At 62.0% G+C, this 53,548-nt stretch carries 47 protein-coding genes (1 of these 47 running past the window's edge); 31 read left to right on the top strand and 16 right to left on the bottom strand.

The window, feature by feature from the left end; translation table 11 throughout:
• Positions 1-95: 95 nt before the first annotated feature.
• On the bottom strand, positions 96-548 hold the full coding sequence (locus tag FFS45_RS22690; protein WP_137956874.1) for a DUF3005 domain-containing protein: 453 nt from the start codon (positions 546-548) through the stop codon (positions 96-98).
• A gap of 279 nt (positions 549-827) precedes the next feature.
• Here FFS45_RS22690 and FFS45_RS22685 point away from each other — a divergent pair, with 279 nt between their 5' ends.
• The 4 genes from FFS45_RS22685 (at position 828) to FFS45_RS22670 (ending at position 4,086) form a co-directional block, all read left to right on the top strand.
• The gene (locus FFS45_RS22685) at positions 828-1,061 is read left to right on the top strand and encodes a hypothetical protein (protein WP_074296310.1); all 234 of its coding nucleotides are present in this window, start codon (positions 828-830) and stop codon (positions 1,059-1,061) included.
• 104 nt (positions 1,062-1,165) lie between these two features.
• Positions 1,166-2,092, top strand: coding sequence for a serine O-acetyltransferase EpsC (gene epsC / locus FFS45_RS22680; protein WP_137956866.1), 927 nt, complete (start codon positions 1,166-1,168; stop codon positions 2,090-2,092).
• Positions 2,093-2,200: 108 nt separating this feature from the next.
• Entirely contained in the window at positions 2,201-3,031 is an 831-nt protein-coding gene (locus FFS45_RS22675; protein WP_137956865.1) for an AraC family transcriptional regulator, read from the top strand.
• 146 nt (positions 3,032-3,177) lie between these two features.
• Positions 3,178-4,086: a DMT family transporter gene (locus FFS45_RS22670; RefSeq protein WP_137956864.1), complete on the top strand. Its 909-nt coding sequence runs from the start codon at positions 3,178-3,180 to the stop codon at positions 4,084-4,086.
• An 18-nt stretch (positions 4,087-4,104) separates the two neighbouring features.
• On the opposite strand, the gene folE is transcribed toward FFS45_RS22670, so the two are convergent.
• The 4 genes from folE to FFS45_RS22650 all read right to left on the bottom strand — a co-directional run bounded on the left by folE (position 4,105) and on the right by FFS45_RS22650 (position 10,100).
• Positions 4,105-4,740, bottom strand: coding sequence for a GTP cyclohydrolase I FolE (gene folE, locus FFS45_RS22665; RefSeq protein ID WP_137956863.1), 636 nt, complete (start codon positions 4,738-4,740; stop codon positions 4,105-4,107).
• Between the two features lie 162 nt (positions 4,741-4,902).
• Entirely contained in the window at positions 4,903-5,826 is a 924-nt protein-coding gene (locus tag FFS45_RS22660) for a LysR family transcriptional regulator (protein WP_137956862.1), read from the bottom strand.
• Between the two features lie 152 nt (positions 5,827-5,978).
• Positions 5,979-7,754, bottom strand: a complete 1,776-nt coding sequence (locus tag FFS45_RS22655) for a tetratricopeptide repeat protein (protein WP_249362890.1) — start codon at positions 7,752-7,754, stop codon at positions 5,979-5,981.
• A gap of 132 nt (positions 7,755-7,886) precedes the next feature.
• A complete protein-coding gene (locus FFS45_RS22650; RefSeq protein ID WP_137956860.1) occupies positions 7,887-10,100 on the bottom strand; it encodes a S8 family serine peptidase in 2,214 nt (737 codons plus the stop codon).
• Positions 10,101-10,686: 586 nt separating this feature from the next.
• Here FFS45_RS22650 and FFS45_RS22645 point away from each other — a divergent pair.
• From FFS45_RS22645 to FFS45_RS22620, 6 genes are all read left to right on the top strand, one after another.
• Positions 10,687-11,391 (top strand): 3-oxoacid CoA-transferase subunit A, encoded by a 705-nt coding sequence (locus tag FFS45_RS22645; RefSeq protein WP_137956859.1) that lies wholly within the window; start codon positions 10,687-10,689, stop codon positions 11,389-11,391.
• A gap of 32 nt (positions 11,392-11,423) precedes the next feature.
• Entirely contained in the window at positions 11,424-12,083 is a 660-nt protein-coding gene (locus FFS45_RS22640) for a 3-oxoacid CoA-transferase subunit B (protein ID WP_137956858.1), read from the top strand.
• 106 nt (positions 12,084-12,189) lie between these two features.
• Entirely contained in the window at positions 12,190-13,569 is a 1,380-nt protein-coding gene (locus FFS45_RS22635) for a 3-carboxy-cis,cis-muconate cycloisomerase (RefSeq protein ID WP_137956857.1), read from the top strand.
• A gap of 4 nt (positions 13,570-13,573) precedes the next feature.
• Positions 13,574-14,365: a 3-oxoadipate enol-lactonase gene (pcaD, locus tag FFS45_RS22630; RefSeq protein WP_137956856.1), complete on the top strand. Its 792-nt coding sequence runs from the start codon at positions 13,574-13,576 to the stop codon at positions 14,363-14,365.
• A complete protein-coding gene (gene pcaC / locus FFS45_RS22625) occupies positions 14,362-14,745 on the top strand; it encodes a 4-carboxymuconolactone decarboxylase (RefSeq protein ID WP_137956855.1) in 384 nt (127 codons plus the stop codon). The genes pcaD and pcaC overlap by 4 nt, the downstream gene beginning before the upstream one ends.
• Positions 14,746-14,829: 84 nt before the next feature.
• Positions 14,830-16,197 (top strand): aromatic acid/H+ symport family MFS transporter, encoded by a 1,368-nt coding sequence (locus FFS45_RS22620; protein WP_137956854.1) that lies wholly within the window; start codon positions 14,830-14,832, stop codon positions 16,195-16,197.
• Positions 16,198-16,316: 119 nt separating this feature from the next.
• Here FFS45_RS22620 and FFS45_RS22615 read toward each other — a convergent pair whose 3' ends face one another.
• The 3 genes from FFS45_RS22615 to fdxA all read right to left on the bottom strand — a co-directional run bounded on the left by FFS45_RS22615 (position 16,317) and on the right by fdxA (position 18,770).
• Positions 16,317-17,018 (bottom strand): TetR family transcriptional regulator, encoded by a 702-nt coding sequence (locus tag FFS45_RS22615; protein WP_137956853.1) that lies wholly within the window; start codon positions 17,016-17,018, stop codon positions 16,317-16,319.
• A gap of 195 nt (positions 17,019-17,213) precedes the next feature.
• Entirely contained in the window at positions 17,214-18,314 is a 1,101-nt protein-coding gene (locus FFS45_RS22610; RefSeq protein ID WP_137956852.1) for an NAD(P)/FAD-dependent oxidoreductase, read from the bottom strand.
• A 132-nt stretch (positions 18,315-18,446) separates the two neighbouring features.
• The gene (gene fdxA / locus FFS45_RS22605) at positions 18,447-18,770 is read right to left on the bottom strand and encodes a ferredoxin FdxA (protein WP_137956851.1); all 324 of its coding nucleotides are present in this window, start codon (positions 18,768-18,770) and stop codon (positions 18,447-18,449) included.
• A 276-nt stretch (positions 18,771-19,046) separates the two neighbouring features.
• Between fdxA and FFS45_RS22600 the strand changes: the two genes are divergently transcribed.
• The 11 genes from FFS45_RS22600 to FFS45_RS22550 all read left to right on the top strand — a co-directional run bounded on the left by FFS45_RS22600 (position 19,047) and on the right by FFS45_RS22550 (position 33,373).
• Positions 19,047-20,654, top strand: a complete 1,608-nt coding sequence (locus tag FFS45_RS22600; RefSeq protein ID WP_137956850.1) for a 6-hydroxynicotinate reductase — start codon at positions 19,047-19,049, stop codon at positions 20,652-20,654.
• A gap of 5 nt (positions 20,655-20,659) precedes the next feature.
• Positions 20,660-21,655: a UPF0280 family protein gene (locus tag FFS45_RS22595; RefSeq protein ID WP_137956873.1), complete on the top strand. Its 996-nt coding sequence runs from the start codon at positions 20,660-20,662 to the stop codon at positions 21,653-21,655.
• A complete protein-coding gene (locus FFS45_RS22590) occupies positions 21,631-22,221 on the top strand; it encodes an amino acid synthesis family protein (RefSeq protein ID WP_137956849.1) in 591 nt (196 codons plus the stop codon). The genes FFS45_RS22595 and FFS45_RS22590 overlap by 25 nt, the downstream gene beginning before the upstream one ends.
• 95 nt (positions 22,222-22,316) lie before the next feature.
• Positions 22,317-22,901, top strand: a complete 585-nt coding sequence (locus tag FFS45_RS22585) for an amino acid synthesis family protein (RefSeq protein WP_137956848.1) — start codon at positions 22,317-22,319, stop codon at positions 22,899-22,901.
• An 83-nt stretch (positions 22,902-22,984) separates the two neighbouring features.
• On the top strand, positions 22,985-24,961 hold the full coding sequence (locus FFS45_RS22580; protein ID WP_137956847.1) for an ABC transporter permease: 1,977 nt from the start codon (positions 22,985-22,987) through the stop codon (positions 24,959-24,961).
• Positions 24,958-25,767 carry an ABC transporter ATP-binding protein gene (locus FFS45_RS22575; RefSeq protein ID WP_137956846.1) on the top strand — a complete coding sequence of 270 codons (810 nt, stop codon included), beginning with the start codon at positions 24,958-24,960 and terminating at the stop codon, positions 25,765-25,767. Before FFS45_RS22580 ends, FFS45_RS22575 begins: the two co-directional genes overlap by 4 nt.
• Positions 25,764-26,477, top strand: a complete 714-nt coding sequence (locus tag FFS45_RS22570; RefSeq protein WP_137956845.1) for an ABC transporter ATP-binding protein — start codon at positions 25,764-25,766, stop codon at positions 26,475-26,477. The genes FFS45_RS22575 and FFS45_RS22570 overlap by 4 nt, the downstream gene beginning before the upstream one ends.
• Before the next feature lie 79 nt (positions 26,478-26,556).
• The gene (locus FFS45_RS22565) at positions 26,557-27,756 is read left to right on the top strand and encodes an amidohydrolase family protein (protein ID WP_137956844.1); all 1,200 of its coding nucleotides are present in this window, start codon (positions 26,557-26,559) and stop codon (positions 27,754-27,756) included.
• Positions 27,757-27,785: 29 nt separating this feature from the next.
• Entirely contained in the window at positions 27,786-28,328 is a 543-nt protein-coding gene (locus FFS45_RS22560; RefSeq protein ID WP_137956843.1) for a (2Fe-2S)-binding protein, read from the top strand.
• Complete coding sequence (locus FFS45_RS22555; RefSeq protein WP_137956842.1) at positions 28,325-32,002, top strand: molybdopterin cofactor-binding domain-containing protein; 3,678 nt, start codon at positions 28,325-28,327, stop codon at positions 32,000-32,002. The genes FFS45_RS22560 and FFS45_RS22555 overlap by 4 nt, the downstream gene beginning before the upstream one ends.
• Positions 32,003-32,164: 162 nt before the next feature.
• Positions 32,165-33,373 (top strand): ABC transporter substrate-binding protein, encoded by a 1,209-nt coding sequence (locus FFS45_RS22550; RefSeq protein ID WP_137956841.1) that lies wholly within the window; start codon positions 32,165-32,167, stop codon positions 33,371-33,373.
• A gap of 85 nt (positions 33,374-33,458) precedes the next feature.
• Here the strand turns inward: FFS45_RS22550 and FFS45_RS22545 are convergent, their stop codons facing one another.
• The gene (locus tag FFS45_RS22545) at positions 33,459-33,710 is read right to left on the bottom strand and encodes a hypothetical protein (protein WP_137956840.1); all 252 of its coding nucleotides are present in this window, start codon (positions 33,708-33,710) and stop codon (positions 33,459-33,461) included.
• A 594-nt stretch (positions 33,711-34,304) separates the two neighbouring features.
• On the opposite strand from FFS45_RS22545, the gene FFS45_RS22540 reads away from it, so the two are divergent.
• The 4 genes from FFS45_RS22540 (at position 34,305) to FFS45_RS22525 (ending at position 38,443) form a co-directional block, all read left to right on the top strand.
• Positions 34,305-35,579, top strand: coding sequence for a NupC/NupG family nucleoside CNT transporter (locus tag FFS45_RS22540; RefSeq protein ID WP_137956839.1), 1,275 nt, complete (start codon positions 34,305-34,307; stop codon positions 35,577-35,579).
• A gap of 113 nt (positions 35,580-35,692) precedes the next feature.
• Positions 35,693-37,015, top strand: a complete 1,323-nt coding sequence (gene deoA / locus FFS45_RS22535; RefSeq protein ID WP_137956838.1) for a thymidine phosphorylase — start codon at positions 35,693-35,695, stop codon at positions 37,013-37,015.
• Between the two features lie 35 nt (positions 37,016-37,050).
• Complete coding sequence (locus tag FFS45_RS22530; protein ID WP_137956837.1) at positions 37,051-37,458, top strand: cytidine deaminase; 408 nt, start codon at positions 37,051-37,053, stop codon at positions 37,456-37,458.
• 10 nt (positions 37,459-37,468) lie between these two features.
• A complete protein-coding gene (locus FFS45_RS22525; RefSeq protein ID WP_137956836.1) occupies positions 37,469-38,443 on the top strand; it encodes a nucleoside hydrolase in 975 nt (324 codons plus the stop codon).
• Positions 38,444-38,515: 72 nt separating this feature from the next.
• Here FFS45_RS22525 and FFS45_RS22520 read toward each other — a convergent pair whose 3' ends face one another.
• A complete protein-coding gene (locus tag FFS45_RS22520; protein WP_137956835.1) occupies positions 38,516-39,844 on the bottom strand; it encodes an aspartate aminotransferase family protein in 1,329 nt (442 codons plus the stop codon).
• A gap of 289 nt (positions 39,845-40,133) precedes the next feature.
• Between FFS45_RS22520 and FFS45_RS22515 the strand changes: the two genes are divergently transcribed.
• Positions 40,134-41,549: a PLP-dependent aminotransferase family protein gene (locus FFS45_RS22515; RefSeq protein WP_137956834.1), complete on the top strand. Its 1,416-nt coding sequence runs from the start codon at positions 40,134-40,136 to the stop codon at positions 41,547-41,549.
• 44 nt (positions 41,550-41,593) lie between these two features.
• Here the strand turns inward: FFS45_RS22515 and FFS45_RS22510 are convergent, their stop codons facing one another.
• The 6 genes from FFS45_RS22510 to FFS45_RS22485 all read right to left on the bottom strand — a co-directional run bounded on the left by FFS45_RS22510 (position 41,594) and on the right by FFS45_RS22485 (position 47,825).
• Complete coding sequence (locus FFS45_RS22510; protein ID WP_137956833.1) at positions 41,594-42,214, bottom strand: LysE family translocator; 621 nt, start codon at positions 42,212-42,214, stop codon at positions 41,594-41,596.
• A 127-nt stretch (positions 42,215-42,341) separates the two neighbouring features.
• On the bottom strand, positions 42,342-43,592 hold the full coding sequence (locus FFS45_RS22505) for an acyltransferase (RefSeq protein ID WP_137956832.1): 1,251 nt from the start codon (positions 43,590-43,592) through the stop codon (positions 42,342-42,344).
• A gap of 297 nt (positions 43,593-43,889) precedes the next feature.
• Positions 43,890-44,279, bottom strand: coding sequence for a cupin domain-containing protein (locus tag FFS45_RS22500; RefSeq protein WP_137956831.1), 390 nt, complete (start codon positions 44,277-44,279; stop codon positions 43,890-43,892).
• Between the two features lie 69 nt (positions 44,280-44,348).
• On the bottom strand, positions 44,349-45,503 hold the full coding sequence (locus FFS45_RS22495; protein ID WP_137956872.1) for a hybrid-cluster NAD(P)-dependent oxidoreductase: 1,155 nt from the start codon (positions 45,501-45,503) through the stop codon (positions 44,349-44,351).
• 13 nt (positions 45,504-45,516) lie between these two features.
• Entirely contained in the window at positions 45,517-46,773 is a 1,257-nt protein-coding gene (locus FFS45_RS22490) for an aromatic ring-hydroxylating dioxygenase subunit alpha (RefSeq protein WP_137956830.1), read from the bottom strand.
• Positions 46,774-46,886: 113 nt separating this feature from the next.
• Positions 46,887-47,825 carry a LysR substrate-binding domain-containing protein gene (locus FFS45_RS22485; protein ID WP_137956871.1) on the bottom strand — a complete coding sequence of 313 codons (939 nt, stop codon included), beginning with the start codon at positions 47,823-47,825 and terminating at the stop codon, positions 46,887-46,889.
• Between the two features lie 580 nt (positions 47,826-48,405).
• Here FFS45_RS22485 and FFS45_RS22480 point away from each other — a divergent pair.
• The 5 genes from FFS45_RS22480 to FFS45_RS22460 all read left to right on the top strand — a co-directional run.
• Positions 48,406-49,695 (top strand): glycine betaine/L-proline ABC transporter ATP-binding protein, encoded by a 1,290-nt coding sequence (locus tag FFS45_RS22480; RefSeq protein WP_137956829.1) that lies wholly within the window; start codon positions 48,406-48,408, stop codon positions 49,693-49,695.
• On the top strand, positions 49,692-50,579 hold the full coding sequence (locus tag FFS45_RS22475; protein WP_137956828.1) for a proline/glycine betaine ABC transporter permease: 888 nt from the start codon (positions 49,692-49,694) through the stop codon (positions 50,577-50,579). The genes FFS45_RS22480 and FFS45_RS22475 overlap by 4 nt, the downstream gene beginning before the upstream one ends.
• A 111-nt stretch (positions 50,580-50,690) precedes the next feature.
• The gene (locus tag FFS45_RS22470) at positions 50,691-51,572 is read left to right on the top strand and encodes a glycine betaine ABC transporter substrate-binding protein (protein ID WP_137956827.1); all 882 of its coding nucleotides are present in this window, start codon (positions 50,691-50,693) and stop codon (positions 51,570-51,572) included.
• A gap of 172 nt (positions 51,573-51,744) precedes the next feature.
• The gene (locus FFS45_RS22465; protein ID WP_137956826.1) at positions 51,745-53,040 is read left to right on the top strand and encodes a serine hydroxymethyltransferase; all 1,296 of its coding nucleotides are present in this window, start codon (positions 51,745-51,747) and stop codon (positions 53,038-53,040) included.
• Between the two features lie 155 nt (positions 53,041-53,195).
• Positions 53,196-53,548, top strand: the beginning of a protein-coding gene (locus tag FFS45_RS22460) for a dihydrodipicolinate synthase family protein (protein ID WP_137956870.1). Its footprint extends 538 nt past the window's final position; only the first 353 of its 891 coding nucleotides appear in the window; the start codon lies at positions 53,196-53,198; its stop codon lies beyond the right edge, outside the window.

Raw genomic sequence — 53,548 nt, 5'->3', positions numbered from 1 at the left:
TCCCACCCACGCCCCACCAGCGCCAGTGCGGCCATTACCGCTGGCAATCAAACATTGCCGCAGCTCATGTCATGCGGCACCCATGCGCCGCACGCTTACTTAACGCGCTGCAGTTCGATCACGCGTGTAGGCCGCATATGGTTGAGCGCGTAGTGAATGCGTCCGCGGTCCTGACGACTGCCTACCGGGCGCGGATCGTCGAACTGATAGTCGGCGTCGTACGCCGCTTGCGGCTCGGCCATGCCTTTGTCCAATACCGTATAGCCCGGCTCCAGCGCGAGCAGCAGATGATTGCCGCCCACCCGGCTGTCGAAGCCGGCGAGGCCGTCACGTGCTTCCGGCACGCTGTTCACGAGCGTGGCGTTGCTCGTGGTGATTTCGTCAGGCCCGATCGGACTGTGTCCGGCGATGCGCGCCGCTTCGAGGTTTTTGCCGTCGGTGCCGACCGTGCTGTCGTGAGTGCGGTCGTTGTGCAGATCGGTACTGCTCGGGCCGCCGACGCCGGGTTGGCTGACGGTGTTCGTAGGTTTGCCAGTGTCGCTGTTCATCATGCTTTCTCCTTGAGACAACATGGGTGAAATGGCAGCAAAATTTGTTCCGGAGATCCCTGAGGCGACCTGCACGCCTTCCGGTTTACGCCTGTGAGCAGGACATGCGTTCTTTTGATTTTTTTTAATCAACGCGTATTTTCTAGAGAGTATGATCATACTCCGACGAGCGAGCGCGCTCAAATGGACGGCTTCTGCCAAGCCGCTATCAGCGTAGCCGGTGAGAGACGGCGACGCGCTGCTCGGACCAATATACGAGGCAGTCAGGGCGGGTGACACATGCACTTCGATGCTGCATTCACACATCGCGGCTACTTATTAAACTGCGCACCGGCGCGGGCGGGAGACGGAACTTGGCAACCTTACGTGGTGATCTCCCGTTCGAGCGACGGCGAGCTGGTTGCCAACCGGTTTTTCCCTACCGATTTCCGCTTTGCCGACGAAGCCGCCGCCATCGCGCATGCGCGCGATTGGGCGGTGCGCTGGATCGACGCCAGCAGCGTCACCATATGACGCAGTTAGCGTGGATGTAGCGCTGCACAAGCAGCGGGAAAACGCGGTAATCTCTGGGGACAATTCACTTTGACCGTGCTTGCCGCACGGCCGCCGTCCTCGCCATGTCAAATCCTTCTTCCCGCAACTGGGGCCTCGAGCAGATCGTAGCCGACCTGCGCGCGTCGCGTGAGCAACTGCATCGTACGCGCCATCCTCGCGGCATCCGCGAACTGCCGTCGCGCGACGCGGTGAGCAGTATCGTCACCGGCCTGCGCGCTGCGCTGTTCCCGACTCACTACGGCGCCGCCGACCTGACCGATGAGACCGTCGATTATTACGTCGGCCACACGCTCGAAAGCACCCTGAGGCTGCTCGCCGAGCAGATCCGGCGGGCATTGCGCTTTTTGCCCGAACACGCCGAGACACCCGATGCCGTGCTCGCCGAGCGCGCGTTCGAAGTGGCGCGCGAATTCGGCACACAATTACCGGGTATCCGCGCGCTGCTGGTCAGCGATATCCAGGCCGCTTTCACCGGCGATCCGGCCGCGCAGCACATCACCGAAATCCTGCTCTGTTACCCGGGCGTCTGGGCGATGACGCACCACCGTCTCGCTCACGCGCTGCACCGGCTCGGCGTGCCACTGCTGGCACGGTTTATTAACGAAATCGCGCACTCGGCGACCGGCATCGACATTCACCCTGGCGCGCAAATCGGACCGAGCTTCTTCATTGACCACGGCACCGGTGTGGTTATCGGCGAGACTGCCATCATCGGTGAGCGCGTGCGCGTGTATCAGGCGGTCACGCTCGGGGCGAAGAGCTTCGCGGCGGATGTCGACGGCACGCTCGTCAAGGGCAATGCCCGCCATCCGGTCGTCGAGGACGACGTGGTGATCTACGCGGGGGCGACGATTCTCGGCCGCGTGACGATTGGGCGTGGTTCGGTGATTGGCGGCAATGTGTGGCTCACGCATAGCGTGCCGCCGGGCAGCAGTGTGTCGCAAGGCAAGGTTCGCGAGGGCGACCGCAACGACGAAGGGCGGCGCTGATGTCGGCCCCGCTGTTGACCCTGCTGTTGCGCCCGCGGTTGTCCTCGCAGTTGTCCTCGCTGTTGCCCCCGCAGTTAGCGCTGCCGCGTCCTCGCTAGCACGCACGCCATGGCCACCAGTCGCGTTCATATGCCACGCTGTGCGATTGCCGGGGTTGAGGCGACGGTCGCGGAAACGGCGCATGCGTTTCCGCGTCATTCGCACGACCGCTTCGGCGTGGGCGTAATCGTGCGTGGCGGGCATCGTTCGGCGAGCGGACGCGGCCTCGTCGAGGCACGCATGAACGACGCGATCATGGTCAACCCCGGCGAAGTTCACGACGGCAGTCCGCTCGACGAGCGTGGCCGCGCATGGCGCATGCTTTACTTTGAACCGGCGTTGCTGGATGGCGTGGCGCTTGAACTGGCCGCGCAGTGTCCAGGTGTGGCGCCGCATCGGGTCGAACTGACGCAACCTGTCGCTCACGATCCTGTGTTGAAAGCGCTGTTTGAGCGGCTGTTCCTGATCTCAGTCACGTTGCCCGGCCCCGGCGACGCGATGGCGCGCGAGACGGCGTTGCTGCAGATGCTTGGGCATCTCGGACGCCATCACACTACGCTGGCCTATGTACCCTCACGCGCGCCGGCGGGTCCGATCACGCGCGCCAAGGCGCGCATCGACGATGATCCCGCTGCACAGCTAACGCTCGCGGAACTGGCTGCGGAGGCAGGCATGAGCCGTTTCCAGCTGCTGCGCAGCTTCGCCCAGCAACTCGGGCTGCCGCCGCACGCGTACCGCATGCAGCGGCGCGTCGTGCTGGCCCGTCAGTGGATCGCCCGTGGCGCGACGCTTGCCGATGCCGCCGCCGCCGCCGGGTTTGCCGATCAGAGTCATATGACGCGGGCCTTTGTGCGTCTGCTCGGCGTGACGCCCGCCAACTACGCTGCGGCGACCCGCTGAGCACGCGCCGGCCCGATAGACCAGATAGCCCCGCTAGTCTCGTTAGACCCGCCAGCTTCGTTTAACTACGCGCTGCAATTTCATTCAAGACCCCTCGCCGCCCGGCTTCTAAGCTGACCGCTCATTCAATCAACAAGGGCGGTGGCATGAATTCGCGTTACCTGGGTTATCTCTTGTGCGGCCTGGCGATGATCGGCGTCGGCAGTACGGTGGTGGTCAGCAAGCCGATCGCGGCCGGGCTGCCGCCGTTCTCCGCCACGGCGTTGCGTTTTGCGATTGCCTTTCCGGTGTTTCTGCTGGTGATGCGCGTGCGCGGGGTGCGCTGGCCGCGTCCTGGACGGCGGGACATATTGTTGCTGATCGCCCAGGCGGGTGCCGGCAGCGTCGGCTATACGGTGTGTCTGATCAGCGGCATGAAGCTTGCGTCGGCCGCGGACGCAGGCGTGATAGCGGGCACTTTGCCGGCGGTCTCGGCACTGGTGGCCATGCTGGCGCTCGGCGAGCGGCCGGGGCCCTCGCTGCTCGGCGCGATCGTGCTGGCGACCTTGGGCGTGCTGGTATGCACGGTACACATCGAAGATATCGGCGCGCCGCATGCGGCTGGTTCTTTAGCCGGTGACACGCTCGTATTTGCCGCGATTGTCTGCGAAGCGCTGTTTATTCTGATCAACCGCAAGCTGCGCACACCAGTCGCCGCGCTGCCGCTGTCGGCCCTGATGAGCGGTATAGGCTTCGCCGTGGCGATTGTGCCGGCATGTTTCGAGCAGGCATGGCGCCTGCCGTTCAATGCCGGCGCGCTCGCCGGAGTGGTTTATTACGCGCTGGTGCCGACCGTGGCTGGCTTCGTGCTGTGGTACGCGGGGGCCGCGCGGATCAGCGGCGCGGAAGCGGGCCTGATGACCGCATTGGTGCCCGTGAGTACGGTGGCGATGGCGGCGGCTTTTCTGCATGAGCCGGTATCGGGCGCGCAGCTCGCGGGCGTAGCCTGTGTGCTCGGCGCGGTCCTGCTGGCGACCGTGGGGCAGATGAAACGCGCACCGCGCCGTCCGGCGTGAGGCCAGTGGCTTGGCGTGCTAAGTATTCGCCACCGCCACGATACCGGGATTGCCGACGATCGACAGAAACTCGCGGCGGGTCGACGGGTCCGTGCGAAACGTGCCGAGCATGCGCGACGTGACCATGGTGACGCCGGCCTTGTGTACGCCGCGCGTCGACATGCATTGATGAGCGGCTTCAAGAATGACGCCGACGCCCGCGGGTTGCAGCACGTCGTTGAGCGTGTCGGCGATCTGCGCGGTCATCTTCTCCTGGATCTGTAGCCGCTTGGCGAACGCGTCGACAAGCCGCGCCAGCTTCGAAATACCCACGACCCGGTGGCCCGGCAGATAGGCAACGTGCGCGCGGCCGATGATCGGCACCATGTGATGCTCGCAATAGCTTTCGAAGCGGATGTCTTTGAGGACGATCATCTCGTCGTAGCCGTCCACCTCCGAGAAGGTGCGGGCGAGCAGGTCGCGTGGATTGACTGCATAGCCCGCGAAGAATTCCTCATAGGAGCGGACTACGCGCGCCGGCGTGTCCAGCAGGCCTTCGCGCTGCGGATCGTCGCCCGCCCAGCGCAGCAGCACGCGGACGGCTTCTTCCGCTTCGTCGCGCGTCGGGCGCCCCGGGGTTTCGTTCTGCCTGGTTTTCTTTGGCTTGCTGCTCATCCTTCTTTCCTCCGGTTCCGCGTCCGCGCGCTGAATAAGGTCCAAACGGTGGCAGCCATTGTTCCATGTTTTACGCTGACGCGCGCGGCGCTGCCTGCGGGCCGACTCACATGCAGGCAGCCGTCGCAGCGCGGCTTCATTGCCGGAGGGCGAGTATGTGGACTATTTCGGCCACTCGTCCATGGCATCGTTAAAGAGCTCGGCGACGATGCTGCGCAACCAGCCCGCACGCGGATCGTTATGAAACTTGCGATGCCAATGCTGCTTCAGATCGAAGCGTGGCAGTTCGAGCGGTGGCTCGACGAGCGTGATGGAGGCGTGCTCGGAGACATAGGCAAAGCCGATTGCGTGCGGCACCGTGGCGATCAGATTGGTGCGTGCGAGGATGAACGGCAGGCTCATGAAGTGCGAAGTCTCCAGCACCGCACGGCGCCGGATGCGCTTTTTCTCAAGGAACTGCTCGAGGACTTCCTGGCTGCGCCCTTCGGCGCGCACCACCGCATGCCCGCAGCCGACGAACTGCGACAGCGTGAGCGGCTCGCGTGCAAGCGGATGGTCGCTGCGCATCAGGCAAATGAAACGGTGCGTAAACAGGCGTTGCTGAAAGAAGTTATTGCCCGACAGGTCAGGGAAGTAGCCGACTGCCAGATCCACGTCGCCGGATTCGAGGCCGCGCTCGATTTGCGAGGGTGGAAGCGAGACCGAGCGCAGATTCGCATGCGGCGCGCGTTCCGCGAAGAGTTGCAGCAGGCGCGGCAGGAACACGATTTCGCCGACATCGGAAAGCGCGATCGAAAACGTGTGCGTCGTCGACGCCGGTTCGAAGTCTTGCGCATCGAGCATGCCCTGTTCGATCCGTAGCAGCGCCTCGCGCGCTGCCGGGACGAGCGCGAGCGCTCGCGGCGTCGGCTCCATGCCGCGCGAAGTGCGCACGAAGAGCTGGTCGCCGAAGTACTCGCGCAACCGCCCGAGCGCCGTGCTCACACGCGGCTGGCTGACGCCCAGGCGTTCGGCTGCGCGGCTCACATTGCGGGTTTCTTCCATCGCAACGAGGTAGGGGATCAGGTTCAGGTCGAGTTCGGACATGCGGGCAGGGAGTGGACTAGTATCGCTGGAGCGTATACACCGTACAGCCTAAATCTCCTTGCCGTATATTGGGGAAAGCGCCGAGGGTCGTTTGACTTTTCCACCGGGCCGCCGGGCCACGGGCGTTGGGGCAGGCGGCGCTTCGTGCAAGGCTAGCTTGCCGGCGTGTCACGCCATGCCAGCAACGCCTGCCGGACGTCTTGAACCACGCAATCCCACGCTCCCGGCTCGGGCTGACGGAACAGGCGCATGGACGGATACCAGGGACTGTCGTTCCGGTCTGTCATCCAGCGCCAGTCGGCGCCGGCTTGCAGCAGCGTCCATACGGGCAAGCTCGCCGCACCGGCGAGATGCGCGACCGACGTGTCAACGGTAATGAGCAGGTCGAGCGTCGCAAGTATCGCGAGCGTGTCGGTGAAGTCCTGAATGACCGGGCCCAGCGTGTGCAAGTCGAATTCCTGCCCCAGGACTTCGCTTTCTCGCTCGCGCTCCCCTTTCTGGACCGAATACCAGGTTGTTCGCGGCAGCGCGAAAAGCGGTCTCAACACCTCAAGACGGATAGACCGGAAGCGGTCGAGCAGATGGTGCGGGCCGCCGGCCCACACCACACCGATTCGCCGGTTTCCGTTATATGCAGTGACGGGCGAAATGGCATCGATGCGGGCCCGCCAGTGCTTGAGCTTGTCGGGCGATGCTGTGATGTAGGGCATCGCAATGGGCAGCATCGACTGATTGAGCTTCATATGCCCGGGCATCTTGAGCATATGGCTCCAGTAATCATACGGGCCGGACGGCATGGTGGTGAATACGGCGCGCACGCCGGTCATGCTGGCCGCGATGCCCGCGACAGGCTGGCTGACCAGCACATCGACGACGGCTCCCTGACGGCGTAGCCACTCGGCGAAGCGAATAAACTGGATTTCATCGCCACGGCCCTGTTCGCCTACCAGCAGGAACGTGCATCCGGCAACAGGTTCGCTTTTCCATTCGGGGAAGCCGGGGAAAGCCATCTCCTTGTCTTTGCCAGGCAGTGCGTAGAACCAGGCGTAACGTTTCCAGCCTTCTGCGAATTCACCGAGGCTAAGCAACGTGCCTGCGAGGTGGAATTGCAGATAGGGGTTATCGGGCAGCCGTCTCGCCGCTTCCATGCTGTGCGGCAGGCATTCGGCGGCCTTGCCGCATATGCCAAGTGCGCGCGCAGCGTTGTGATGCAGAAGGGGATGCAGCGGGTCGATTACCAGTCCCTGTCTTGCTACGCTGAGCGCTTCATTGAAGTAGTCGTTCGTGTTGAGTACAAACGCTAGTGACTTTAGCGCGTCGGCGTCGTCAGCGAAGCGGGTTCTGATCGTGGCGATAACTTCGTCAAGCTGTCCTGTGCGGCGGGCTTTGATGAGTGATGCGATCGTGTCGAGCCCGTCTTGCAGGTTTCCTGAGTCGAGCGCCCACGCTCGCAGCCAGTATTGCGCAGCATCGTCGGTCGCGCCGAGTTCCTTGCTGATGCGCGCGAGCGCGCGAAGCGCATGATGCAGTTGGGGATCTATAACAATGGCTTTTTCGTAGTGGGCCCTGGCTTCAGCAAGCCGGCGCGATTGCCGAAGACAGTCGGCCAGGTTCCGGTGCAGTGTTGCCGTGCTTCCCGCGAGATTGATCGCTTGCCGATAGAGCGCTTCGGCACGGACATACTCGCGTTTCACGGCGGCAATCAGACCTGCGTGCTCCCATAGTTCGGCACGCTCCGGAGCGGCCTTCAAGGCGAGTCCAATATGCGTGTTCGCCTCGTCGATCGCATGGATATGCACGCATGCAAGAGCCAGCCGGTGCAACGCGTGAATGTCGTTCGGACGCTCGGCCAATACTTTCCGGTAATGGTGCGCCGCTTCGCTCATACGCTGCGCGGAGAATGCCGCGTCGGCGTGTTTGATTATCACGCGGACGTCCGCTGAACTGATATCTGCATTTGACATTGTGACGGGCAAACCATTTGCCCAGTGTTAGTCATACCCCTGAGCCGGCGAACCGGCCGCAGGGGCATTGCTATCAGGCGGCGCTATTGCCGAAAACTAGCAGGGCGCCATACCCGGGCTACACAAGCCCTTGGATTGATCGGGAGGCGTATTGAAGGCGCGGAGGCTGGCGCTATTTACCGCTGTCTTGGCCGTAACCCGGGCATACCAGATTCCTCCGTTGAGTATTGTCAATCCTGTACAGGTCGCATGCACCCCGCCTGTCATGACCGACGAGCAGTCAGGCGACACCATGGAAGCTGTACCGCCTTTGACTTCAAGCAACGCAACATCTTTCGCCGAACCCGATCTGAGGTCAAAGGTTGTGGTCCATGCGGTATTGAAGATCAAGCTTCGCACCCCTCCCGGAGCCGCAATCGAAAAGTACAGGATCTCGCCGTTGGCCAACGGAAAATTCAATCCGTACTGGGCGGCGTAATCATTGTCAGTAAGATCGGTCACGAGGAGCGGCTTGACACTAACAGGGCGCCTGACGGTACTGGTTGCCCCGCTTGTATCGGTCACGGTGAGCGTGACCAGATAGGTTCCCGGGTAGTCGTAGTTCACAACCGGATTGGTCGAACCTGTCGTGACCGTGTCAGGGTTTCCGTCGCCGAAATTCCAGTCCCATTTGCGGATAGACCTGCTACCACGCGCCGTAGAAAGGTTCGTACACGTTAGCTGCATAAGTTGCGCGCTTTGTGCGCACTCAAAGTCAGCCGACGCTGGAATTTTTCCCGACCTCGCAGCGATGACCGTAGCATACGCGTCGACGATTCCCGATCCAATAGGCTGATCGGGTAAACCGGCCGGAAATGGCTGCACATTCTGCATCAGCAGCGTGCGCATTTCTGCAGGCGTGAGAGGCTCGGGAGCAACTGACTGGGCGAGCGCCATCACGCCGCTGACCGCAGGCGCAGCCATCGATGTGCCGCTCATGTATGTGTACCCTTCGGTACCAGGCGACGACGTCCCGTTGTTGTAGGTGGACCAGATTGAATCGGCCGGCGCCGCAATATCGACCGTGACGCCATCGTTGGAGTTTACCCATCTTCCTCCCGGGCGGTTCGTGCCGCCTACACTGACAACGCCGCGACAATTCGCGGGTTCGAAATTCGACGCGTCGACCGCATTGTTGCCGGCGGCGGCAGCGACCATTGATCCCCGGCTGATTGCATAGTCGATGGCGTTCTGGAAAGTGGCTTCACACATACCCAGACCGCCGACGCTAAGGTTGATGACCTTCGCCGGATAGGGGTTCGCGGGAACACCCGGAACGCTTCCGCCGGCGGCCCAGGTTATGCCGTCAGCAATATCGGAGGCGTAGCCGTTTCCGCAGGCATTCATTACCCGAACCGGAACGATCCGTGCGGCTGGCGCGATCCCGGCGATCCCAACGCCGTTGTTGGTCAGCGCTGCAGCAATGCCCGCGACGTGTGTGCCATGCCAGACCACACTGCAGTTTTTCTCGGTCGTGATGCCGGGATTCATGCCGTTTCCGCCTCTGTTGCCTGAGGTGAAGTCGTATCCGGGCAGGATGTTTGCGTTCAGGTCACCATGACTCGTTACACCGTTGTCCACCACGGCAATGACGATGCCCGATCCGTTAGCGACATCCCAGGCCCCTTCGGCCCGTATGCCGACCGTAGCGACACCGGGCTTCTGGTTCGAGGTGAGCCCCCATTGGCTGCTGTACTCCGGGTCGTTCGGCGTCATCGTCACCGACATTTCCGTATCGGGCTCGACGTATTCGACGTTTGGGTCTGAAGCGATAGCGCGCATGAATGCCCTCGCTTCCCTCGCGTTCAGTTTGCGTTCCGTCGTAACGACATCCGAGCCGATACCCATGCGGCGCAAATGATGTGCCCTGGCAGGGAAGGCACTCGCGAACCGGTCAAGTTTTGACTGGACTGCCGCGGTAGAAACACGTTCCGTGCTGCCTGTTTTGTAGCGAATGATGAAGCGGTCGGTGGTGGTATCCGCGGTAATGCTGCTGGTGTTCATCTTCAGGGATGCCGCGAGCGGAATCTGGGTAGAACTCGCGGCGCTCGCCGCTGCCGCGACCTCGGCCGTGCTTTGTGCCGTTGGCGTGGCTTGTGCCGGCGAGCCCGTGCTGTCTTCCCCGCCGCACGCCGTGAGCAGCAACGAAAGCGCAATGGCCGCGCTCCTGGCAATCGCACGGTGCGCGCTTACTTTTGACCACTTCAGGCTGATTTTGCAAATCGTTTGGCAGAAACCTGCCGGTTCGTCGTCATGTCTCTTTGTCTGCATTATTCATTTATTCCTCGGCGGCTCACCAAGCCGATGCGCCGCTCTCGATTTGTGTTTTGCACCAGGACCGATGTGCCGGCGCGAGTCGCGCGCCGGTTACCTCTAACGGTTCTCATCAGATGAAGTGTTTAATATTCCTAACTAAATGATTTGTATCCAGTTCGTTGCCGCACCATCTTTCCTCCCCGGATAACCTGCACGCAAGGCTCGCGGACGGCGTATCCTGACGGAGATAGTACTGTTCCTGTGCGAGATAAAAAATCGGGAGATTCTCCGCTTTGATCAGAACAGTTACCAGGCATGTGGGATTTCGTCTTGCTGGTTACCATCGACTATCGCCGAACTATGGATAGCCCCGCCTTGACAACGGGTTACAGCCGCTTTCATAATGAGCCCATTCGTTCGCTAAACGAATCCATGTTCAACATACGAACATTTCGGCGAGCAAAATCGCGTTGATCCGGTCCGGTCGGCGCGCTATGACCAGGACGTGGAGACCGTCCCGCGTGTCGTTCACCGCATGCCAGCCAGGCTGACTGCGGCGGCACAAGCGGTCCGGCGCGAAGCGTCTCAAAGGGAATCCGACATGATCAACAAGATTTTCGAGTCACTTCAAGCCGCGGTGGCCGACGTGCAGGATGGCGCCACCGTCATGATCGGCGGCTTCGGCACGGCCGGCATGCCGTCCGAACTCATCGACGCCCTGATCGAGCAGGGCGCGCGCGAGCTCACCATCGTCAACAACAACGCGGGCAACGGCGACATTGGCCTTGCCGCCTTGCTCAAGGCAAAGCGCGTGCGCAAGATCATCTGCTCGTTTCCGCGCCAGAGCGATTCCTATGTGTTCGACGCGCTCTACCGCGCCGGTGAGATCGAACTCGAACTCGTGCCGCAGGGCAATCTCGCCGAGCGCATTCGCGCAGCAGGGGCGGGCATTGGCGGCTTCTTCACCCCCACGGGTTACGGCACGAAACTCGCTGAGGGCAAGGAGACCCGCCTGATCGACGGCAAGCATTACGTCCTGGAGTCGCCGCTGCACGCGGATTTCGCGCTCATCAAGGCCTTCAAGGGCGACCGCTGGGGCAATCTGGTCTACCGCAAGACCGCGCGCAACTTCGGCCCGATCATGGCGAGCGCGGCAAAAACCGCCATCGTGCAGGTCTCCAGAGTGGTGCCGCTCGGCGAACTCGATCCGGAACAGATCGTCACGCCCGGCATCTTTGTGCAACGCGTGATCGAAGTGCCGCAAGCCACGCATCAAGCCGAGCTTGCCGCGGCCACGACCGCCTGAGCGCGCTCGAGGACCCACCTGAGGAACCCGACATGAAAAAACTGACCCGCGATGAAATGGCGAAGCGCGTCGCCCAGGATATCCCCGAGGGCGCGTATGTGAACCTGGGTATCGGCGTGCCCACGCTGGTGGCCAACCACCTCGCTGCCGACAAGGAGATCTTCCTGCACAGCGAAAACGGCTTGCTCGGCATGGGCCCGGCGCCGGCACCCGGTGCGGAAGACGACGAACTGATCAACGCCGGCAAGCAGCATGTCACGCTGCTCACGGGCGGCGCATACTTCCACCATGCGGATTCGTTCGCGATGATGCGCGGTGGCCACCTCGACTTTTGCGTACTCGGTGCGTTCCAGGTATCGGCCAAGGGCGACCTCGCAAACTGGCACACTGGCGCACCGGACGCGATTCCGGCAGTCGGCGGCGCGATGGACCTGGCAATCGGCGCAAAGCAGGTCTTTGTGATGATGGAGCATCTGACCAAGCAGGGCGAGAGCAAGATTGCGGCCGAATGCACGTATCCCGTCACCGGTGTAGCCTGCGTAGACCGTATCTATACGGATCTGGCCATGATCGACGTGACCGCGGACGGCCTGGTCGTGCGCGAGATCTTCTCGGATATCGATTTCGACGCGCTGCACAAACTGACCGGTGTGCCGCTGATCGACGGCACCCAGGACGCACGCGCCGCGTGACCTTGGCGCGGCGTTTCGCCACAATGGTGGACAGCGCCGCGCGCCGCACCTGTCTGGCTAGGCTGCGCGCGGGTCCGATCTCTTTCTCCGTTTTACCGACTCCATCATGCTCGAAGCCAGTGCCCGCCTGACCGGCCTCCTCTGCGGCACGCAGCCGATGAACGACATCTGGTCGCCGCGGGCGACGCTGCAAAAGATGCTGGATGTGGAGGCGGCGCTTGCGCGGGCGTCGGCGGCGCATAAGGTTATTCCGCCGTCGGCGGTAGCCGCGATCGAGGCAGCATGCCACGCCGACCAACTCGACGCCGAGACCCTGGCGCGCGACGCCGCCCTTGGCGGCAACCTTGCCATTCCACTCGTCAAGCAGTTGACCGCGCGCGTCAAGGCGGCAGATGCCGAGGCATCGAAGTACGTTCACTGGGGCGCGACTAGCCAGGACATCATCGATACCGCGACCGTCCTGCAACTGCGCGACACCTTCGACCTGCTCGAACATCATCTGCACAGCACCTCTGCGGCGCTTGCCGTGCTGGCCCGCAAGCATCGCGCCACACCGATGATCGGCCGCACCTGGTTGCAGCAGGCCTTGCCGATTACGCTGGGGTTGAAATTCGCGCAATGGCTCGACGCCCTGTTGCGCTATCGCATACGGCTCAATGAGTTGCGCACACGCGTGCTGACCCTGCAATTCGGCGGTGCCGCCGGCACGCTCGCGAGCCTGCGCGACGCCGCTCCGGCCGTGAGCCAAACCTTGGGCAAGGAGTTGAACCTGAGCGTGCCCGCCTTGCCGTGGCATACGCAGCGCGATCGCGTGGCCGAAACCGCTGCATGGCTCGGCATGCTGATCGGCACGCTTGGCAAGATGGCCCGGGATATCTCGCTGCAGATGCAAACCGAACTCGGCGAAGTGGCGGAGCCCGCCGCGGCGGGCAAGGGCGGCTCGTCGACCATGCCGCACAAGCGCAATCCGGTCGGCTGCGCGGCCGTGCTGACCGCCGCAACACGCGCGCCTGGCCTCGTTGCCACCGTGCTGAGCGGGATGGTGCAGGAACACGAACGCGCCCTCGGCGGCTGGCAGGCCGAATGGGACGCGCTGCCCGATCTCGCGCGCCTCGCCGGTGGCGCGCTTGTCAATATTGAACAGATCGTCAGCGGCCTCGACGTCAATGTCGAGCGGCTCGCAGCCAATCTCGAGGTCACGCATGGCCTGATTCTCGGCGAAGCGGTGATGCTCGCACTCGGCGACAGCATTGGCCGGCTCGACGCGCATCATCGGGTCGAGCAGGCCTCGAAAACGGCGGTACAGACGGGGCAAAAACTGTTCGACGTACTCGCGGCCGATCCCGCCGTTACGCAACATCTTCCGGTCGAGCAACTGCAGCGTCTGCTCGATCCGGCTCAATACGTCGGTCAGGCGCATGCCTACGTAGACGCCGTGCTTGCCCTGCACAGCGCGCGCGCCGACCTCACCACCTCTCAGGAGTAGCAGCATGCCCTACGCCGCAGTCAATGGCATTGAGCTTCACTATCGGATCGACGGCGACCGGCACGGCCATGCGCCGTGGATCGTGCTGTCGAATTCGCTCGGCAGCGACATGTCGATGTGGACGCCGCAAGTCGCTGCACTCGCGAAACAGTTTCGTGTATTGCGCTACGACACGCGCGGCCACGGTCACTCGGAAGCGCCGAAGGGCCCCTATACGATCGAACAGTTGAGCGGCGATGTGCTCGGCCTGATGGATACGCTGAAGATCGACAAGGCGAATTTCTGCGGTATCTCGATGGGCGGCCTGACCGGTGTCGCGTTGGCGGCGCGGCATACGAGCCGCTTGCAACGCGTCGTGCTGTGCAACACCGCCGCGCGCATCGGCTCGCCGGAAGTGTGGGTGCCGCGAGCCGAGCGGGCGCGCAAGGAGGGGATGCTCGCGCTCTCCGAAGCGGTCCTGCCACGCTGGTTTACTGGCGAATTCATTGCGCGCGAACCGCTGATGTTCTCCGTGATCCGCGATGTCTTCGTCCATACCGACAAGGAAGGCTACGCCAACAACTGCGAAGCGATCGATGCAACCGATCTGCGTCCCGAAGTGTCTGGCATCAAGCTGCCCACGCTCGTGATTTCGGGCACGCACGATCTGGCGGCGACGCCGGCCCAGGGCAAGGAACTCGCCGCCGCTATCCCAGGCGCACGCTATGTCGAACTGGACGCGTCGCACATTTCCAACATCGAGCAGGCTGAGGTCTTTACAAAGACGGTGCTCGACTTCCTCAAGGAGCCGCAATGAACGACGACGAACGCTATGAGGCCGGAATGAAGGTGCGCCGCGCGGTGCTGGGCGATGCGCACGTCGACCGTTCCTTGAATAACCTGACCGAATTCACGGAGGAGTTCCAGAATTTCATCACGCGGTATGCATGGGGTGAGATCTGGACGCGCGAAGGTTTGCCGCGTCACACGCGCAGCCTGGTGACGATCGCGCTGATGGTCTCACTCAATCGCAGCGAAGAGCTGGCCTTGCATCTGCGCGCTGCGAAGAACAATGGCGTGACGCACGAGGAGATCAAGGAGGTGCTGCTGCAGACCGCGATCTACTGCGGCGTGCCGGCCGCCAATTCGGCCTTCCATCTGGCCGACAAGCTGTTTCGCGAAGACGACGGCACCTGACGCGGCCAGCCGCAAGAATGAAAAGAAGCGCGGGCATTGCACCGCGCTCAAGACAAACAGCTTTGCATGGGATTGGAGACAACCATGACAGACACGGTGTTTGGCACCACGCGCACGCTCGACGTGCAGCAGTTTATCGATGCACGGCGTTTCTCGCCGTATCAATGGTTCGTCCTGATCCTGTGCTTTCTGATCGTCGCGACTGACGGCTTCGATACCGCTGCAATCGGCTTTGTTGCGCCCTCGCTTGCGCAGGAATGGCACGCCACCAAAGCGGCTTTGGCGCCGGTGATGAGCGCGGCGCTGGTCGGCCTTGCGATTGGCGCGCTCGCGGCGGGTCCGCTAGCGGACCGCATCGGGCGCAAGAAAGTGCTGGTGGGATCGGTGCTGGTGTTCGGCGCGCTCAGCATTGCGTGCGCGTTTGCCGGCTCGGTGACTGAGCTGGCCGTATTGCGTCTCCTGACCGGTATCGGTTTGGGTGCGGCGATGCCGAACGCAACCACGCTGACTTCCGAGTATGCACCCGCTCGCAAGCGCTCGCTCCTCGTCAATACGATGTTCTGCGGCTTTACCGTGGGCGCCTCAGCCGGCGGTCTGGTTGCGGCGGCGCTGATTCCGCACTACGGCTGGCGCAGTGTGTTTGTCGCGGGGGGCGCGATGCCGATCGTGCTGGGTTTCGTGCTGATCGGCTTGCCCGAATCGATCCGCTTCATGGTATTGCGTGGCTGGCCGGTGGAGCGGATTGCGGCCGTGCTGCGGCGCATTGCGCCGAACGAGTCGTTCGACAACGTGCGCTTTGTGCTGCCGGAAGATCCCACGGTGCAGCGCAAGACGGGCGGTTCCGTGGTGCTTTCAGCCCGCTTCAGGACCGGCACGATCATGCTGTGGGTGACCTACTTTTCCGGACTGCTGGTGTACTACATGCTGACTAGCTGGCTGCCCACCTTGATCCGCGATACGGGCTTCACGGTGCGGCAAGCCGCGCTCGTTACGGCGCTCTTTCCGTTCGGCGGCGGGGTGGGGTCGATTGCGGTCGGCTGGTTGATGGACCGCTTCGAGCCGCATCGCGTGATTGCGATTACCTACGTGCTGACGGGTCTGTTCGTGTGGATGGTCGGTCAGCAGTCGGGCAGCCTTGTGTGGCTCGCGGCGATTACGTTTATTGCGGGCGTTTGCATGAATGGGGCGCAGTCGTCGCTGCCCACGTTGGCCGCGGCGTTCTATCCGACTAGCGGCCGCGCCACGGGTGTCGCATGGATGCTCGGTGTTGGGCGTTTCGGCGGGATTCTGGGTGCGTTTTCCGGTGGCTTGCTGTTGCAGGCCAATATTGGCTTCAGCACGATCTTTGCACTGCTTGCCGTGCCGTCGCTCATCGCAGCGGGGGCGTTGCTGGTGAAGCGCTCCGCCGCGCATCGCGCGGCGGCTGCGAACTTGCCGCCGGAAGCGGCTTGAGAGAGTGTGGCGGCGTAGCCGCGAGAAGGCGGCGATAAGGCCGCGATAAGGCCGCGCCGCTCATGCCTGATCGTCAGGCCGAGTGAAACCGCCTTCGCACGAGGCGGAATCCCAGCCGGCTACGACGCGTTTTCTCGCACCTTGCCGGCCTCTTCAACCGGCACCTGCGCCAGCACCGCCCGCAACACCGTTTCCTTGATGACTTCGCACCAGTGCGCGAGCGCCGCCTTGTCCATGAGCGTTTCGCCGAGGAACGCGCTCAGCGTGTACTGGTTGGCGTTATAGAAATACCCTAGCGACGCAATCATGATGTAAACATCGCGTGCCGCGATGCCGCCACGAAACACGCCTTTCTCTTTACCCGCATCCAGCACCTTCTGGACCACGGAAATCGCATACCCGGAAATATCGCGCAGCTTGGATGACTTTTTGGCGTGCTTGCCCTGATGCAGGTTCTCGCTGGACAGCAGCGTGACGAACTCGGGATGATCGAGGTAGTACTGCCAGACAAACTCCACCACCTGAAGCAGCCCACGCACGGGATCGTCGAGGTCCAGGTCGAGCCGGCTTTCCGCTTCGTTGAACTGCGAATAGATGGTCTCCAGCACTTCGACGAACAATTGCTCCTTGCTGCCGAAGTAGTAGTAGATCATGCGGTCGTGCGAGCGCGCGGCTTTCGAAATGCTCTCAACCCGGCCACTCGCGTAGCCTTGCTTCGCAAACACCTTGATGGCGGCCTTCAGAATCTTGGCGCGCGTATCCTGGGCCTGCTTCGCGCGGATGCCGGTGGCGCCCGTCTTGCGGGCGGCAGTTGGACTCATGGGCTGCCTCGGTTCTCTCTGTTAGGTTCTGGTGCATCTGCTCACAACACAGCGCGACACGCCACAGCACGCAGCGCCCGCTGCATACCGCAGCGGGCCGGCAACATTCAACGCCGGCCCGCCGTCATGATACAGCCTGAAGTTAGCCCAAAGTCAGACAGAAATCAGCCCTAACCCAGCCCGCCAGGCAGTTCGTCAATCGAATACCGGCGACTCGACACCCAACACCTTGTGCAGTTTGGTGCTGGTTGTTGTGTACTGCATATGGATCTTCTTGTCCGGGAAAATATAGGGCGCCGCGCCAAAAGCCGCCAGCGCCGCTTCATGGAAGCCCGACAGGATCAGCTTCTTCTTGCCGGGATAGGTATTGATATCGCCGACTGCGAAGATGCCCGGCACATTGGTTTCGAACTTTTCGGTGTCGACCCCCACCTGCTTGCGCTCGATTTCCAGGCCCCATTGGGCGATCGGTCCAAGTTGCGGCGAGAGTCCGAAGAACACCAGCAGATGATCGAGTTCGAGCGTGCGCGTCACGCCGTCACCACCTGTCACCTTGATGCGGTGAAGCGCTTCATGATTGTCTTCGAAGCCACTGACCTGGCCGACGAGGCATTGCATGCGCAACTCGTCGCACAGCGCGCGCATTTTCGCCACCGAGGCAGGCGCGGCGCGGAATTCATCACGCCGGTGCACGAGGATCACGCTTTGCGCCACATCCACCAGATTGAGCGCCCAGTCGAGTGCGGAATCGCCGCCGCCGCAGATCACAATGTCCTTGTCGCGGAACAGTTCGGGGTCGCGCACACGATAGAACAGTTGCCGCCCATGATACTTGTCAATGCCGCTTACCTTCAGTGTGCGCGGCTGGAACGAGCCTACACCCGCCGCAATGAAGATGGTTTTCGTTACGAACTCGGTGCCTTTGCTGGTGCGCACGAAAAAACGCCGGTCCGCCAGACGTTCGACAATCTGCACCTCCTGCCCGAGGTGAAACGTCGCGCCAAATGGTTCGATCTGCTTGAGCAGATTATCGGCAAGCTCCTGCCCGGTGCAGATAGGCACCGCGGGAATGTCGTAAATCGGCTTGTCCGGATACAGCTCGACGCACTGGCCGCCCACTACCGGCAGCGAATCGATCACATGCGCCTTGATTTCCAGCAGGCCCAGTTCGAACACCTGAAAGAGGCCGACCGGCCCTGCACCGACGATCAATGCGTCGGTCTCGATGGGCGATGGCGGTTCGGCGTGGGTGTCTTGCGTGCCTTGAGAGGCGGGGTGGTCAACAACTTCGTTCATGGATCTCTCCTGCAATCGGTTGAGTGAGGAACAACGGGGGAACGATGAGCCGCGCGCGCATCCCGGGGATGCAGCAGCGCGGTGAAATCGGGTTGCAGAGCGGCGGTGGCGTTGGATGGAGCATGGCGTCCCTTAGCGCTCGAGCAGGTGCAGTTTGTCGATCACATCCTTCCATGCGTCAGCGTCCGGCATGGGTTCCTCGCGCTTGTTGAGCACCGGAAACACCCCGGTTAGCTCCGCATTCAGCGCGATGAACGCCTGCTGGTCTGCAGGGAGGTCTTCTTCGGCGTAAATTGCATTGACGGGGCACTCGGCCACACACACCGCGCAGTCGATGCACTCGTCCGGATCGATCACCAGCATGTTCGGCCCGGCGTGGAAGCAGTCCACCGGGCAGACGTCCACGCAATCGGTATAGCGGCAGCGGATGCAGGCTTCTGTCACGACATGAGTCACGGCGAAACTCCTTCTGCACAGGGCCGCGGCGCAGAAATTGGCGCGCCGCAGCATGACGAAAGATCAGGCAAGGCCGGGGAAAAGACGTTGCGCAGACTATTTTGATCGAGTAGATTTCAATCAAGTTTGGTGTAGTGGATACTACACGAACGGTGAGTGACCGCAACATTTTTCAAAATGCGTGCTGTGGCGTGTCACACGAATAGGCCTTGAAACATAGGCTATTTCGTCAGCCGGGCAGGACCGCTTGTAATGTCGTCGTATGGGAACCCCAACATGACTGAGCATACGAAGGTCGATTTCGGTGCAGACCGGGTGGATGGCGAAACCGCCTCCACGCCTGGCCCCACCGTGCTCGAAAAAGCGGCGCCCCGCAGCGAGCGGATGGCGTCCAACAAGATCGAATGCAATGCCTGCCCCGTGCTGTGCCAGATATCCGAAGGCCGCACCGGGGCGTGCGACCGCTATGCGAATGCAGAAGGGCGGCTGATCCGTGTCGATCCGGTGGTGTTCATGGCGCGCTCGCCTGTGGCAGTGCAAAGCCCTGAAGCGCAGGCCACGATCGAATTTGGTGCATCGGGGCAGGCGCACGGCGATGCAGCCAAAGAGGAGCAGGCGCTCTTCGTGACCGGTGTGGGCGCGTCGTCCACCTACCCGGACTACAAGCCCGCGCCTTTTATCGTGGCTTCGAAGCACAACGATGTCGATATGGTGACCGTCGTCACCGAGGGCATCTTTAGCTACTGCAGTTTCAAGGTGAAGATCGACACCGACCGCTTTCTCGGGCCGGAGCAGGCGAATGTGCGTTGCCAGGGTGAGATGGTCGGCCACGTCACCACCGCCGAATACGGCTCGCAGATGCTGAGCCTCGGCGGCGTCCACCATCTGACCGGCGGCAGCAAGAAAGAAGGCCGCGTGACCTGCGACATGATGCTGGCGCTCGGCAACAAGGAGGCGGTCGAGCTGACTATCGACGGCGGTGCGAGTCTGGTGATCCGCGCCGGCGCGGCGCCAATCGTGGACGGCGTCGAAGAGCAGCGTATGCGGGTGGGCTGCGGCTCCGCGACTATCGGCATCTTTGCCAAACAGTGGTTCGGCCATGTCGACGAGGTAGTGGTGGTCGACGATCACATTACCGGCGTGCTGACCGAGCATCAGGCGGGGCGGTGTCTGGGCATGACGCGCTCAGGTCTGAAGATTCGCGGCCGCAAATCGACGCCGGGCCGCTATTTTCAGGTGGCCAATCCGGGCACCGGTTGGGGCGGCACCGACATACAGGACCCGCTGGCGATTATTGAAGGCTTCGATCCCGCGGTGGCCCGGCCCGGCATGCGCCTGCTGATGGTGTCGACCACCGGCGAGCATGCGCAGTGGTACGAGCTTGATTCCGATCTGACGCCGCGCATCATGGAGATGCCGGATGCGGTGCGGCGCACCGTGGAGCGGATCGGCGAAAACTGCGAACCGTCGCTGGCGACCGTGTTGTTTCTGGGCGGCGCGGGCGGCAGCCTGCGCGCCGGCGCCACCGAAAATCCGGTGTTGCTGACGCGCGCCATCAAGCAGCGGCTCGTGAACGTGACATGCGGTGGCGCACCGGCTTACGTATGGCCGGGCGGCGGCATTACGGTCATGGTGGATGTGACGCGTATGCCGGACCGTTCATTCGGCACGGTGCCGACGCCGGCCATCGTCGCACCGATCGAGTTCACGATGAGCTATGACGCGTACCGCGATCTTGGCGGCCACCTCGATGCCGTGCGCTCGCTCGAAAGTGTGCTGGCCAATGGACCGGATCATCTCGAAGGGGCGCCGCTGGCGCGCCGCACCCTGGCGCGCCACCCGGATAACCCATGGCCGCTCGGCATGCCGCCGATGCTGGGGTGACGCATATGACCGCAACCCGCGTCGCGCTGGACGCCACACGCCGGCATTTGCAGCACGGCCCGATTGATCTGATCATCGGCGCGGATGGCGATGCCCCTGCCGTGCAGGCCGCGCATGAGGAGTGCTGGCAGCGCTTCACGACCATCCTTGACGAACTGGTTGCGGAGTTGCCGGCACTGAGACAAGCTGTACGGCAAGACGCCTTGAGCCGGCCTTGCGCGGGCCGGGTTGCAAGCCGCATGTGGGACGCCTGCTATCCGTATCGTGCACGTTACATCACGCCGATGGCCGCGGTCGCGGGCAGCGTCGCGGACGAACTGATCGCTGCGTTTGTGCGGCCAGGCATACGGCGGGCGTTCATCAACAACGGCGGCGATATTGCATTGCATCTGGACGAAGGGCAACACTACCGGATCGGCGTGTTTGCGGATCTGGCCGGATTGGCGCAGACGCGCCTGCATGAAGGCCTGAAGCTTGACGCCGATCTGAGCCTGGACGCGGCGCAGCCGGTGCGCGGCATTGCGACGAGCGGCTGGCGCGGCCGTAGTTTCAGCCTCGGCATCGCCGATAGCGTGACCGTGCTGGCTCGCAACGCCGCAGCCGCTGACGCCGCCGCAACGATGATCGCGAATGCAGTGGATCTGAAGCACGCCGATATCGTGCGCCAGCCAGCCTCGTCGCTGAAAGACGATAGCGATCTTGGCGACTTGCTGGTGACGGTCGACGTACCGCCGTTGCCGCAACCGCTGATCGATTTTGCCCTTGCACGCGGCGCAGAGGAAGCGACCCGCCTGCACGAGCAGGGTTTGATAGAAGGCGCAGCATTGTTTCTGCAACGGCGGGTGCGCGTGGTCGGCATGACCCCGCCGGGCGCGCCCGCTTCAAGAGCAAAGGACGGCATGGGCCTGAGCGGTGGCGCGGCTTCTGCGCACATCACGTATAGCGCCCACAGACCCCATTATCCAACGGAGGCTCCGTGTTCGAAATCCGCCGCGTGCTGACGCACGTCGAAGACATCTTTCATGAATTTGGACCACCGCCCGCGCATCCGTTGCGCAAGGGGGCGATTGCAGCGGTAATGAACAATCCGTTCGCGGGCCGCTACGAAGCGAAGATCGAACACGCCATGGAAGCGCTCAAGCCGATTGGCGTCGATCTCGCCCAGCGGCTGCTCGCCGCGATGGCGGTGCCGCACGCCGCCATCGAAAGCTACGGCAAGGGGGCGATTGTCGGCGCGGCGGGAGAGCTGGAGCACGGTGCACTGTGGCACGTGCCGGGTGGTTACGCGATGCGCGAGCTGCTCGAGAAAAACGGTGTGCCGACCAACGCCATCGTGCCGTCCACCAAGAAGGTCGGTGCACCTTCGAGCGCACTCGATGTGCCGATGACCCATGTGAACGCAAGCTATGTGCGCAGCCACTTCGACGCACTCGAAGTGCGCGTGCCGGGCGCGCCGGCCGCCGATGAAGTGGTTTATATCCTGGTCATGAGTACCGGGCAGCGCGTGCATGCGCGCGTCGGCGGCCTCGCGAAAGAGGCGATTGTCGGCAAGGACGGCCTGCGCTAGGCCGCGGCCTCGTAGAGGCCAAAGCACAAAACCCAGGCGCAGCGCACGCGAACACAGCGCAAGCAAAAGCAGCGAACCCATACACGGAGAGCGAAATGGCAATCAAGCTTCGCAAGCTGGTAGTGCAGGTGGATGAAACACGCATTGAAATGGGCCAGACGATCGAGCCGCCGACGCGCCGGGCAGTCGCCATCGCCGTGATCGAGAACCCTTACGCGGGCCGCTTCGAGACAAAGCTCGACGCGCTGATCGACGCGGGGGAAGAACTCGGCGCGCTGCTCGGCAAGAAATGCGTCGAGGCGCTGGGCATTGCGCCCGGCGAGGCGCACAGTTACGGCAAGGCGGCGATTGTCGGCGAAGCGGGCGAGCTTGAGCATGCCGCCGCGATCCTGCATCCGAAGCTCGGCGCGCCGCTGCGCGTCGCGGTGGAAAAGGGCGCCGCGCTGGTGCCGTCGGCGAAAAAAATGGGCACGCTCGGCACGGCAATCGACGTGCCGCTCGGCCACAAGGACGCCGCCTTCGTGCGCAGTCACTTCGACGCCATCGAAGCACGCGTTGCCGATGCGCCGCGTGCCAACGAGATCGTGGTGGCGGTCGCCGTGACGGACTCGGGACGGCCGCTGCCGCGTATCGGCGGATTGCAGGCAAGCGAGATCAAGGGCGAAGACGGTTTGCGCTAAATTGATTCGCTGGTACTGTGCTGCCCGTGAGGCGCGCGCTACCGGCTGCGCATGAGATGGATTGCAAGTCGCTGAGGGTTACGATGCTTTCGAATCTGCTGGTACAACTGGTCAATGGACTCGCCGATGCGTCGACGCTGTTTCTCGTCGCCGCCGGCCTGTCGCTGATCTTCGGCGTGACGCGCATCGTCAACTTCGCGCACGGCTCGTTCTATATGTTCGGCATTTATGTCGCATATAGCCTCGCGAGCCGTTTCGGCCATAGCACTGGGGGGTTCTGGCTGTCGGTGCTGGCGGCGGCGCTTGTCGTCGCGGTGCTCGGCGCGCTGGTCGAAATGATCGTGCTGCGGCGTATCTATCAGGCGCCGGAGTTGTTTCATCTGCTGGCGACCTTCGCACTGGTGCTGATCTTCCGTGATGCGGCGCTCTGGCTGTGGGGCCCGGAAGATCTGTTCGGGCCGCGTGCGCCGCATCTGGCCGGCGCGGTCACGCTGCTCGGCCATCCGTTGCCCACCTACGATATCGCGCTGATCGTGATCGGCCCGCTGGTGCTGCTGCTGCTCTGGTATGCCCTCACGCGCACGCGCTGGGGCACGCTGGTGCGGGCGGCGACTCAGGACCGCGAGATGCTCGGCGCGCTGGGTATCAATCAGGCGTGGCTGTTTACCGGCGTGTTTTTTGTCGGTGCGTTTCTGGCGGGCCTCGGTGGCGCGTTGCAGGGGCCGCGCATGTCGGCGAATCTGTCGCTCGATCTCGAGACCATCGGCAATGCGTTTGTGGTCGTGGTGGTGGGCGGCATGGGGTCCATCCCGGGTGCCTTTGTCGCCGCCTTGCTGATTGCCGAAATCAAGGCGCTGTGCATCGGCATCGGACACGTGTCGATTGGCGGGATCGATTTTTCTCTGAGCCGCTTTACGCTGGTGGCGGAATTTGTCGTGATGGCGGTGGTGCTGGTGGTGCGGCCTTGGGGATTGCTGGGCCGCGCCAGTGCCGCGGTGCGCGGCATGGCTGCGCCGGAGGCGCCGTTGCGGCCCGCGGGCAAGCGTCTGAAGTGGCTGGCGCTGGCGGCGCTCGTGCTGCTGGTGCTCGCGCCGCTTGCCGCCAAAGCGTTTCCCTATATGCCCATTTTGCTGGTCGAAATCCTGATTGCCGTGCTGTTTGCCACCAGCCTGCACTTCATCATGGGACCGGGCGGGATGCATTCGTTCGGGCACGCGGCGTATTTCGGCCTGGGCGCTTACGGCGCGGCGCTGTTTCTCAAAGTGCTCAACCTGCCGATGGAAGCGGCGCTTCTGCTCGGGCCATTGCTCGCGCTCGGCGGCGCACTGGTGTTCGGCTGGTTCTGCGTGCGTCTGTCCGGCGTGTATCTGGCCATGCTGACGCTGGCGTTTGCGCAGATCGTCTGGTCGGTGGTGTTCCAATGGGACGACGTGACCGGCGGCAGCAACGGCGTGCTGGGATTGTGGCCGTCGAACTGGTTGTCTTCGCCGCTCGCCTATTACTACCTGACGCTCGCCTGTGTCGTGATCTGCGTCTGGCTGCTGCGGCGCATGCTGTTCTCGCCGCTCGGTTATGCCATGCGCGCTTCACGTGATTCCGGTTTGCGCGCCGAGGCGATCGGCATTGACGTCAAGCGGGTGCAATGGGCGTCGTTTGTGATTGCGTCGGTGTTTTGCGGGCTTGCCGGTTCGCTGTACGCGTTTTCGAAGGGCACGATTTCACCGGAGGTCATCAGCGTGAGCCGTTCGGTCGACGGGCTCGTGATGGTGCTGCTAGGCGGCCTGCAGACGCTGACCGGGCCGCTTGTCGGCGCTGCGGTATTCACGTGGCTGCAAGACACCGTGGCGCGTCAGACCGACTACTGGCAGGCGCTGCTCGGCTTTACGATCCTGCTGCTGGTGATCGCGTTCCCGCAAGGCATCGTCGGCTTCATTCGCGAGCGCTTCGGCGACGACGACATCGGCGCGAAAAACGGTCATGCCGGTGGTGTGAGCGAAGTGCAGCGAGGCAGCGCTTCACCCACGCCCTCGCAAGCTACTGCGATGAAGGAGGGGCTATGAGCCTCTTGCGCGTCTCAGGCTTGTCGAAGTCGTTCGGCGGCCTCAAAGCCGTCGACGACGTCTCGTTCGATCTCGAAGCCGGCCAACTGCTCGCGCTGCTCGGCCCGAACGGTGCGGGCAAATCGACCTGCTTCAATATGGTCAACGGGCAACTGAGGCCGTCCGCCGGTTCGATCCGCCTTGACGATCACGAACTTGTCGGCATGCGGCCGCGCGACATCTGGCGTCTTGGCGTGGGCCGCACGTTCCAGATTGCCGCCACCTTTAATTCAATGACGGTGCTTGAAAACGTGCAGATGGCGCTGGTCTCGCGGGAACGCAAACTGTTCGGTCTGTGGAAGCCCGCAGGCTCATGGTTCGCCGATGAAGCGTACAGCCTGCTCGAACAGGTGGGCATGGCGGCCGATGCACATCGCGCCTGCGGCGTGCTGGCCTATGGCGACGTAAAGCGCGTCGAGCTTGCGATTGCCATGGCGAACCGCCCGAAGCTGCTGCTGATGGACGAACCGACCGCCGGCATGGCGCCGAAGGAGCGCAACGACCTGATGGCGCTGACCAAGCGTCTTGTCACCGAGCACAAGATAGGCGTGCTGTTCACCGAGCACAGCATGGATGTGGTGTTCGCCTACGCCGACCGCATGATCGTGCTGGCGCGCGGCAAGCTGATCGCCGAAGGCAGCGCGGAGACGATCCGCAACGACGCGCGCGTCCAGGAAGTCTACTTCGGCACCGGCAAGACTTTCCAGGCGCATGCGGCACTGGATCATCACGACGGCCAAGGCGGTCATCAGGGGGCGCTGCAATGAGCGAGCCGATGCTGAAAGTCTCCGGCCTCAACGCGTTTTATGGCCGCGCTCACATCCTGTTCGATGTCGGCCTCGAAGTGGGACGCGGCGAAGTGGTGGCGCTGATGGGCCGCAACGGCGCGGGCAAATCCACCACCATGAAGGCGGTGATGGGTCTGCTGCCGCGCCGTCAGGGTGAAGTCCGGTTTCGCGGCGCCGACATTTCGAAACTGCAGCCGTACCGGATCGCGCGCATGGGGATGGGGTTCGTGCCTGAGGACCGGCGCGTGTTCTCCGACCTCACCGTGATGGAAAACCTCGACGCGGGCCGGCAACCGCCGCGCGAAGATGCGCTGCAGTGGACGCCGGACAAGCTGTTCCGGCTCTTCCCCAATCTCGGCGAAATGCCGAGACGCCCGGGCGGCCAGATGAGCGGCGGCGAGCAGCAGATGCTGACCGTCTCGCGCACGCTGATGGGTAACCCGTACCTGGTGCTGCTCGACGAACCGTCGGAGGGCGTGGCGCCCGTGATCGTCGAGCAGATGGCGAACATGATTCTCGAACTCAAGCGCGAAGGGCTGTCGATCCTGTTGTCCGAACAGAACCTGCACTTCGCCGAGCTGGTCAGCGACCGCGCCTATGTCCTCGAAAAAGGGCAGATTCGCTTTAGCGGCACGATCGGCGAACTCGCGAAGAACGAAACAGTCAGGCGCGCTTACTTGAGCGTCTGATTCCTGCGACGCGGCTCGCGCAACCGGCCATGCACCGGTAGGCGGCCGCCTCGGGTAGTCGTTGCGAAAGGAGAAGCAGATGGCAGCAGAGACGTTGACGGGGTTGTCGGGCAAAGTCGTCGTAAGCAATATCGGCCTGCTGTTATCGGGCGATATCGACCAGCCGATTCTGGATGCGGATACGCTGGTGATCGACGACGGCGTGATCGTCGCCGTGGGCAAGGCCAAGGACTGCGATCTCGAAGGCGCGCGCACCACGGTCGATTGCAAAGGCACAGCGGTTGCGCCGGGCCTGATCGATTCGCACGTGCATCCTGTCTTCGGCGACTGGACGCCGCGCCAGAATCAGATGGGCTGGATCGAGTCGAATCTGAACGGCGGCGTGACAACCATGATCTCGGCGGGCGAAGTGCATTTGCCAGGACGTCCTAAGGATATCGTCGGTGTGAAAGCGCTGGCAATCACCGCGCAGCGCTCGTTCGAAGGCATGCGTGGCGCGGGCGTCGGCGGCGGCGTGAAGGTGCTGGCCGGCGCGCCGGTGATCGAAAAGGGCATGGTCGAGGAAGACTTCAAGGAACTGGCGGCGGCGGGTGTGAAGCTGCTTGGCGAGGTGGGGCTCGGCAGCGTGAAAGCTGGCGAAGAGGCTGGCCAGATGGTGGCCTGGGCGCGCAAGTACGGGATTCAAAGCACAATTCATACGGGTGGCCCGTCGATTCCCGGTTCGGGCCTGATCGACAAGGACGTGGTGCTCGCCGCCGACGCGGACGTGATTGGCCATATCAACGGCGGCCATACCTCGCTGTCTTACCGTCACGTTTGCGACCTGTGCGAGCAATCCACCCGTGCACTCGAAATTGTCCACAACGGTAATGAACGGATCGCGCTGCTGACCGCGCGTCATGCAATCGAACTCAAATGCCCGCACCGCATCATCCTTGGCACCGACAGTCCCGCCGGTTCAGGCGTGCAGCCGCTCGGCATTCTGCGGATGATCGCGTTGATTTCGAGTCTTGCTGACGTGCCCGCGGAAATCGCGTTCTGTTTTGCGACCGGCAACACGGCGCGGCAGCGCAATCTGCGTCAGGGTTTGATTGAAGTGGGCCGGCCCGCGGATCTGGTGTTCATGGACCGCGCGCAGCACACGGCGGGCAGCACGCTGCTTGAAAGCGTGCAGCTCGGCGATATACCGGGCGTCGGCATGGTGATGATCGACGGCCTGATCCGTTGCCGGCGCAGCCGCAATACGCCGCCGGCAACCGAAGTGCCGGTGGTCGTTTAAATGTTGGGCGAGCCGTCGGCGCCGCTGCCATGAGCCATCCCGCAGACCACCCAGCCAGCTTCGCACTCAAGGTGAACGGTGCGACGCATGTCGTCAGCGCCAGTGTGGATACGCCGCTGCTGTATCTGCTGCGTAACGACCTGGAGTTGAACGGTCCGAAGTTCGGCTGCGGGCTCGGCGAATGCGGCGCGTGTACGGTGCTGCTCGACGGCATGCCGACCCGCTCGTGCGTCACGACGGCGCGGGTCGCGCAAGGGCGGGAGATCACCACGCTCGAAGGACTGGGGACGCGTGCGAAACTGCATCCGGTGCAGCAGGCGTTTATCGACGAACAGGCCGCGCAGTGCGGCTATTGCCTCAACGGCATGATCATGACCGCGAAAGCGCTGCTCGAGCGCGATCCTCACCCCAGCGACGAAACCATTCGTCGCGAACTGTCGCGCAACCTGTGCCGCTGCGGCACGCATGTCGAGATTCTGCGTGCCGTGCACCGCGCCGCTCAACTGCTGGCGGCGCAGCGCGGCGAGCATGCGCCAGCGCGCGCAGGAGAGCACGCGGGAGAGCGCGTATGACCGGGCCGGACGTCAGCGTGGATCGTCAGCCGCTTTCGCGCCAGCAGCTCGATGACGCGCAGAACGTGCTGATCGTCTTACGGCCGCCGCAGGCGCCGGTCAAGCCGGCGGTCGGGCAGCCCGGCTCGCGCTCGTCGTTCGTGCCGACTGCAGCAGACGTATTCCTCGTGGTGCGCGGCGACGGCAGCGTGATGGCGTTCAACGGGCACGTTGATCTGGGGACCGGAATCGGCACGGCGCTCGCGCAGATTGTGGCGGAAGAACTGGATGTGCCGCTGACGCGCGTTGCGATTGTGCTTGGACACACCACCGAGGTGCCGAACCAGGGCCCGACAATTGCGAGCGCCACGATCCAGATCTCGGCGGTGCCGCTGCGTCTCGCGGCGGCGCAGGCGCGGCAGTATCTGGTGGCGCAAGCGGCAGAGCGTTTTGGTGTCAGCGCCGAGACGCTCGATGTGCGCGACGGCATCGTGCATCGGCGCGGCGAGGACAAGACGCAAGGCATCGGCTATGGCGAACTGATCGCAGGACGGCGCATCGAGCTGACGCTCGCAGCGGACACGCCCGTCAAGCCGCCGGAAACATATCGCATAGTCGGCAAGAGCACTGCGCGCCTCGATATTCCCGCTAAAGCCATCGGCGAGCTTATGTTCGTGCACGACGTACGCGTGCCCGGCATGCTGCACGGCCGGGTGGTGCGTCCACCGTATGCGGGCGTGGCGCAAGGCGACTTTATCGGCAACAGTCTGCTGCATGTCGATGAAGCGTCCGTGAGCGATCTGCCCGGTATCGTCAAAGTGGTCGTGATCCGCGATTTTGTCGGCATCGTCGCCGAGCGCGAGGAGGTCGTGCAGCAGGCAGTCAAACGGCTCGATGTGCAGTGGAAAACGGTGGAAGGCTTGCCGCCGCTCGAAACCAGCAGCGAAGTCGAGGCCGCTTTGCGCGCCAATCCCGCGACGCGCCGCGATCTGGTGATCGAAGGCGATGTCGATGCGGCGCTCGCGCAGGCCGGCAACACGCTCGAACGCACCTATGTCTGGCCGTTCCAGATGCATGCGTCGATCGGGCCGTCATGCGCCGTGGCCGACTACCGTGACGGTGCGCTCAAGGTCTGGTCCGGCACGCAGAATCCGCATTCGCTGCGCGCCGATCTGGCGCTGCTGCTGACGCTCGACGAAACGAAGATCGACATCGTGCGTATGGATGCCGCCGGTTGCTACGGCCGCAACTGCGCCGACGACGTCGCCGCGGACGCGGCTTTGCTCTCGCGTGCGGTGGGCAGTCCGGTGCGCGTGCAGCTTTCGCGTGAAGACGAACACGCATGGGAGCCGAAGGGCGCGGCGCAGCTGATGGACGTGCGCGGCGCGGTCGATTCGAACGGTCAGCTCACCGGATACGATTTCGCCACGCGCTACCCGTCGAACGATGCGCCCACGCTCGCCCTGCTGTTGACGGGCACGATCTCGCCGCAGCCGCAGGTGTTCGAAATGGGCGACCGCACATCCGTGCCGCCTTACGACTACCGCACGATGCGCATCGTGTGCGACGACACGCCGCCCATCGTCCGCGCGTCCTGGTTGCGTGGCGTCTCGGCACTGCCGAACACGTTCGCGCACGAGTCTTTCATCGATGAACTCGCCGCCGAGGCCGGTGTCGATCCGGTCGAATTTCGGCTACAGCATTTGACCGATCCACGCGCTATCGACTTGGTGAAAGCGGTGGCTGAGAAGGCGGGATGGGAACCGCGTAAGGTCGCGCCAAAGGACGAGGCGCACGGTGAACAAGATGATCAGCCAGGCAGCGAACCAGGCGCCGAACCGGACGGCGAACCGCGCGATGACATCGCACGCGGCAGAGGTTTCGCATACGCGCGCTACGTGCACAGCAAGTTCCCCGGTTTCGGCGCGGCGTGGGCTGCCTGGGTGGCCGACGTCGAGGTGAACCGCAAGAGCGGCGAGCTGGCCGTCACGCGCGTGGTGGTCGGCCAGGACACCGGCACGATGGTGAATCCCGATGGCGTGCGTCATCAGATCCACGGCAACGTGATCCAGGCGACCAGCCGCGCGTTGAAAGAGCGCGTGACCTTCGGCGAGAACGCCGTCACGAGTCAGGAGTGGGGCGCGTACCCGATCCTGACATTCCGCGAGGTGCCGGTCATTGAAGTGGTGATGATGCCGCGCCACGGCGAGCCGCCCATGGGCACAGGAGAATCGGCTTCGCTGCCCGGCGCCGCGGCAATTGCCAACGCGCTCTACGATGCGACGGGGGTGCGGTTTCGCCGCCCGCCGTTCACGCCCGAGGTGATTCGCGCCGCGCTTGCCGACGGACCGGCACAAGCGGCCACTGCCGCTGCCGCGCGCAGAAAAAAGCGCTGGCGCCTCGGCTTCCTCGGCGCGTTGACCACGGGCGCGGCGGGGTGGCTAGGGATGGCATCGTTCGCGCCACAGCCTATCGCGCCGATCACGCCGCCGCTCGCCACTTCGTTCGCCCCCGAACTGATTGCGCGCGGCAAGCTGCTTGCGTCGCTGGGCGATTGCGCCGTGTGCCACACGGCGCACAACGGCGTGCCGAATGCCGGTGGCCGGCCGCTCGATACGCCGTTCGGCACCCTCTACACCACGAACATCACGCCGGATGCGCAGACCGGCATTGGCACGTGGTCGTTCGAGGCGTTCGTGCGAGCCATGCGCCAAGGCATCCATCGCGATGGACGGCATCTGTACCCCGCTTTTCCCTATACCTCGTTCAAGAACGTTTCGGACGACGACCTGCAGGCGCTCTACGCGTATCTGATGTCGCAGACGCCGGTGCGCTCTCGTCCGCCTGAAACCAGGCTCGCGTTCCCGTTCAGTGTTCGGCCGCTGATGGCCGCATGGAACAGCCTGTTTCTGAGGCGCAATACCTTCACCGAGGACGCCACACAAACCGCCCAGTGGAATCGCGGCGCGTATCTGGTCAACGGCCTCGGTCATTGCAGCGCATGCCACACGCCACGCAATGCGTTCGGCGCCGAGAAAACCGGCGCGGCGTTCCTCGGCGGAGGCCTGGCGGAAGGCTGGGAAGCCCCCGCTCTCACAACACTCTCGAATGCCCCTGTGCCCTGGACCGAAGACGAACTGTTCAGCTATCTGCGCTCCGGTCACGCGCCGCTGCATGGCGTGGCAGCCGGCCCGATGGGACCGGTCGTCAGCGAACTGGCGGCGTTGCCCGACAGCGACATCCGCGCCATGGCGAATTATCTTGCCTCGCTTAACCCGCCGGAACCGAACGCGAACCCGCAAGCGTTGGCGCGCGAATATGAGCAAGCGAGCGCCCAAGCCAGTCTCGCGACGCCGGCGGCTTCGAGCCTCGGCGCGCGTCTGTTCGACGGCGCCTGCGCGGCATGCCACCACACAGGCAACGGGCCGCAGCTATTCGGCGCGCATCCGTCGCTCGCACTCAATACGAATCTGCATAGCGCGGCGCCCGACAACCTGATTCGCGTGATTCTGGATGGCATCGGCTCGCCTGCGCGGCCCGAACTCGGTACGATGCCGGCTTACCGCGACAGTTTCAACGACGCCCAGGTGGCCGAACTCGTGTCCTATCTGCGTCAACAGTTTGCGGGCGGCAAACCCGCGTGGCAGGACGTCGAGGCGAGCGTGGCGCGGATTCGCGCGGCGCCCCACGACTGACGTGCTGGAAGGGACCGCACGGCACTGGAGCGCTGGAACGCACCGCTTCCGCCACAGCGCGAACCAGGCAATACGCTCGCAACGCCGTGCACCAAAGTAGCCGCATTTGAATTCGCGTATTTGATCCGTATTCCCGCACTCCCACTCATAACGGAGCAACACATGACCACACGCCCAGGTTGGATCTCTCGTCTGACGCTCTCATTGACGCTGTCGTTGACGGCACTCGGGGCGGCCGCCCAGGAGACGATCAAGATTGGCGAAATCAACAGTTATAAGGCCCAGCCTGCCTTTCTCGGCCCTTACAAGAATGGCTGGAATCTCGCGCTCGACGAGGTGAACGCGGCGGGTGGCGTGCTCGGCAAGAAGCTCGAAGTCGTCTCGCGCGACGACAACGCCAACCCCGGCGATACGGTGCGGGTCGCGCAGGAGCTGGTAACGGGCGAGGGCGTGCAGGTGCTGTTCGGCGGCTTCCTGTCGAATACCGGCCTGGCACTCGCCGACTACGCGAAGCAGCGGCATATTTTCTTCCTCGCTGCCGAACCGCTGACCGACAAGATCGTCTGGGCCGACGGCAACAAGTACACCTACCGCCTGCGTCCATCCACTTACATGCAGGTGGCGATGCTGGTGCCGGAAGCGCTCAAGCTGCACAAGAAGCGCTGGGCTCTGGTGTATCCGAACTACGAATACGGCCAGTCGGCGGTGGCGACCTTCAAGAAGCTGATGCAGGCGGCCCAGCCGGACATCGAATTTGTCTCCGATCAGGCCACGCCGCTCGGCAATCTCGATGCCGGTGCGGTGACGCAGGCACTTGCCGACGCGAAGCCTGACGCGATCTTCAACGTGCTGTTCGGCGCGGACCTCGGCAAGTTCGTCCGGCAAGGCAATACGACCGGGCTCTTCAAGGATCGCAGCGTCGTGTCCCTGCTGACGGGCGAACCGGATTATCTGGACCCGCTTGGCGCCGAGGCGCCCACCGGCTGGATTGTGACCGGCTACCCGTGGTATTCGATCGATACGGCGGCGAACAAGAAGTTTGTCGATGCGTATCAGGCGAAATATCACGACTATCCGCGTCTGGGCTCGGTGGTCGGCTACTCGGCGTTGATGTCGCTGGCCGACGGCCTGAAGAAAGCCGGTTCCACCGATCCTGACAAGCTGGCCGCTGCGTTCAAGGGCTTGAACGTCGACACGCCGTTTGGGCCGATCACGTATCGCGCGCAGGACAACCAGTCGACCATGGGTGCTTTCGTGGGCGTGACTGCCGTGAAGGACGGCAAGGGCGTAATGACGTCGTACCGCTACATCGACGGCGCGAGTGTGCAACCGTCCGATGCCGAGGTGAAGAAACTGCGTCCGGCTGACTGACAGGCGCTACCGCACACCGGGTCTCACCAGGACCTGCTGGGTGCGGATCGGCGGAATTCCCGTGCCGTCGCGGCAATTCCGCCCACTACTCCTCCGCGTCGTGCTCGGCGACAAAGCGTCGCAAATACGCGAGCACGGCCGCTTCGGCGGCACGATGATCGGCGCAGCTTTTCGATCCGGCGTTCTCTTCGTCGCCGAACAACGTGGATGGTGCGTTGTGCACGTCCACCTCCTGCCCCTCGCGAAATACGCGAATCTCGTGGACATCCCCGGCATATTCGGCAATCCAGTGGACGCCTTCGATATGGGCGCCTGCCCGTATGGTGGGTGTTTTCATGCGGCGTCTCCCGTCTGGCCGGCTGGCCGATGACCGGTGGCCGGACAAACGGCGCCGGCCCTTGCTGTAACCATACGCCGTCCGGCGATGAAATGTCCGGTTCTTACGAAAAGCCTTGTACTTTATTTTTTTGTTCATCTATAACCTGACCGAAAGGACAGGATTGCAGTCCGCTAGCGCTTGCCATGCGCGATGCATCGGTTGAACGCCTTGCCACGTCATGACCGGGTTTCGCTGCGCTGCGGCATCCTGTCTTGCCGGCCTTGCGAGCAGCCAATGGCTGGACGTAAGCGGCCTGGCGCGGCACTATACGTGGCACGCCCAGGCGGGCTACAAAAAATAGCAGGCTATAAAAATTCGACAGTAAAGATGCAAGGAGGAAGATAGGTATGCGAAGGAAAGTTGCCCCCGCCGCACAGCCGCACTCTCACACAAGCGCTTCACGACAGCGTCATTCTCCGTGACGCCGCGCTGCGCTGCAGGCCGCGGCGTTTCCTCAAGCCAGGCCGCGCGCACTCGCTTTAGCGGAGCGGCTTAAAAGCCATCCCGCTGTACATCCCTTCGCTCCCCCCATTTCTCTACAGCGAGCACAACGTGGATATCGTACGCAGTCTGTGTGGCATTGCTTTACTGTTGCTGATTGCTTATGCGCTGTCGACCAACCGCAGCGGCGTTCGTTTGCGCACCTTGATTCCTGCGCTGATTGCCCAGGTGGCGATCGGCGCGCTCGTGCTGTTCGTGCCGATCGGCAGTGCAGCGCTTGCCGCCGCTGCGCGCGGTGTCAATCACGTCTTGCAGATGGGCGACCGTGGCGTGTCGTTCATGTTTGGCGGACTCGTCGACGAAAAGATGTTCCAGTTGTTCGGCGGCGGCGGCTTCGTGTTTGCGTTGCGCGTACTGCCCATGATTATTTTTGTCACCGCGCTGATCGCGGTGCTGTATCACATCGGTGTGATGAAGTGGATCATCAACGGTCTCGGGGTCGTGTTTGAGAAGCTGCTTGGCGTGACGCGTGTCGAGGCCTGTTCCGCCGTGGCGACTATCTTTCTCGGCCAGAGCGAGATGCCGGCTTTCGTAAAACCGTTCGTGCGGCAGATGACCGCTGCTGAACTGTTCGCGGTGATGTCGAGCGGTATGGCTTCCGTGGCGGGGTCCGTGCTGGCTGGCTACGCGGGCCTGGGCGTCAACCTCGAGTATCTGCTGGCGGCTTCATTTATGGCCATACCGGGCGGCCTGCTGTTTGCAAAGGTGATCTTCCCGACCACGGAGCCGAGCCGCGTCGTGCTGGAAGGGCTCACTTTCGACGAGAAACGCTCGGCCAATGTGATCGAAGCGGCTGCGGCGGGAGCGGCGGTTGGCTTGCGCATCGCCATCAACGTCGGTGCGATGCTGATCGCTTTCATTGGCCTGATTGCACTGCTGAATTCGACCGTTAGCGGCGTGGCCGGCATGTTCGGCCATCCGCAGATCACACTGCAAAGCCTGCTGGGCTGGGCGTTCGCGCCGCTCGCGTGGTTGATCGGCGTGCCGTGGCACGATGCGCCGCTGGCCGGCAACTTTATCGGCGAGAAGCTGATCCTCAACGAATTCGTGGCGTATGTGGATTTGTCGCCGTACCTCAAGGGCGCGCAGTCGGTTGCCGCAGCCGGGTTGCAGGTGCTGGATCCGAAGACGCTGGCTATTGTGTCGTTCGCGCTGTGCGGCTTTGCTAATTTTTCCTCGATTGCCATTCTCACGGGCGGCTTTAGCGCGGTGGCGGTGGAGCGCCGCGCCGAGGTCGCACGCTATGGCTTGCGTGTGGTGGCAGCCGCCACATTGTCGAACCTGATGAGCGCGGCGATTGCCGGTATTTTCCTGACGTTTCATTGAAGTGTGCGTGACGTGGTGCGGCATTGCCCTGAACTGTGCCGCGTGCCTGACACGTTGAAGCTGGGCAGTTACCGTAACGCCAGGGTCTCCTACATTTTGTTGGGCCGATCATCATGTCGTTGACGCAGGAAATTATCCGCAAGAAGCGCGACAGGCAACCGCTTAGCCGCAACGAGGTCGCCGAGTTCGTGCAGGGCGTCGCCGACGGCAGCGTCAGCGAGGGACAGGTGGCTGCGTTCGCGATGGCGGTGTACTTCAACGACATGAGCGTCGAGGAGCGGGTCGCCTTGACGCTGGCGCAGCGCGATTCCGGCCGGGTGCTGGAATGGCATGACTACGATCTGCCGGGACCGCTGATCGACAAGCATTCGACAGGCGGTGTCGGCGATCTCACCTCATTGCTGCTCGGGCCGATGGTCGCCGCATGCGGCGGCTTCGTGCCGATGATCTCGGGCCGCGGCCTTGGCCATACCGGCGGGACGCTCGACAAGCTCGCCTCGATCCCCGGCTATGACCTGGTGCCGCCAACGCCGGTATTTCAGCGTGTGGTGCGCGAGGTCGGGGTGGCGATTATCGGTCAGACCGCCCAACTCGCACCGGCGGACAAGCGCATCTATGCGATCCGCGACGTCACGGCGACCGTTGAATCAGTGGCGATGATAACGGCGTCGATCCTCTCGAAGAAACTTGCCGCAGGGTTGGCCGCGCTGACCATGGACATCAAGGTCGGCTCGGGCGCCTTTATGCCGAGCTATGAGAAGTCGCTGGAACTGGCGCGCAGCATCGTCGATGTGGGCAACGGCGCCGGCATGAAGACTACGGCCGTGCTCACCGATATGAACCAGCCGCTCGCTTCTTGTGCGGGCAATGCGCTGGAGGTGCGCTACGCGATCGGGTATCTGAGCGGGCGCATCCGTCCGGCGCGCGTTCATGAGGTTACGCTGGCGCTGGCGGCACAGATGCTCGTGCTGGGCGGCCTTGCCGCAGACACGGCACAGGCCCGTGCCAGGCTACACGTGGCGCTCGATTCAGGCGCGGCAGCGGAGCGCTTTGCACGCATGGTGCATGCGTTAGGCGGCCCGGCAGACCTGCTCGACGCACCCGCGCGCCATCTTGGCGAAGCGCCTGTTGTGATGACGGTCAAGGCGCCGCGCGCTGGTTACGTGACGCGCATCGATTGCCGGGCGCTCGGATTGACGGTGGTTGGCCTCGGTGGAGGCAGACGACGTCCCGAAGACGCGATCGATTATCAGGCCGGTTTGACAGACCTCGTTGAACTTGGACAATACGTCGAGGCGGGCGCGCCGTTGGCGCGGATTCATGCGCGCGATGCGTCGGCGGCACAGCGGGCGGCGCGCGATATCCAGGCGGCCTGCACGCTGGACGAAACTCGTGCAGCCGTGCCGTCCAGCGTGTACGAACTGATCGACCAATGATTCAGCAAGATCGCTGATCCCGATGCGGAGGAGTAGTGAAACGCAAACAACTGATTGATGAGGCACGCAAGGCGCGCAAGCGTGCCTATGCGCCATATTCGGGCTTTCTGGTCGGCGCCGTGGTGGAGACTCACGACGGCAAGATCTTTCACGGCTGCAATGTCGAGAACGCGTCATACGGCCTGTGCAATTGCGCTGAGCGCACGGCGCTGTTCAGCGCGGTGGCGGCAGGGTATCGTCCGGGGCAGTTCAAAACGCTGGCGGTGATCGGCGCGACCGACGGGCCGATTGCACCGTGCGGCGCCTGCCGCCAGGTGATGATCGAACTGGGCTCGCCGAAGCTCAAGGTCGTGCTGTCCAATCTGGACGGCAAGGTGGAAGTGACCAGCGCCGGCGCGCTGCTGCCGGGCGCGTTCTATCTCGAACCTTCGCACACAACGTGAGTGTCCAATCATGCACAAGGTAATTTACGACACGGACCCCGGCGTCGATGACTCGATGGCGCTGGTGTTTCAGACGCGTCATCCGGAGATCGAACTGATCGGCGTGACGTCCGTGTTCGGCAACGCGACGATCGAAACCACCACGCGTAACGCGGTCTATCTCGTCGAACGGTTTGCCAAGCCCTCGGTCGTGGTGGCGCGCGGAGCGGGCAAGCCATTGCGCCGCGCGGCACCCGAGCCGATTCCGCATATCCACGGGAACAACGGCCTGGGCGACATCGACCTGCCGGAGCTGAAAGATGACGGCCGCGCCCGCCTCGATGCAAGGCCGGCGCATCGCTTCATCATCGATGAGATCCGCAAGCATCCGCATGAGATCAACCTTGTCGCGGTGGGACCGCTGACCAATCTCGCGTTGGCGTTGCAAGAGGACCCCGAGATCCAGCACCTCGTCAAGCAGGTCATCATCATGGGCGGCGCGTTCGGCATTAACGGGGTGTTGGGTAATGTCAGCCCCTGTGCAGAGGCGAACATTTCTGCCGATCCGGATGCAGCCGATCAGGTCTTCGCTGCAGCCTGGAAAGTCACGGCAGTAGGACTCGACGTGACGCAAAAGGCGGTGATGAGCACCGCGTATCTCGACCGTCTCCGTCAACACGGCGGCGAGAATGGGCAATTTATCTGGGACGTGTCGCGTCACTACGAACATTTCCACATCGCGAGTTCGGGCGTGCACGGCATCTATGTGCACGACTCGTCGGCAGTGGCGTATCTCGTGGCTCCCGAACTTTATCGGATCAGGCGTGGGACGGTGCGGGTGGTGGTGGAGGGACTGGCAATCGGCCAGACGATTCAGAAGCCCGCGGCGATGGGCGTGCCGGCACCTGACTGGGACACAGTCCCTCAGCAGGATGTCTGCGTGGATGTGGACGTAGAGGGTTTTCTGCAGCTCTACTACGAGACCATCGTCGGGCACGCTGCGTGATACGCAGCGCAGCGTGTCCGGTTGACGGGCAGCGGCGCAACGCCGCCGCCCGCTGCGGGTTACTGAATCGGGTTACTGAATCGTGGCAAGCACGTCGCGCACGGTCTTGAAGATGTGCTGGATCTGCTCTTCGTTAATGATGAGCGGCGGGGAGAAGGCGAGGATGTCGCCCGTGAAGCGGACCAGCACGCCTGCCTCGAAGCATTTGACGAAAGCCTCATAGGCACGGGCTGCCGGTGCGCCCTCGCGCGGCTCGAGTTCGATCCCTGCCACCATGCCGAGATTGCGAATGTCCTTCACATGTCTGGCGTCGCGCAGCGCGTGAGCAGCCGTCTCGAACGCCGGCGCCAGCGATTCCGCACGCGCAAACAGGTCTTCGCGGCGATACAGGTCGAGCGTTGCCACAGCGGCCGCAGCGGCAGCCGGGTGCGCCGAATACGTGTAGCCGTGGAACAGTTCGATCGAACCTTGCGCGCCCGCATTGACGATGGTGTCGTGAATCGTGCGGCTGGCCGCCACCGCGCCCATCGGGATGGCGGCGTTGTTGATGGCCTTGGCCATCGTCAGCAGGTCCGGCGTGACGCCGAAGTACTCGCTTGCCGTTGCCTTGCCCAGACGCCCAAAGCCTGTAATCACTTCGTCGAAAATCAGCAGGATGCCGTGCTTGGTGCAGATGTCGCGCAGTTTCTGCAGATAACCTTGCGGCGGAATCAGCACCCCGGTGGAGCCGGCCACCGGTTCGACGATCACCGCGGCAATCGTCGACGCGTCGTGCAGCGTGACAATGCGCTCAAGCTCGTCCGCCAGATGCGCGCCCCACGCAGGCTGGCCCTTCGAGAACGCGTTGTGTTCGAGATTATGCGTGTGCGGCAGATGGTCCACGGACGGCAGCAGTGCGCCGGAGAACGTCTTGCGGTTCGGCGCGATGCCGCCCACCGAAATGCCGCCGAAGCCCACCCCGTGATAACCGCGCTCGCGGCCGATCAGACGCGTGCGCTGACCTTCGCCGCGCGCGCGGTGATAGGCGAGGGCAATCTTGAGCGCCGTATCCACCGACTCCGAACCCGAGTTGGTGAAGAAAATCCGGTCGAGGCCAGCCGGCATCAGCTCGGCCACTTTCGCCGCCGCTTCGAACGCGAGCGGGTGGCCCATCTGGAAGGTCGGCGCGAAGTCGAGCGTGGAAAGCTGCTCGGTGACCGCGGCGACGATCTCATCGCGGCTATGGCCGGCATTCACGCACCAGAGGCCGGCGCAGCCGTCGAGCACTTCGCGCCCGTCGGTTGAGCGGTAGTACATGCCCTTGGCCGATTCCAGCAGGCGCGGCGCAGCCTTGAACTGGCGGTTGGCGGTGAAGGGCATCCAGAAAGACGACAGATCGTCGATGACGGGGCGCGAAGTCATGGTTATCTCCTCGAAGTGGTCTACCAAGCGGATTGCCTGCGATCGAAGGCAGTCCCTGTGGAATGGGGCGTTGCGAAACTGTAGCGTCCGCGGTTAAATGGCGGACATAAACAGTTGATGCACTGCGCTGCTAACTGTGCAGGCCAAGTTGCCTTAACTGTGTTGGTCACTTTTGCTCATTTGTTTGTTCATTCGCTTGCTCATTTGCGGCCATTGACGTGTTCTGCCCCTTGCCCGCCTGCGTCAATGCAGGTCCGCTCGCTCCACCCGCCTCATTGCGTCCGCCGCCATGATTGAACTTGAACTGGAACGCGACCGCCGCGCCGCGCCCACCCTCGTCGAACAGCTCGTTCAGGGTTTTGCGCGCGCTATCGAGGCGCAATCGCTGCGGGCAGGGGCGCTGCTGCCCTCGGTGCGGCAACTGGCGTCGAGCCACGAACTGAGCACCTTTACCGTTACAGAAGCATACAACCGTCTGGTTTCGATGGGGCTGGTCGTCGCGCGGCGCGGCTCGGGCTACCGGGTGGCGGCGCGGGTGCAGGCCGCCCGCGCGAGCGCGACGGATTGGCAGCCACCCAGCCTCACCGCGACCTGGCTTCTCTCCGACGTGTTCGCCGATCATTCGGTGCCGATCAAGGCGGGCGGCGGCTGGCTGCCGAACGAATGGATCAACGAAAGCGGCCTGCAGCATGCGCTGCGGGCGATGAGCCGGGTGCCGGGGCCGCGCATGGGCGACTACGGTCATCCGTACGGATTTGCGCCGCTGCGCGAGCGGATTGCCGGGCAACTCGACCGCCATGGCTTGCCGGTCGAAGTTTCGAATGTGCTGCTGACGCGAGGCGCGACCCAGGCGCTCGATCTGATCGTGCGCACGCTGCTGCGGGCGGGCGACGTGGTGCTAGTCGAAGACCCGGGTTACTGCAACCTGCTGCAGATTCTGAAGCTGGCGGGGCTGGTCGTGTATGGCGTGCCGCGCACGCCGGCGGGCGTCGATACCGAAGTGCTTGAAGAACTGGTGGCGGCGCACCGGCCCAAGGCGATGTTCGTCAACACGACGCTGCAGAACCCGACTGGCGCAACCTTCGGCATGGCGGCGGCGTTCCGCCTGTTGCAGATTGCCGAGCGGGCGCGCATGTGGGTGATCGAGGACGACGTGAGCCGCGAACTCGCGCCGCCGGGGGCGCCCCTCTTTGCGGCGATGGAAGGCTTGCAGCGGGTGCTGTATGTGGGTGGCTTCTCGAAGACGGTCACGCCGGGGCTGCGCTGCGGCTATGTAGTGGCCGAGCGCGACGTGCTGCGCGAACTGGCGCGCACGAAGATGGCGGTGGGGCTGACGTCTTCGGAGACGATCGAGCGGATCGTCGACAAGGTGCTGCTGGAAGGGCGCTATGCGCGTCACGTCGAGGACGTGAACGAGCGGCTCAAGGCTGCGCATGCCGTGGTGGAAGAGCGGCTCGATGCGCTTGGGCTCGAGCTGTTCCACCGGCCGCGGGCGGGGCTGTTTCTGTGGGCGCGCTTGCCGATTGAAGCCGAACGGGCCGGGGAGGTGGCGACGGCCGCACTCGCGCATGGCATCTGGCTGGCGCCGGGGTCGTATTTCAGACCGGACGATGCGGCGAGCGCGTGGTTCCGGTTCAATGCGCCGTATTCGACTGAGGACGCGTTGTGGCGGTTTATTGAGCGGGTGGGGGAAGGGGCGGGGTGAGTTCGCCCCTTCCCCCCTTCGCTTGTTTGGCGAGTCTCGTGCGCTTACGCCTGCCCCAGCAACTTGGCCGCAATCGGATACAGCGTCGCCACCAGCGACAGGGCCATCACCACGTTGAAGATGCGCAGCCGCTTGGGGTCTGCCAGCACTTGCCGCATCGCCGTGCCGAAACCGGCCCACAGGCAGATGCATGGAAAGCCAATCACGTAAAACAGCACTGCCATCAGCATCACGTTGTTGCCGAAGTTTTCGCTCACGTGAACCGTGGTGGCGGCGGTGAGCACCATCATCCACGCTTTGGGGTTGACCCACTGGAACGCGATGGCCTCAATGAATTTCATCGGACGGCGCTCGCCCTTGCGCAGCTTCATCTCGCCGGACGTGCCGATCTTCCACGCGAGATACAGCAGGTAAGCGACGCTGGCGATCTCCAGCACTGAATACAGGACGGGGAAGCGGCGGAACGCTTCGCCAAGGCCGAAGCCTACGGAGAGCATGAGCAATACGACCCCCGCGCTAATGCCGAAAAGATGCGGCAGGGTGCGGCGGAAACCGAAATTGACGCCGGAGGCCAGCAACATGGTGTTATTCGGACCCGGGGTGATGGTGGTGACGAGCGCGAACAGGATGCCCGCGGGCAAAGCGCTCAGGGATTCAAAGGACATGGGTGGCTCCGGTGTCGATACGTTCAAGCCAGTTTATCGACCTGGGCCGGTACAGTAACGGTACAGATTTGCTGATGATGGGCGGTACAGATGAGTGCAGGGCAGCCCCGGGCGCCCCGGCGCGTGCCTAAGCCGATGCCCGTGACAAGTCCGCAACCTGTCCCGCGAGAGCAGTTCCTCGCCGTTTCGTGAGCCAGCGCCGGGCCGGCTGTTCGACGTAGCGATACAGCAGGATGGACCCGGCCAGAGAAATCAAAAACGCACAAAGATGAATAGTGGTCGTACTGGATGGCCACATCAGCTTCAGAAAGCTTAGAACGGACCAGTGCGTGATATACAGCGCGAAGCTGGCTTCGCCAAGCGCAACCAGTAATGGGGTTTCCAGAATACGCGTGAAAATGGTTGTCCCTTTGGCGATTGCAACGATGGCTATGGCGAATGGCCCGATGAACCAGCTAAAGCGAATAGCATTGTCGAGCAGCCACAAGGATTCACTTGGACCGCTATAGGGAATCTGCGTCGCGCGATACGCACTGAGTACCAGGCAGAGCGTCACAGTGGCACTGCGGCGACGGGCGCTCGAGAACATGAACGAAAGAGGGTAGCGGTTCGCCCGGGAGGTCACCACGAAATAACAGCCTGCGAGACAGCCGGAGAAAAACTCTGCGTAGCGCAGCACGGGGTTGTAGTAAATCACCATGTAGTTCGTTAAGGGCTGTATTTTGAGCACATAGCCCAGCCAGTAGATAACGCCGACATACAGCATGGTGCTGCCGACGATCGCGGCCAGACAGGCAGCAATCAATGCGCGTGGGCTTCGAAGATACTTAACAATCCCGCGCATAACGAAGGGAAATGTCGCGTAGAAAAAGAACTCCGCCGATAGACTCCACGAAGGCGTGTTGAACACCATGGCGTAAGGTGTTGCGGGTACCCAGGCTTGCAGCCCGCAGAGGTTCAGAAGCCATGACGCCCAGAATTCCGCGCCGGAGTTTGCCAACTGGCCCACTCTGAACCGTTCGATGAGATGCCAGGGCGCATCGAGCAATAACCCAACAAGATACAAGGGATAAATTCTCGCAAACCGTAAGCGGAAAAACTTCCAGGCACGCGCCTCACCGAAAGATCCGCGGAACCAGCCAAAATAGTTGTAGGTGAGAATAAATCCGCTAAGGACAAAGAAAAACGTGACTCCATATTCGCCGGCGATCAGCGTGCGCATAAACCAATCCGGAAGCCTTCCTAGCATGTCGCGATAGTGAAGCGCGAGGATGCCAAAAGCCGCAAGGAACCGCAGACTGGTTAGTGCATGGATCTTGGGCTTGAGGGCTTGTGTCTCGGCAGCATCTTCTCGGAGATCTATTCCGGAGGGATTCATGGAAGCAGAAACTCATCTTGTTGGACAGGCCCAACAAGCAGGATTGATGCCCATGTGGCGTCGAATTCAATGCCTGAATCCGGCAGAGAATTGAAGCGCAAAGAAATCGGCTATCGGAGCGTTTGAATGACGGCGCGAACGCCAATCTCCACGCTACGCCTGTAAAGGAGTATGCATTTCGAGTTAATTCATCTGCCGGGTCTCCCGTCGCACATTGCCAATTTCCCTGCCGGTCATTAGGACGTTTTTAGCGCGTTACGGCGTCCAGTACTCTTGCGTTACGTTACGTATGGCGGTTCAGACGGTCATTCCAGCTCTCGCGACGACCAGCACGATGCAACCCCTAGCCGAAGAACTCGAATGGCTCGAGCCTGCCGGATAAGTCACCACATCGCCGGCCAGGAAGCTGACGCCGTCGCTATCGGTGAATACGCCTTCGGCGACGAAGATGAGCTCGGTTGTATCGTGGCGATGCTCGGGGCCGCGGGCTCCCGGCTCGACTTTCATCCAGTAGCTCGACCACCCGCCCTCCTCGTCATCCGATAAGGGGATCCAGAAATAGCCGGGGATGTCTGTGCCGCCGATTTGCAGCGGACGCCAATCCTCGTCACGAATCCTGTAGTGGTGACGGCCGGCGAAATTGGGGACGCCGACTGAATATGTTTGGGTGCTTCCGGCTGAATTCATAACTACCTCAGGCAACGCTGCGCATTGTCAGAATAAAGGGCGCGTCCTTTTTGCAGGTCTGCTTTCTATCTACAGGTCCAGCACAAGGTCCGATTTGGCACGGCTGCAGCAAAGCAGGCGTAAGCCTTTGTCGATTTCGCGTTGGCGTATTCCTCCGTTGTGTTGCATGTCGACGTCCCCTTCCAGCACGGAGGTCTTGCAGGTTCCACACAGACCTTGTCCGCACGAAGACGGTACCGGTACGCCAGCTTTGCGGGCGGCGGCAAGGATCGTCTCGGTGTCGTCCATCGTAAATGTTCTTCCCGAGCGCGCGAGCCGAACGCCAAACGAGTGGCGAACTCCGGTCGTAACATCGCAAGGCAAAGCCGGAGCGGCCGTGACACCATCGTCCGCAGAAGCGGCCGCGATGTCGAAACTTTCCTGGTGGTACCGGTCCGGATCATGTCCGCCCTCAACCAGTATGTTCCTGACTGACTTCATGTAACCGGCGGGACCGCAAGTAAATACTTCGCGCTCCCTGAAGTCCGGCACCTGACGCTCAAGCAATTCGAGTGACAGTCGGCCCACGGGACCCTTCCAGTTGTCCTCAAAGCCGGTTCCCTCGCATACGTGGAGAACCTTTAGCAGGTTCGCCGATGCACTCAGTTGAGACAGTTCCGTGCGAAAGATGATGTCTTCGGGCGTCCTCGCGCTGTGCAAAAACACGACGTCGCGGTTGAGACCGAGGTCGTAACCGGCGCGCGTCATGGACATGAGCGGTGTTATACCTGAGCCTGCGGACAGATACAGCGACTTGCGCGTTGGGTGAGACGAGGGCGTAAACACTCCTGAAGGACCATACACCTGCAAGGAGCTTCCCGGATGAAGCGTGTCGTGCAACCAGTTGGATACCACGCCTGCTGGTACGCGCTTGACTGTAATCGACAAGGTGTACGGCCGCGTCGGAGGCGAAGATATTGTGTAGCAACGCGTAACCGCCTGCCCGCCGATCTCTACGGAAATCGTCACGAACTGGCCCGGTTCAAAGCTAAACGGAAGACCCTCTTCGGCGCTAAGCGTGAAGGTTTTGACATCATGCGTTTCGTCGACGACGCGGCAACAGATCAAGGTCTTCTTTTCTGCGCTGGACCATCGAGCACCGGCGCGTTCCCAGATCCCCGCATCGGCCAGCCGATCCGCGAAGGCGTTGACCGAAGTACTGCCGGAGTTGCGATCACTAAGCATCATGACAATCCACTTATATCCCGTGCGCAATCAATCTGGCTGCGTACCATTGCGAAAACAGCTCCAGGTAGGCCTCTGTGAATGGAGAGAACGGTCCCGGATCGTAGGCCGGGTCCTGAGTTCCGCGGTAGTTGATTGCCACCAGGTTGGCGTCTTGCATGTTCGTGGCTACCCATACCTCAGTTAATCTCTTCAGATCGTAATCGACACCTTCGACAGCGTCCTGATGAACCAGCCATTTGGTACGCACAAGCGTTTTGTCCGGAGCAAGCGGAATAATGTACGAGACGACTGCATGGTCGCTCATTACATGGGTCCACGAGTTATGCGTCCACATGTGTACGTCACCGAGGTCGCGACGCTGCAAGTCAGCAAACAGTCTGCTGCTTGCGACCCGAGTGTCCATGGTTTGCGACTCCCCGCTGCCTGCGATGACAAGGCGCTGCGTCCGAAAGCCAGTGGCGATATCGGGCGCAAGTTTTTCGACAGTGCTGCAAACGAGTCCCTCTTGCTCCCAACTGGAGACGCTCGCAGCTGTGCGCGTGCGGTAAGCGTCGAGTGCGCGCTGGGACGCTTCGCTTAGACCGTCCGGGCAAAATTCGAAGTCTTCAGGAAGGAAAGATGCCGTTAGCTCAGGATGGGTTGCACTGCAGTGATAGCACTCACGGTTGTTCTCCATCACGAGCTTCCAGTTGCCGTTCTCGATAATTTCAGTCTCGTGTGCAATTTTGGTGTGGGCCAGGTCGTACGTCGCAAACCTCGGCACCATCGTTTCTTCGAGAACATCCATATCGCCGGGCGCTTCATCCGCCAGGCACACAAAAATATGCGTGCCGACGATGCGTGTCTTTACCTCGATAAGGCCGCGGCAGGAGCGGTCGAAATCGATGCCCATGTGGGTCGTGTGTTTCAGTTCGCCATTGAGGTCATAGGTCCATTGGTGATACGGGCATACAAGCATGCCGACCGTGGATTTGCCTGCGTCCTTGAGCCGTGCTCCGCGGTGCCGGCAGACATTCCGGTAAGTGCGGATATTCTCGTCGTCGTCGCGAACAATGAGAATGGATACCTTGCCGATATCGATGGTCGAGACGTCACCCGGTTCGGGCACATCAGCCGTGACGCCGACCAGAATCCAGTGCTTGTGAAAGAAGACATCGACATCTGTATCGAACACATCCTTGCGCCCGAATAGTTCACCGGGCATGCCGTGACCTGGCCGGCGGCTGCGAATCAGTTCAGCGTGTGTTTTGAACCTTGCTTCAGACATCGATCGCCCCTTGCACGTTTGGACCGTCGCGATGCTCGTGCATCAACGTTATGAATCCAGTATTGAAGGGACGAAATAGGGCGTCAATGCGCTTTATTCTTCCTCTCGCATTACTACAGGTTATGCGAGACCTCCACCTCGCCGCGCAGCCAGTCAATCACACTGCTTGTTGTCTGGCTTATCGTGCGGCCGTGCGGGATAACAGCAAAATAGGAATCGCTGACCTTGACGGACACATTGGTGAGGCGCACCAGTTCGCCCGCCTTGAGCAGACCGCTCAGGAGCCTGTGCCATCCAAGCGCTATGCCTTGCCCTTGAAGCGCGGCCTGTATCGCGTCCGTATAAAGACTGCATCGGAGTGCGTAATGCAGTCTTGGCGGTTGCGAACCGGCGGCGTGGAACCATTCCTCCCAGTTCATCCAGCCTTCCGATGTCGAATCGGATTCGATCAACGGCGTTTTCATCAGGTCTATGAGCGATTTTGGCGAGCCGTTGGCGAGCAGCCACGCGGGCGAGCAAACCGGAAATACCTCCTCGTCGAACAATAACGACGATGTCCCGTCTCGCCATTTCCCGTTGCCGTAGCGCACGGCAATGTCTACTTCGTTATGGCGCAAATCGGCGGTGAACATCTGCGTCGTCAAGCGAAGTTTCAACTGGGGTTGGCGGTGCTTGAGAGCAGGGAGCTGTGGGAGGACCCGGAAATGTGAAAAGGCTGCAGTGGTCGCAAGTACCAGCTCTTGTTCCTCGGCCCCGCTCGAGAGCCGGTCGAAGGCTCCTGCAATCCGCTGCATCGATTCCGCCACCGCGAGGTAAAGCGCTTCCCCTTCGCCGGTGAGTTTGATTGAGCGGTGCAGCCGATGGAAAAGACGAACGTTCAGCGATTCCTCGAGGAACCTTACTTGCCTGCTCACGGCGGCCTGCGTGACTCCCAGTTCATCCGCTGCCAATGTAAAGCTGCCTAGCCGCGCGACCGCCTCGAATTCAACCAGGGCCGTCAACGACGGTATGAGCCGTCTGTACCCTTTCGCTCCTTCGGCTACTGCTTTCATCTTCTGATTCTGGTCTGAGAAAAGGTTTGTATGGGAGGTGGTCATGCGCGCGCCGTTGGCCGCCGTTGGCTTTTGATGATATTCGAGAATCGTCTCCGCAGACCGGATAACCCGCGCGGACGCACAGCTCAGTGTTTCCCCTGGAAGGAGTGCCAGTTGCCGTGGCGGTTTGCGCTCTGACCGGCCGAACGCGTTGCCCCGTGGGCGTTCCCGGGCGCCACGGGCGCGCTGTTCGCGCACGCCTGACGCGATGCATAACCTGAGGTATGGCAAAGAGGGCAGAAAATGTAGCTAGTTAGAGGTATTTGGCGATGTACGCTTTCATCAACGCAACAAACATTGAAGATGCAAAGCACGGCAGCCGAAAATTTTAAGCGTATCGCGAAGAGTGGTGAATTATGCGACGACCCAATGCGCGCTGCCTTTAATAGCTGAGATGGCTTCCGGTGCTTGACCGTACGGCAGTCGCAATGCTCATCCCTGACCCGAACCAGACCGTTGAATCACGCGCGTTTCCCCGCGCGTAACCGAGTCGATCGTGGGTCGCCAGGTTTTGGAACTTGCCAGTTGGAATGACAGAATGACCCCAAACCTTACCTTCGCGTCGGAAGAGGCGGTGTATCCGAGCGTCCCTACGTCGAACGCTGCGTCGTCAGTCGCAGCCCCCGCATTTGCGCCGGTGAATGAAATTCTTACGGTTCAAAATCTCTCGAAGATTTTCGGCCCGAAACCCGATCGTGCAGTCGAGCTGCTTAAACAGGGTCTCGGGCGCAATGAGATTTTCGAGCAGACCGGCAACATGGTTGCGGTCGACAACGTGAGTCTTAGCGTTCGTGCAGGCGAAATTTTCGTGATCATGGGACTTTCCGGCTCGGGGAAATCCACGCTTGTTCGTCTGTTGAATCGGCTGATTGAACCCACCTCGGGAAAGGTTGTTCTCGAAGGCCGCGACATCGCGCCCATGTTGACGCCTGAATTGCGCGAGGTTCGTCGCAGAAAGATGGCCATGGTGTTTCAGTCATTCGCCTTGCTGCCCAATCGAACCGTTATCGACAACGTTGCATATGGCCTTGAAGTCGCGGGACTGAAGAAGAAGGAGCGCTACGAAGTCGCGCGAAGCGCGCTGGTTCGCGTTGGGCTCGGCTCGTACGAGAAGCTGTATCCAGGCGAGTTGTCGGGCGGTATGCAACAGCGTGTAGGCCTTGCACGCGCGCTCGCTGTGAATCCATCCGTTCTGCTGATGGATGAGGCCTTCTCGGCGCTGGATCCGCTGATCCGGTTCGAGATGCAAAACGAACTGCTGCGCCTACAGAAGGACGAGCAACGCACCGTTGTCTTCATTTCGCACGACATCGAGGAAGCCATCAAGATTGGTGGCCGCGTTGGGGTGATGAAGGATGGCCGGCTGGTGCAGGTGGGCACGCCTGTGGAACTCATTCAGTCACCCGCTGACGACTACGTGCGTAACTTCTTCCGGAACGTTGACGTTTCGCGCTTTCTCACGGCATCCAGTTTTCTGACGAAGGTCGACCGTGGCCTGATTTCATGTGATATCGGAACGTCGTCTGAGCGCTATCTGAACCAGCTCATCGACGCGGGTGTCGACTGCGGATACGTCTGCGATGAAGCCGGTCAATACCAGGGATGCGTTACGCCGGCGTCGATACACAAGTGCGGAGCCGGACCGATCCGTGACGCACTGCTGCGCGACATCTCGCCCGTTTCGACGGACGCCGATTTGCATGAGCTATCCGCCATCGCTCTGGGCCAGGAACACGACGTACCCGTCGTCGACGCGGCGGGTAAGCTTGCCGGTGTCGTTTCGTGCCGCACGATTCTGAAACAGGTTATGCAACGGAGAGCATCATGAATTCGTCGTTTATCGGGCAGGCCGCAGAGAACGCCGTCAACTTCCTGTTCCTCCACTTTCGAGGCGGCTTTGATGCCTTTTCTGCGGCCCTCGGCGCTGTGGTCAAACTGCTTGAAGACGGGCTTGGTGCGATTCCGTTTCTTGCCATGCTGGTGGCGTTCGTTGCGATCGCGGTTTGGCGCAAAGGCCTGGTGTTCGCCGCGTTTGTCGGTATCGCGATGGAGGTCATCCATTACATGGGACTTTGGGCGCAAACCATGTCGACCCTTGCCCTGGTGATTGCCGCAACCTTCTTTAGCCTGCTGATCGGTATTCCGCTTGGAATCTGGGGCGCCCGCAACGGGCGTGTGGAGGTCATCGTGCGCTCCCTGCTGGATTTCATGCAGACCATGCCTGCCTTCGTCTATCTGATTCCAGCGGTCATCCTGTTTGGGCTTGGCCGGGTGCCGGCGGTTATCGCTACGATCGTCTTCGCCATGCCGCCTGTCGTACGCCTTACCACGCTCGGCATCAAGCAGGTACGCGAGGAATTGATGGAGGCGGGCCGGTCGTTTGGCAGCACAGACTCGCAGCTCCTGTGGAAGATTCAACTTCCCAATGCGTTGCCGTCCATCATGGCCGGCATCAATCAGACCATCATGATGGCGCTCTCGATGGTTGTGGTTGCTTCGATGATCGGCGCCGGTGGCCTGGGCGAATATGTCCTGAGCGGGATTCAGCGACTGGACATTGGGATTGGCTTCGAAGGTGGCCTTGGCGTCGTTCTGCTCGCCATCATTCTTGACCGTCTGACTGAAAGCTTCGGCGTTAAATCAGCCAAGGCCAAGAGTAAGGCGCGCAAGTCCAGGCCAGCTACACGCGAGACAACCCAGCCTCAGTCTTAGTGAATTCTGCGCGGAGGAGCTGAAACCTGCGCCGCGCGATCAGGCAGCAGCAAAACTCGCAGCTACGGAATAACAAAGCTGGAAATTCTTTCGATAATAGAGGAGTGCTATATGAATGCCGGAATGCTAAAGTCGTATCTTGTAAGGGTTGCCGCCTCGACGCTTTGTGCGTTCGGTCTGTATGGTGGCGCAGCGGTAGCGGCGGAACCCGTGAAAATTACAATTACAAACTGGGCGGACGTCCTGGCCGTTGCGAACGTGGCGAAATATGTCATGGAGACCCAACTCCAGCAGCCCGTGCAGTTCGTTCAAGCGGATATCGGCATCCAGTACCAGGGCGTTGCGCGTGGCGACGTCGACCTGATGGTCGGCGGGTGGCTGCCGGTCACACACGCCACGTATTACGCGAAGTACAAGAACGATATGGATGATGTCGGCATCATCTACACCGGCGGCAAAAACGGCTGGGCAGTTCCGGCGTATGTGCCTGAGTCCGAACTGTCGTCGATTTCCGACCTCAACAAGCCGGACGTCAAAAGCAAGCTGAATAGCACGATTCAGGGCATTGAACCCGGTGGCGGCCTGATGCAGGCCTCTGAGAAGACCATCAAGGAATACGGCCTGGACGGCTACAACCTGCAGGCTTCGAGTGAAGCAGGGATGCTGGCCTCGGTATCGCGTGCTTACCAGTCGAAGCAGTGGATCGTCGCCACTGTGTGGAGCCCGCATTGGCTCTTTCAGAAGTGGCAGATGCGCTATCTGAAGGACCCGAAAGGCACGCTGGGCGGCGAAGAGCAGATTCACGCGTTCGCTTCCAAACAGTTTGCCGGCAAGTTTCCCCGCGCCGATGTGTTCATGAAGCACTTCAAGCTGACGCTTGCCGATGTGGAGGCCATTGAGTTCGAGGGCAACAGCAGCAACGACTACGCCACCGCAGCGAAGAAATTCGTTGAAGCTCACCCGGAAAAATTGAAGGCGTGGCTTGCGCAGTAAGGTTGGCTGGTGGACGTGTGCAGAAGGGCGTCAGCTCTTTCTGCTGTGCCGGGCGCCGCATCGATTAATGCGGCGTAGTCGGCCGAGTGCCGTCCTTGCTCGGAACACGAGCGTTGATGCACGGGTTGATGCTTCAGGAAAGATTGATTTACGACTATCACGGAGTATGTCTGTGAACGATAACGTTCGATTCTTCTCAGAGAGCCTGCAGGACCGTGACCCGGTTATCTCGTCGGAAATTGCGCTGGAACTGCGACGTCAGCAGTCCCAGATTGAAATGATTGCGTCCGAGAACATCGTGTCCGCGGCAGTGATGGAAGCGCAGGGAACCGTCCTGACTAACAAGTATGCGGAGGGCTACCCGTCGAAGCGTTACTACGGTGGATGTGAACACGTGGACCGTATCGAAGCGCTCGCTATTGACCGCGTCAAGTCCCTCTTCGAATGCGAGTTTGCCAACGTGCAACCGCACTCCGGTGCTCAGGCGAACGGCGCCGTCATGCTTGCGTTATTGAAGCCGGGTGACACGATACTTGGCATGTCGCTGGACGCTGGTGGCCATCTGACGCATGGCGCCCGTCCCGCTTTGTCGGGCAAATGGTTTAACGCGGTTCAGTATGGCGTGAACCGGGAAACCCTCCGCATCGACTATGAAGAAGTCAGGCGACTTGCCGAGGAGCATCGTCCGAAGCTCATCATCGCCGGTTATTCGGCCTATCCGCGCGCACTCGACTTCGCAAAATTTCGGGAAATTGCCGACAGCATCGGTGCAATGCTGATGGTGGATATGGCGCACATCGCTGGAATCGTCGCAGCCGGCCGGCACGAGAATCCGGTTCGTTTTGCGGATGTGGTGACTTCTACCACGCATAAGACACTTCGCGGTCCGCGAGGCGGTTTCATTCTCACGAATAACGCGGACATCGCTAAAAAGATCAACTCTGCCGTTTTCCCCGGATTGCAGGGGGGGCCGCTTATGCATGTCATCGCCGGAAAGGCAGTGGCATTTGGGGAGGCCCTGCGTCCCGATTTCACGGCTTATATTGACCAGGTCCTGCAAAACACGCAGGCGCTCGGTGAGGTATTGAAGCTGGGCGGCGTGAATCTCGTGACAGGCGGAACAGACAATCATCTTCTCCTTGCCGACTTGCGGCCAAAGGGCTTGACCGGTACGCAAACCGAAAAAGCTCTGGAACGAGCCGGCATTACCTGCAACAAGAACGGTATTCCATTCGACACGGAAAACCCAACGGTGACCTCAGGCATTCGCCTTGGCACACCGGCTGGAACGACGCGTGGATTTGGCGTCAAGCAGTTTGAGGAAATCGGCACCCTTATCCTCGAAGTGCTCTCTGCATTGGAAAGACAGCCGGAGGGTGACGAACTGGTTGAACGGCCCGTGCGAAGCCAGGTCCGCGACATGTGCGCCCGCTTCCCCATTTACTCGCATGCGGAACCCCTGATTTAGTCATGCTGCGTAGCGTCGCTTGCACCGTGCTGCGCATTCGAAGAGTTGGCCATTAAAAATTTTGTCGCTGCGTTCAATGGCATCGCACGCTTTCATATTCGCTTAAGTGAAGACGCAAACGATCGCAGTGACAGCCTGAAAGAAGAGAGGGAATGATGAGCTTCAATGGAGTACACGCGCCTTTGGTTACACCGTTCAAGGCCGATGGAGAAATCGACCACGACCTGCTGGGGCAACACGCCGTCGACCTCGCCGGACGAGGCCTCGCCGGACTTGGGATCGGCGGCACGACGGGTGAATACTATGCGCTTAGCTTCGAGGAGCGTGTGCATACGTTTCATACCGTCGCGAACGCTGCGGGGGGAAAAACCTTCCTGACGGCGGGAATCAATGCTACGACGACCCGCGAGGTCTTGCGGCTAGGGCAGGAAGCAAAGAAGGCTGGGCTCTCCGCGTTGCTGGTTGCCGCGCCGTATTATGCGCAGCCGACTCAGGATGAGTTGCTGCA

It is taken from the genome of Burkholderia sp. 4M9327F10 (genome assembly GCF_005503145.1).
Lineage (GTDB): Bacteria > Pseudomonadota > Gammaproteobacteria > Burkholderiales > Burkholderiaceae > Paraburkholderia.
The sequence above is the reverse complement of the archived record's forward strand: the minus strand, read 5'-3'. Positions and strand labels throughout refer to the sequence as shown.

Coding starts and splice junctions, on each gene's coding strand:
- FFS45_RS22570 (WP_137956845.1), top strand. CDS start 25,764: ATGAGCGAGCCGATGCTGAAAGTCTCCGGCCTCAACGCGTTTTATGGC.
- FFS45_RS22675 (WP_137956865.1), top strand. CDS start 2,201: ATGGCCACCAGTCGCGTTCATATGCCACGCTGTGCGATTGCCGGGGTT.
- deoA (WP_137956838.1), top strand. CDS start 35,693: ATGTCGTTGACGCAGGAAATTATCCGCAAGAAGCGCGACAGGCAACCG.
- FFS45_RS22610 (WP_137956852.1), bottom strand. CDS start 18,314: ATGAACGAAGTTGTTGACCACCCCGCCTCTCAAGGCACGCAAGACACC.
- FFS45_RS22575 (WP_137956846.1), top strand. CDS start 24,958: ATGAGCCTCTTGCGCGTCTCAGGCTTGTCGAAGTCGTTCGGCGGCCTC.
- FFS45_RS22545 (WP_137956840.1), bottom strand. CDS start 33,710: ATGAAAACACCCACCATACGGGCAGGCGCCCATATCGAAGGCGTCCAC.
- FFS45_RS22585 (WP_137956848.1), top strand. CDS start 22,317: ATGGCAATCAAGCTTCGCAAGCTGGTAGTGCAGGTGGATGAAACACGC.
- FFS45_RS22635 (WP_137956857.1), top strand. CDS start 12,190: ATGCTCGAAGCCAGTGCCCGCCTGACCGGCCTCCTCTGCGGCACGCAG.
- FFS45_RS22510 (WP_137956833.1), bottom strand. CDS start 42,214: ATGTCCTTTGAATCCCTGAGCGCTTTGCCCGCGGGCATCCTGTTCGCG.
- folE (WP_137956863.1), bottom strand. CDS start 4,740: ATGAGCAGCAAGCCAAAGAAAACCAGGCAGAACGAAACCCCGGGGCGC.
- epsC (WP_137956866.1), top strand. CDS start 1,166: ATGTCAAATCCTTCTTCCCGCAACTGGGGCCTCGAGCAGATCGTAGCC.
- FFS45_RS22500 (WP_137956831.1), bottom strand. CDS start 44,279: ATGAATTCAGCCGGAAGCACCCAAACATATTCAGTCGGCGTCCCCAAT.
- FFS45_RS22645 (WP_137956859.1), top strand. CDS start 10,687: ATGATCAACAAGATTTTCGAGTCACTTCAAGCCGCGGTGGCCGACGTG.
- FFS45_RS22525 (WP_137956836.1), top strand. CDS start 37,469: ATGCACAAGGTAATTTACGACACGGACCCCGGCGTCGATGACTCGATG.
- FFS45_RS22620 (WP_137956854.1), top strand. CDS start 14,830: ATGACAGACACGGTGTTTGGCACCACGCGCACGCTCGACGTGCAGCAG.
- FFS45_RS22515 (WP_137956834.1), top strand. CDS start 40,134: ATGATTGAACTTGAACTGGAACGCGACCGCCGCGCCGCGCCCACCCTC.
- pcaC (WP_137956855.1), top strand. CDS start 14,362: ATGAACGACGACGAACGCTATGAGGCCGGAATGAAGGTGCGCCGCGCG.
- FFS45_RS22660 (WP_137956862.1), bottom strand. CDS start 5,826: ATGTCCGAACTCGACCTGAACCTGATCCCCTACCTCGTTGCGATGGAA.
- FFS45_RS22690 (WP_137956874.1), bottom strand. CDS start 548: ATGAACAGCGACACTGGCAAACCTACGAACACCGTCAGCCAACCCGGC.
- FFS45_RS22520 (WP_137956835.1), bottom strand. CDS start 39,844: ATGACTTCGCGCCCCGTCATCGACGATCTGTCGTCTTTCTGGATGCCC.
- FFS45_RS22555 (WP_137956842.1), top strand. CDS start 28,325: ATGACCGGGCCGGACGTCAGCGTGGATCGTCAGCCGCTTTCGCGCCAG.
- FFS45_RS22580 (WP_137956847.1), top strand. CDS start 22,985: ATGCTTTCGAATCTGCTGGTACAACTGGTCAATGGACTCGCCGATGCG.
- FFS45_RS22650 (WP_137956860.1), bottom strand. CDS start 10,100: ATGCAGACAAAGAGACATGACGACGAACCGGCAGGTTTCTGCCAAACG.
- FFS45_RS22640 (WP_137956858.1), top strand. CDS start 11,424: ATGAAAAAACTGACCCGCGATGAAATGGCGAAGCGCGTCGCCCAGGAT.
- FFS45_RS22560 (WP_137956843.1), top strand. CDS start 27,786: ATGAGCCATCCCGCAGACCACCCAGCCAGCTTCGCACTCAAGGTGAAC.
- FFS45_RS22565 (WP_137956844.1), top strand. CDS start 26,557: ATGGCAGCAGAGACGTTGACGGGGTTGTCGGGCAAAGTCGTCGTAAGC.
- FFS45_RS22685 (WP_074296310.1), top strand. CDS start 828: ATGCACTTCGATGCTGCATTCACACATCGCGGCTACTTATTAAACTGC.
- FFS45_RS22495 (WP_137956872.1), bottom strand. CDS start 45,503: ATGCTTAGTGATCGCAACTCCGGCAGTACTTCGGTCAACGCCTTCGCG.
- FFS45_RS22485 (WP_137956871.1), bottom strand. CDS start 47,825: ATGAAAGCAGTAGCCGAAGGAGCGAAAGGGTACAGACGGCTCATACCG.
- FFS45_RS22595 (WP_137956873.1), top strand. CDS start 20,660: ATGACCGCAACCCGCGTCGCGCTGGACGCCACACGCCGGCATTTGCAG.
- FFS45_RS22615 (WP_137956853.1), bottom strand. CDS start 17,018: ATGAGTCCAACTGCCGCCCGCAAGACGGGCGCCACCGGCATCCGCGCG.
- FFS45_RS22670 (WP_137956864.1), top strand. CDS start 3,178: ATGAATTCGCGTTACCTGGGTTATCTCTTGTGCGGCCTGGCGATGATC.
- pcaD (WP_137956856.1), top strand. CDS start 13,574: ATGCCCTACGCCGCAGTCAATGGCATTGAGCTTCACTATCGGATCGAC.
- FFS45_RS22490 (WP_137956830.1), bottom strand. CDS start 46,773: ATGTCTGAAGCAAGGTTCAAAACACACGCTGAACTGATTCGCAGCCGC.
- FFS45_RS22505 (WP_137956832.1), bottom strand. CDS start 43,592: ATGAATCCCTCCGGAATAGATCTCCGAGAAGATGCTGCCGAGACACAA.
- FFS45_RS22600 (WP_137956850.1), top strand. CDS start 19,047: ATGACTGAGCATACGAAGGTCGATTTCGGTGCAGACCGGGTGGATGGC.
- FFS45_RS22470 (WP_137956827.1), top strand. CDS start 50,691: ATGAATGCCGGAATGCTAAAGTCGTATCTTGTAAGGGTTGCCGCCTCG.
- FFS45_RS22475 (WP_137956828.1), top strand. CDS start 49,692: ATGAATTCGTCGTTTATCGGGCAGGCCGCAGAGAACGCCGTCAACTTC.
- FFS45_RS22550 (WP_137956841.1), top strand. CDS start 32,165: ATGACCACACGCCCAGGTTGGATCTCTCGTCTGACGCTCTCATTGACG.
- FFS45_RS22480 (WP_137956829.1), top strand. CDS start 48,406: ATGACCCCAAACCTTACCTTCGCGTCGGAAGAGGCGGTGTATCCGAGC.